General features: G+C 52.2%; 53 protein-coding genes (1 of these 53 running past the window's edge). 36 read left to right on the top strand and 17 right to left on the bottom strand.

Annotation, left to right across the window (positions count from 1 at the left end):
• Together CWO84_RS15330 and CWO84_RS15325 are read right to left on the bottom strand one after the other, a co-directional pair.
• Window positions 1-515: the 5' portion of an isochorismatase family cysteine hydrolase gene (locus tag CWO84_RS15330; protein WP_033159434.1), read on the bottom strand. 88 nt of this gene lie to the left of the window's left edge; only the first 515 of its 603 coding nucleotides appear in the window; the start codon lies at window positions 513-515; its stop codon lies off the left edge, out of view.
• A 28-nt stretch (window positions 516-543) separates the two neighbouring features.
• Window positions 544-1,125, bottom strand: a complete 582-nt coding sequence (locus tag CWO84_RS15325) for a carboxymuconolactone decarboxylase family protein (protein ID WP_033159433.1) — start codon at window positions 1,123-1,125, stop codon at window positions 544-546.
• A gap of 139 nt (window positions 1,126-1,264) precedes the next feature.
• Between CWO84_RS15325 and CWO84_RS15320 the strand changes: the two genes are divergently transcribed.
• Window positions 1,265-2,140, top strand: coding sequence for an AraC family transcriptional regulator (locus CWO84_RS15320; RefSeq protein ID WP_033159432.1), 876 nt, complete (start codon window positions 1,265-1,267; stop codon window positions 2,138-2,140).
• Between the two features lie 10 nt (window positions 2,141-2,150).
• Here the strand turns inward: CWO84_RS15320 and CWO84_RS15315 are convergent, their stop codons facing one another.
• Entirely contained in the window at window positions 2,151-3,050 is a 900-nt protein-coding gene (locus tag CWO84_RS15315) for a LysR family transcriptional regulator (RefSeq protein WP_033159431.1), read from the bottom strand.
• Window positions 3,051-3,186: 136 nt separating this feature from the next.
• Between CWO84_RS15315 and CWO84_RS15310 the strand changes: the two genes are divergently transcribed.
• The 18 genes from CWO84_RS15310 to traN all read left to right on the top strand — a co-directional run bounded on the left by CWO84_RS15310 (window position 3,187) and on the right by traN (window position 20,241).
• Window positions 3,187-3,732, top strand: coding sequence for a peroxidase-related enzyme (locus CWO84_RS15310; protein WP_033159430.1), 546 nt, complete (start codon window positions 3,187-3,189; stop codon window positions 3,730-3,732).
• Between the two features lie 148 nt (window positions 3,733-3,880).
• The gene (locus CWO84_RS15305) at window positions 3,881-5,170 is read left to right on the top strand and encodes a pyridoxamine 5'-phosphate oxidase family protein (RefSeq protein WP_033159429.1); all 1,290 of its coding nucleotides are present in this window, start codon (window positions 3,881-3,883) and stop codon (window positions 5,168-5,170) included.
• A 15-nt stretch (window positions 5,171-5,185) separates the two neighbouring features.
• On the top strand, window positions 5,186-5,791 hold the full coding sequence (locus CWO84_RS15300) for a glutathione S-transferase (RefSeq protein ID WP_033159428.1): 606 nt from the start codon (window positions 5,186-5,188) through the stop codon (window positions 5,789-5,791).
• A gap of 31 nt (window positions 5,792-5,822) precedes the next feature.
• Window positions 5,823-6,296 carry a nuclear transport factor 2 family protein gene (locus tag CWO84_RS15295; RefSeq protein WP_033159427.1) on the top strand — a complete coding sequence of 158 codons (474 nt, stop codon included), beginning with the start codon at window positions 5,823-5,825 and terminating at the stop codon, window positions 6,294-6,296.
• A gap of 196 nt (window positions 6,297-6,492) precedes the next feature.
• Window positions 6,493-6,774, top strand: a complete 282-nt coding sequence (traL, locus tag CWO84_RS15290) for a type IV conjugative transfer system protein TraL (RefSeq protein ID WP_033159426.1) — start codon at window positions 6,493-6,495, stop codon at window positions 6,772-6,774.
• Window positions 6,771-7,382: a TraE/TraK family type IV conjugative transfer system protein gene (locus CWO84_RS15285; RefSeq protein WP_033159425.1), complete on the top strand. Its 612-nt coding sequence runs from the start codon at window positions 6,771-6,773 to the stop codon at window positions 7,380-7,382. The genes traL and CWO84_RS15285 overlap by 4 nt, the downstream gene beginning before the upstream one ends.
• The gene (locus CWO84_RS15280) at window positions 7,379-8,338 is read left to right on the top strand and encodes a type-F conjugative transfer system secretin TraK (protein WP_101053611.1); all 960 of its coding nucleotides are present in this window, start codon (window positions 7,379-7,381) and stop codon (window positions 8,336-8,338) included. The genes CWO84_RS15285 and CWO84_RS15280 overlap by 4 nt, the downstream gene beginning before the upstream one ends.
• Window positions 8,338-9,717, top strand: coding sequence for a TraB/VirB10 family protein (locus CWO84_RS15275; RefSeq protein WP_101053609.1), 1,380 nt, complete (start codon window positions 8,338-8,340; stop codon window positions 9,715-9,717). The genes CWO84_RS15280 and CWO84_RS15275 overlap by 1 nt, the downstream gene beginning before the upstream one ends.
• A 27-nt stretch (window positions 9,718-9,744) precedes the next feature.
• Window positions 9,745-10,569, top strand: a complete 825-nt coding sequence (locus CWO84_RS15270; protein WP_101053606.1) for a DsbC family protein — start codon at window positions 9,745-9,747, stop codon at window positions 10,567-10,569.
• On the top strand, window positions 10,566-11,078 hold the full coding sequence (locus CWO84_RS15265) for a TraV family lipoprotein (RefSeq protein ID WP_101053604.1): 513 nt from the start codon (window positions 10,566-10,568) through the stop codon (window positions 11,076-11,078). The genes CWO84_RS15270 and CWO84_RS15265 overlap by 4 nt, the downstream gene beginning before the upstream one ends.
• 130 nt (window positions 11,079-11,208) lie before the next feature.
• Window positions 11,209-11,508: a TraA family conjugative transfer protein gene (gene traA / locus CWO84_RS15260; protein WP_026600538.1), complete on the top strand. Its 300-nt coding sequence runs from the start codon at window positions 11,209-11,211 to the stop codon at window positions 11,506-11,508.
• Between the two features lie 13 nt (window positions 11,509-11,521).
• Complete coding sequence (locus CWO84_RS15255; RefSeq protein ID WP_033159628.1) at window positions 11,522-11,779, top strand: RRXRR domain-containing protein; 258 nt, start codon at window positions 11,522-11,524, stop codon at window positions 11,777-11,779.
• Entirely contained in the window at window positions 11,776-14,190 is a 2,415-nt protein-coding gene (gene traC, locus CWO84_RS15250; RefSeq protein WP_101053602.1) for a type IV secretion system protein TraC, read from the top strand. Before CWO84_RS15255 ends, traC begins: the two co-directional genes overlap by 4 nt.
• Window positions 14,180-14,497 (top strand): hypothetical protein, encoded by a 318-nt coding sequence (locus CWO84_RS15245; protein ID WP_101053600.1) that lies wholly within the window; start codon window positions 14,180-14,182, stop codon window positions 14,495-14,497. Before traC ends, CWO84_RS15245 begins: the two co-directional genes overlap by 11 nt.
• The gene (gene lepB / locus CWO84_RS15240) at window positions 14,475-15,065 is read left to right on the top strand and encodes a signal peptidase I (protein ID WP_240618072.1); all 591 of its coding nucleotides are present in this window, start codon (window positions 14,475-14,477) and stop codon (window positions 15,063-15,065) included. Before CWO84_RS15245 ends, lepB begins: the two co-directional genes overlap by 23 nt.
• On the top strand, window positions 15,052-16,260 hold the full coding sequence (locus CWO84_RS15235) for a TrbC family F-type conjugative pilus assembly protein (RefSeq protein ID WP_165786340.1): 1,209 nt from the start codon (window positions 15,052-15,054) through the stop codon (window positions 16,258-16,260). Before lepB ends, CWO84_RS15235 begins: the two co-directional genes overlap by 14 nt.
• Window positions 16,257-17,459 (top strand): TraU family protein, encoded by a 1,203-nt coding sequence (locus CWO84_RS15230; RefSeq protein WP_101053596.1) that lies wholly within the window; start codon window positions 16,257-16,259, stop codon window positions 17,457-17,459. The genes CWO84_RS15235 and CWO84_RS15230 overlap by 4 nt, the downstream gene beginning before the upstream one ends.
• A gap of 4 nt (window positions 17,460-17,463) precedes the next feature.
• Window positions 17,464-20,241 carry a conjugal transfer mating pair stabilization protein TraN gene (traN, locus tag CWO84_RS15225; RefSeq protein ID WP_101053621.1) on the top strand — a complete coding sequence of 926 codons (2,778 nt, stop codon included), beginning with the start codon at window positions 17,464-17,466 and terminating at the stop codon, window positions 20,239-20,241.
• 12 nt (window positions 20,242-20,253) lie between these two features.
• Here the strand turns inward: traN and CWO84_RS15220 are convergent, their stop codons facing one another.
• From CWO84_RS15220 to CWO84_RS15185, 8 genes are read right to left on the bottom strand one after another with little or no spacing between them, the layout of a single operon-like run.
• Window positions 20,254-20,526: an HU family DNA-binding protein gene (locus tag CWO84_RS15220; RefSeq protein WP_101053619.1), complete on the bottom strand. Its 273-nt coding sequence runs from the start codon at window positions 20,524-20,526 to the stop codon at window positions 20,254-20,256.
• 54 nt (window positions 20,527-20,580) lie between these two features.
• Window positions 20,581-21,312 carry a SprT family zinc-dependent metalloprotease gene (locus tag CWO84_RS15215; protein WP_101053617.1) on the bottom strand — a complete coding sequence of 244 codons (732 nt, stop codon included), beginning with the start codon at window positions 21,310-21,312 and terminating at the stop codon, window positions 20,581-20,583.
• Window positions 21,312-24,581 (bottom strand): type I restriction endonuclease subunit R, encoded by a 3,270-nt coding sequence (locus CWO84_RS15210; RefSeq protein ID WP_101053594.1) that lies wholly within the window; start codon window positions 24,579-24,581, stop codon window positions 21,312-21,314. Before CWO84_RS15210 ends, CWO84_RS15215 begins: the two co-directional genes overlap by 1 nt.
• Complete coding sequence (locus tag CWO84_RS15205; RefSeq protein WP_101053592.1) at window positions 24,578-25,339, bottom strand: Fic family protein; 762 nt, start codon at window positions 25,337-25,339, stop codon at window positions 24,578-24,580. Before CWO84_RS15205 ends, CWO84_RS15210 begins: the two co-directional genes overlap by 4 nt.
• Window positions 25,336-26,568 carry a restriction endonuclease subunit S gene (locus CWO84_RS15200; protein WP_101053590.1) on the bottom strand — a complete coding sequence of 411 codons (1,233 nt, stop codon included), beginning with the start codon at window positions 26,566-26,568 and terminating at the stop codon, window positions 25,336-25,338. Before CWO84_RS15200 ends, CWO84_RS15205 begins: the two co-directional genes overlap by 4 nt.
• A 17-nt stretch (window positions 26,569-26,585) precedes the next feature.
• Window positions 26,586-27,629: a PDDEXK nuclease domain-containing protein gene (locus tag CWO84_RS15195; RefSeq protein ID WP_101053588.1), complete on the bottom strand. Its 1,044-nt coding sequence runs from the start codon at window positions 27,627-27,629 to the stop codon at window positions 26,586-26,588.
• Window positions 27,619-29,142, bottom strand: coding sequence for a type I restriction-modification system subunit M (locus CWO84_RS15190; protein ID WP_240618071.1), 1,524 nt, complete (start codon window positions 29,140-29,142; stop codon window positions 27,619-27,621). The genes CWO84_RS15195 and CWO84_RS15190 overlap by 11 nt, the downstream gene beginning before the upstream one ends.
• 19 nt (window positions 29,143-29,161) lie before the next feature.
• The gene (locus tag CWO84_RS15185; protein ID WP_165786339.1) at window positions 29,162-29,737 is read right to left on the bottom strand and encodes a restriction endonuclease subunit S; all 576 of its coding nucleotides are present in this window, start codon (window positions 29,735-29,737) and stop codon (window positions 29,162-29,164) included.
• 267 nt (window positions 29,738-30,004) lie between these two features.
• Here CWO84_RS15185 and CWO84_RS15180 point away from each other — a divergent pair, with 267 nt between their 5' ends.
• The 3 genes from CWO84_RS15180 to CWO84_RS15170 are packed head-to-tail and all read left to right on the top strand — an operon-like array spanning window position 30,005 to window position 34,111.
• Entirely contained in the window at window positions 30,005-31,180 is a 1,176-nt protein-coding gene (locus CWO84_RS15180; RefSeq protein WP_101053584.1) for a metallohydrolase, read from the top strand.
• 4 nt (window positions 31,181-31,184) lie between these two features.
• The gene (locus CWO84_RS15175) at window positions 31,185-33,461 is read left to right on the top strand and encodes a ThiF family adenylyltransferase (RefSeq protein ID WP_101053582.1); all 2,277 of its coding nucleotides are present in this window, start codon (window positions 31,185-31,187) and stop codon (window positions 33,459-33,461) included.
• Between the two features lie 11 nt (window positions 33,462-33,472).
• Window positions 33,473-34,111 (top strand): hypothetical protein, encoded by a 639-nt coding sequence (locus tag CWO84_RS15170; protein WP_101053580.1) that lies wholly within the window; start codon window positions 33,473-33,475, stop codon window positions 34,109-34,111.
• Between the two features lie 476 nt (window positions 34,112-34,587).
• Here the strand turns inward: CWO84_RS15170 and CWO84_RS15165 are convergent, their stop codons facing one another.
• From CWO84_RS15165 to CWO84_RS15145, 5 genes are all read right to left on the bottom strand, one after another.
• Window positions 34,588-38,445 (bottom strand): helicase, encoded by a 3,858-nt coding sequence (locus CWO84_RS15165; RefSeq protein ID WP_133120701.1) that lies wholly within the window; start codon window positions 38,443-38,445, stop codon window positions 34,588-34,590.
• A 5-nt stretch (window positions 38,446-38,450) separates the two neighbouring features.
• Window positions 38,451-41,618, bottom strand: a complete 3,168-nt coding sequence (locus CWO84_RS15160) for a hypothetical protein (RefSeq protein ID WP_101053576.1) — start codon at window positions 41,616-41,618, stop codon at window positions 38,451-38,453.
• 155 nt (window positions 41,619-41,773) lie between these two features.
• Window positions 41,774-42,316, bottom strand: coding sequence for a HEPN domain-containing protein (locus CWO84_RS15155; protein ID WP_101053573.1), 543 nt, complete (start codon window positions 42,314-42,316; stop codon window positions 41,774-41,776).
• Window positions 42,317-42,402: 86 nt separating this feature from the next.
• Window positions 42,403-42,603, bottom strand: coding sequence for a hypothetical protein (locus CWO84_RS15150; protein WP_101053571.1), 201 nt, complete (start codon window positions 42,601-42,603; stop codon window positions 42,403-42,405).
• Window positions 42,600-43,268, bottom strand: coding sequence for a hypothetical protein (locus CWO84_RS15145; protein WP_101053569.1), 669 nt, complete (start codon window positions 43,266-43,268; stop codon window positions 42,600-42,602). Before CWO84_RS15145 ends, CWO84_RS15150 begins: the two co-directional genes overlap by 4 nt.
• Window positions 43,269-43,680: 412 nt before the next feature.
• Between CWO84_RS15145 and ssb the strand changes: the two genes are divergently transcribed.
• The 10 genes from ssb (at window position 43,681) to CWO84_RS15095 (ending at window position 53,168) form a co-directional block, all read left to right on the top strand.
• Entirely contained in the window at window positions 43,681-44,112 is a 432-nt protein-coding gene (gene ssb, locus CWO84_RS15140; protein ID WP_165786341.1) for a single-stranded DNA-binding protein, read from the top strand.
• A 143-nt stretch (window positions 44,113-44,255) separates the two neighbouring features.
• A complete protein-coding gene (gene bet / locus CWO84_RS15135; protein ID WP_101053567.1) occupies window positions 44,256-45,305 on the top strand; it encodes a phage recombination protein Bet in 1,050 nt (349 codons plus the stop codon).
• A gap of 96 nt (window positions 45,306-45,401) precedes the next feature.
• Window positions 45,402-45,737 (top strand): hypothetical protein, encoded by a 336-nt coding sequence (locus tag CWO84_RS15130; protein WP_101053565.1) that lies wholly within the window; start codon window positions 45,402-45,404, stop codon window positions 45,735-45,737.
• Window positions 45,734-46,735, top strand: coding sequence for a lambda-exonuclease family protein (locus CWO84_RS15125; RefSeq protein ID WP_101053563.1), 1,002 nt, complete (start codon window positions 45,734-45,736; stop codon window positions 46,733-46,735). The genes CWO84_RS15130 and CWO84_RS15125 overlap by 4 nt, the downstream gene beginning before the upstream one ends.
• Before the next feature lie 312 nt (window positions 46,736-47,047).
• The gene (locus CWO84_RS15120; RefSeq protein ID WP_101053561.1) at window positions 47,048-47,260 is read left to right on the top strand and encodes a hypothetical protein; all 213 of its coding nucleotides are present in this window, start codon (window positions 47,048-47,050) and stop codon (window positions 47,258-47,260) included.
• Between the two features lie 108 nt (window positions 47,261-47,368).
• Complete coding sequence (locus tag CWO84_RS15115; RefSeq protein ID WP_101053559.1) at window positions 47,369-48,310, top strand: MoxR family ATPase; 942 nt, start codon at window positions 47,369-47,371, stop codon at window positions 48,308-48,310.
• A gap of 2 nt (window positions 48,311-48,312) precedes the next feature.
• Window positions 48,313-49,065 carry a hypothetical protein gene (locus CWO84_RS15110; protein WP_101053557.1) on the top strand — a complete coding sequence of 251 codons (753 nt, stop codon included), beginning with the start codon at window positions 48,313-48,315 and terminating at the stop codon, window positions 49,063-49,065.
• A gap of 120 nt (window positions 49,066-49,185) precedes the next feature.
• A complete protein-coding gene (locus tag CWO84_RS15105) occupies window positions 49,186-50,376 on the top strand; it encodes a DUF3150 domain-containing protein (RefSeq protein WP_101053555.1) in 1,191 nt (396 codons plus the stop codon).
• Window positions 50,377-50,461: 85 nt separating this feature from the next.
• Entirely contained in the window at window positions 50,462-52,282 is a 1,821-nt protein-coding gene (locus tag CWO84_RS15100) for a VWA domain-containing protein (RefSeq protein ID WP_101053553.1), read from the top strand.
• Between the two features lie 349 nt (window positions 52,283-52,631).
• Window positions 52,632-53,168, top strand: a complete 537-nt coding sequence (locus CWO84_RS15095) for a hypothetical protein (RefSeq protein WP_101053551.1) — start codon at window positions 52,632-52,634, stop codon at window positions 53,166-53,168.
• Here CWO84_RS15095 and CWO84_RS15090 read toward each other — a convergent pair.
• Window positions 53,146-53,523, bottom strand: a complete 378-nt coding sequence (locus tag CWO84_RS15090; RefSeq protein ID WP_101053549.1) for a hypothetical protein — start codon at window positions 53,521-53,523, stop codon at window positions 53,146-53,148. The two genes, CWO84_RS15095 and CWO84_RS15090, sit on opposite strands and share 23 nt — an antisense overlap.
• A gap of 165 nt (window positions 53,524-53,688) precedes the next feature.
• Here CWO84_RS15090 and CWO84_RS15085 point away from each other — a divergent pair, with 165 nt between their 5' ends.
• From CWO84_RS15085 to CWO84_RS25005, 4 genes are all read left to right on the top strand, one after another.
• Window positions 53,689-54,351, top strand: coding sequence for a hypothetical protein (locus CWO84_RS15085; RefSeq protein WP_101053547.1), 663 nt, complete (start codon window positions 53,689-53,691; stop codon window positions 54,349-54,351).
• A gap of 151 nt (window positions 54,352-54,502) precedes the next feature.
• Complete coding sequence (locus CWO84_RS15080; RefSeq protein WP_101053545.1) at window positions 54,503-55,000, top strand: hypothetical protein; 498 nt, start codon at window positions 54,503-54,505, stop codon at window positions 54,998-55,000.
• Window positions 55,001-55,116: 116 nt separating this feature from the next.
• Window positions 55,117-56,880: a DUF4942 domain-containing protein gene (locus CWO84_RS15075; RefSeq protein WP_101053543.1), complete on the top strand. Its 1,764-nt coding sequence runs from the start codon at window positions 55,117-55,119 to the stop codon at window positions 56,878-56,880.
• 134 nt (window positions 56,881-57,014) lie between these two features.
• Window positions 57,015-57,671: ATP-binding protein (locus CWO84_RS25005; RefSeq protein ID WP_240618070.1), on the top strand; the 657-nt coding region annotated here is incomplete at its 3' end.

Genomic DNA, 57,671 nt, shown 5'->3' with positions numbered 1-57,671 from the left:
TCTAAGCCGATAGTGGCACTGGCATCGGTAATCCCGAACACGCGATACCCTTTGTCGTAAGCGGCGCGCATCGTGGATTCGATACAAATATTGGTTAGTTGTCCAGCCAGGGCAATGGCGGTAATGCCGTGCGATCGTAAAACGAAATCCAGATGCGTGCCGGCGAAGGCATCGATGCCTGATTTACCCTCAACGACAATATCGTCGGCTTGAATATCGACACCGTCGGCAATCGCGCTGCCCCAAGTATCCTTGATCAAGGCACCGGCATTTTTTACCGCTTGCAGAATACCGTATGGCGCATCGCCCATTTCCCGATAATCGGTCGAAAAGCTGATAGGCACATGCACGATCAGCATACCGCTAGCCCGTGCCGCCCGGATTAACTCGTTTTGGTTGGCTTTGACATCGTAGGTTTCCAATACCGGCTTCAATAACGGGTATAGTTTGCCGCCTTCAGTTAGAAAGTCGTTTTGCAGTTCCAATAAAACCACTGCGGTTTGTTTTACTTTCATGGTGTTTACCTATTTATAAGTCAAACAATCAAGCGCACTGCCGACTGCTGCATTGCGCGGGCTCTTCCCAGGCTTCGGCCTGAAAAGCGGTATCCAGCGGAGCATGGATAATATGGTTGGTGTAATTGCTCAAGGTTTTGAACGCCACGCCCAGCAACACTTCCAATACCTGCGCCCGGCTGTAGCCTGCCGTGATAAATTTGTCCAGGGTTTGCCCGCAAACTACGCCGCGGTTTTTCACCACTGCGCGGCTAAAACTGGCCAGAGCGTCCAATTTGGCATCCGATAGCGGTTTGCCGTTGCGCAGGGCTTCGACGATCGCCGGATCGGCCTTGGCCATGTGTTTGGCGATCATCGAGTGCGCGGCAACACAGTAGGTGCAATGGTTTTCGACGCTGATAGCCAGCAAAATGACTTGCTGTTCGGTCGGGCTAAACGATGTCTGATCAAACAAGGCCGTCAATTCGATGTAAGACTTCAAAGCCGCCGGCGCTTCGGCCAAACCGCCGTGCAGGTTGGGCACGAAGCCGTATTTTTTTAATGATCCTTCCAGCAGTGGTTGTGCAATGGCAGGCGCTGTCTGGATAGAATGTATTTTGAATTGGGACATGCTGTCTCTCCTTTAATTTAAAAACATGAGGTGTAATGCCGATGCGAATTCGTTTCGACGGGGATAGGTTAAGAAAAACCATTGCTTCATCCCATGCGCACACTTCCGGCGTACTTGTCCGATATTCCGGGAGTAAACGATGGATGCCTTGACCCCGTTGATTAATGGATTGAATCTGCACGCCAAATTGGTCTATTCCGGTGGGGTGTGCGGGCGTTGGTTGATGGACCATAACTCGGACACCTCGGTATGGTTTCACTTGGTCAGCAAGGGACGCGGCTTTGTCCACTCGCCGCGCTGGCCTGAGCCATTGCCACTGGATACCGGCGATTTGATTCTGTTTTTGCCGCATGCCGCGCGGCATTTTCTGTCGTATAGCGCCGAGGATTTACCGGATAACGATTGCGACACCCGAATGACCCCGTGGGCTGCAGGTGACGTGGGTTTCGTGTGCGGCGAAATCCAACTGGCTGCCCCAAAATCCCTGTTGTGGCAAGCGCTGCCTGCCGAAATCGTGATCCGGCAAAGCCAAGCTGGAATGATTCTGACGCGGTTACTCGAATTGGTGATTGGCGAAACCTCGGCGCCGCGTTTCGGCAGTGATTCAGTCGTGGAGCGCTTATGCGATAGTTTATTCGTCTTGGCGATTCGTCATTGCATCGAGCAAGATTTGGTGCGCGAGGGCGTGTTTGCCGCCATGCAGGACAAACGCCTGGCCAATGCGTTGACCCTGATCCATGAGTCTCCATGGCATGCCTGGACGCTCAGCGAACTATGCGCCAAGGCCGGCGTTTCCAAGTCGGTGTTATCGGAGAAATTTGCTGCCTTGATCGGCCATTCGCCCATCGGTTATCTGACACTATGGCGCTTGCAAATCGCTGCTCACTGGTTAATGGAGCCGAATATGACCGTGGAGCGCGTGGCGGAAAAATGCGGTTACGAGTCGGTGCCGGCATTCAGCAAAGCCTTTAAACGTCACTTTGGCGTATCGCCCGGAACGTTCCGGAAAAGCTAACAACCGTTCGTCAATTCAAGGCCAATTCTGCCCGCAGCCTTTTAGCCATTAAATCGACGAACGAACGGATTTTGGCAGAGGAATGACGGCCTTCGCGGTGCAGGATATGCACGGGAACCGGCGGGCTTTCGTAGTCGCCCAGCACGATTTTCAGTTGGTCGGTGCGCAGCGGTTCGGCGATTTGATAGTTCAGCAAACGGGTAATGCCCAGTCCAGCCATGGCGGCGCTGGCTGCCGAATCGTTGTCACTGACACTCAATACCGGTTGCAATTTGATCGTCTGCGCCTGCCCATCGTACTGAAAGCGTATTTCATTGTTCGGATTCAAGCCGCGCGCCAAGATGATTCGATGCTTGGCTAAATCTTCCGGCGTTTGCGGGATGCCATGTTCGGCCAGATACTCCGGCGAGGCACACGCTACCCGCCTAACCGAACCCACCCGCAATGCCCGGTACGACGAATCGGGCAAATCGCCGATGCGTATCGCCACATCCACACCTTCCTCCAGCATGTTGACTACCCGGTCGACGAACAAGGCGTTGACTTCCACCGTCGGATAGCGGCGTAAATACTCGACAATGCCCGGCATGATGAACAAACGCCCAAACAATACCGAGGCAGTCAGTGTGAGTTGGCCACGCGGTTCGGCGTTGATGCCCAGCGCCGCATCGTCGGCTTCGTCGGCCAAGGCGATGACGCGCTTGCTGTCTTCGTAATATTTCTGGCCGGCCTCGGTCATCCGCACATAGCGGGTGGTACGGTTCAGCAACTTAACCCCCAATCGCTCCTCCAAAGCCGCTACTGCCCGCGTCACGGCGGGTGGCGACATTTGTAGCTTGCGCGCGCCGCCGGCAAAGCCTTCGGCTTCGACTACTGCCACATACACGTTCATCAAATGCAATCTGTCCATCATTAATTCCACTTGTCGGAATAGTTAATTAAATATTTTAGATATTCTTTATTATTTCGCAATAGATCACACTGTACCCGCCTGTTGAATTTCATTCAGGCAAACGAAAACCCCTTTCATTTTTTGGAGAAATATCATGAGCCGTATTACCACCATCAGCAACGAAACAGCCAACATCGAACAACGTGCCCTGTTTGAAGCCATCCAGGATCAACTGGGTATGGTGCCTAATTTCTTACGGGTATTCGCCCACTCGCCGGATGCGCTGAAAGCTTTCCTCGGTTTGCATCACATCGCCAACCATGGCTCGCTGGACGCTACTACCCGTGAGCGCATCGCGCTGGCCTTGGCGCAGCAGAATCAATGTGAGTACTGCCTGTCCGCCCATACCGCCATCGGCCGCAAAGCCGGCTTGAACGGGGCGGAAATCGAGGCCAACCGCGCTGGTACCAGCCAGGATGCCAAGGCGGCGGTGGCGGTCAAATTCGCCCGCGCCCTGGTCGAACACAAAGGCGAAGTGACCAATACCGAACTGCAAGCGATGCGTGACGCCGGTTTCAATGAGGCTGACATCGTCGAGGTGATTACGCATGTCGGCATGAATATCTTGACCAATATCTTGGGCAAAGCTAGCCGAGTCGAGATTGACTTCCCGAAAGTGACCCTGAAACAGGCCGCGTAATCCTGATGCCGAACCAAGTTCAGGGACGAACTTGAGTCCGGATTCTTGCACTGAATGGAATAAGGTATTGCAAATTATGACTATTCAACTCGACTAATGAATATGTCAGAGTAACCCTAAACGTTTCACCTCATCCGGAGTAAAGGCTATGGCCCGTGCTTTTGCCAAAATCAGTTTCACACCCGATGTACAAGCGGTACAAGCCGAAATGGGCAGCCGCACGGCATATCGAGCAGCCGAACTCGGCGAAGCCGAAACGGTGGCGCTGAGCGACTTCGAACAGGCATTCATCACCGAACGCGACAGCTTTTATCAAGCCACCGTGAGTCAGAGCGGTTGGCCATACGTTCAGCACCGCGGCGGGCCGGCTGGGTTCTTGAAAGTGTTGGACGAACAAACCATCGGATATGCCGATTTCAGCGGCAACCGCCAATACCTTTCGGTCGGCAATTTACGCGGCGACGACCGGATGAGCCTGTTGCTGATGGACTACCCCGGACGGCAACGTCTGAAAATCTGGGGCCGAGCGCGAGTGGTCCACGAACTTAACGAGCCGGAATTATTGTCCAAGCTGGAATTACCCGACTTTCGCGCTCCAGTGGAACGCGGCATCGTGATTCGAGTCGAGGCCTTCGATTGGAATTGCCCGAAATACATTACCCCGCGTTACAGCCAACGCGAAGTCGAAGCACTGTTGGAGCAAACCCGGCGGCTGCAACAAACCTATACGGCAGCACCGCAAACACCCGTCGTGTTGGGAAATGGCACATTGCCCTTGACCATCAGCGGGATTCGTCAATTAACGCCAAGCATTCGCGCCTACGAATTGCGCCATGCCGATGGCGGGCCATTCCCCACTTACCAAGCCGGCGCCCATTTGCGCGTGCCGATCGCGCTGCCCGACGGTACGATCACCAGTCGGGCCTATTCGCTGACCGATGCACAGGACCAAAGGGATTGCTTCCGCATCGCGGTGCTGCGGGTAGGAGACGGAGACGGGGGATCGCGCGCCTTACATGATGGCTGGCAACTCGGAACTAGAATCAACACTGATCTTCCGGAAAACTATTTTCCACTCCATGACGACGAACGCCCGGCGCTGTTGATTGCCGGCGGCATCGGCATCACCCCCATCAAAGCCATGGCCGAAACCTTGGCCGCACGGGGTACGCCATTTCAACTGCATTACACCGGTCGAGCGCCGCAGGAAATGGCATTCATCAAAGACTTGCAACGATGGTTTTCCGAGCGATGCCGGTTTTATTTCAGCCAAGCGCAAACCCCGACCCGGTTGGACGTTCCAAACATACTCAGTCATGCAACGGCCGATACCGTCATCTACGTCTGCGGCCCAACCCGCCTGATCGAAAGCGTGCGCCAATCAGCCCGCCAACTCGGCATCGCCGACGAACGGGTGCAATTTGAGAGTTTCATTTAACCGAAGGAGTCCAGCATGATCACCCTTTACGATATGGCGCTATCCGGCAACTGCCACAAAGTTCGCCTATTGCTCAGTTTACTGGGCTTGCCCTATCAAACCCAGCCAGTAGATTTGCGCGGCGGAGAGCAGCACGGCGCCGCGCATTTGCAACGCAACCCGTTCGGCCAGGTGCCGGTGCTGGACGACGACGGTCTGATCGTGCGCGACAGCCAAGCCATTTTGGTCTATTTGGCCAAGCGCTACGGCGGTGAAACTTGGTGGCCGGACGATGCCTATCAACTTGCGCAGTTCGCCGCTTGGCTATCGACCGCCGCCAATGAAATCTTCCACGGCCCTGCCAAGCTACGGGTACACCACAAATTCGGGAGTCCTATCGATACGGCAACAGCCCGGCAAACCGCCGACAAGATTCTGGACATTATCGACCGCCATCTGCAAAACCAAGACTGGCTGGTCGGCGACTCGGTTTCCATCACCGACATTGCCGTCTATCCCTACTTGGCGCTGGCACCAGAAGGCGGTTTAGACATCGGCGCCTACCCCAACATCATCGCCTGGTTCCAACGCCTTCGCGCATTGCCTGGTTATGTGGCGATGCCCGGTATGTGGCAAGCGTAACTCAATCACCTTTTCATCACGGAGAAATACTATGACCCAAGAAATCAAAGCCCCCGTCCCGCCGTTTACCGGTGAAACCGCCGCGCAGAAAGTGCGCATGGCCGAAGACGCCTGGAACTCGCGCGACCCGGACCGCGTCGTGCTGGTCTATACCGAAGACACGCTCTGGCGTAACCGCGCGGAATTTCCGCAAGGCCGCGAACAAGTCCGCGAATTTTTGCAGCGAAAATGGGCCAGGGAACTGGATTATCGCTTGATCAAGGAATTGTGGGCGTTTACCGACCACCGCATCGCCGTGCGTTTTGCCTACGAATGGCGCGATGATTCCGGCCAGTGGTTCCGCAGTTACGGCAACGAGAACTGGGAATTCAATCCGCAAGGTTTCATGCAACGGCGCTTTGCCAGCATCAACGATTTGCCGATCAAGGAAGAGCAGCGTTTGTTTCACTGGCCGCTGGGCCGGCGTCCCGATGACCATGCCAGTTTGAGCGATTTGGGCTTGTAAATGGCCGATTGACGGTGCGGTTAAAGCAAGTTTAGCCTCCTGGAGTTTTGCATCCGCGATCAAACTGAGGGACGATTAAGTGTAGATCGCTCAACCGGCCGTCAATTTTTAAAGCTGAGCGTAAATTCGTCGTCAGCTGCAAAAGCCCTTCTCAAATTCCCCTTCACAATAATGACCATCCCAACCGGAGGTCATTATGGAACCCGTTGCCATCCCCCAATCGATCGACGATCCGATCCATATTTTATTGTGGAGCGCCGACGAGATCGTACCCTTCATGGTCAGCATGCTCACCGGCATGTTGATCGACCAGTTCATTCCCGGCCTGGCGCTGGGGTTGATTGCGGTCAAGTTTTACCGGCGTTTCCGCGATAACCGACCTGACGGTTACACCTTACATGCGTTGTATTGGCTGGGTTTGTTGCCCAGTCGCGCGCAGACCATCCCCAATCCTTATATCCGCCAGTTTCTGCCATGAAATGGGCGGAGTTTCTGCAAACCTGGGACGGGCACGAGACCGAGAACCGGTTTAGCCGCGTCGTCATCATTGGATTGCTCGTCGTTTGTGTGACTACCTCGCTGGCCGCCTGGCGCACCGAACGTAGCATCATCCTGGTGCCGCCGACCTTGACCCAGGAAGTCGAAGTCACCCGCAGCCAGGCATCCAGTGAGTTCAAAGAGTCCTGGGGTTTATTCCTGGCCGAACTCCTCGGCAACACCACGCCGGCCAATGCCGATTTTCTGAAAACTGCGGTTGAGCCACTATTGGCGCCGGATATTTACCGCAGTGTCCTGGATGCCATGAGCGATCAAATCAAGGCCATCAAGATGGATCGGGTGGCAATCAGCTTCACGCCTCGTCATGTCGATTACGAAGCCGAAACCAATAAAGTCTTCGTCAGCGGCGAACTGAAAAGCCAAGGTCCCAGTTCCAAACCGGACGTGAAGCCTCGTACTTACGAATTCATCATCGTCATTAAAAACTATCGGCCCCGATTGGAATACATCGATGTGTATCCGGATACCCCCAGAACGCTGGCTCGTTTGAAATCTACGCAAGGCCAACCGCATGAGGCTCAACCATGAAACGATTATTGCACCCCTGGTTATTTCTTTGCTTCGCCAATGGTGCCTTGGCCGCCGGTGAGTTACCGGTGACGATATTACCACCGGTCACCACCGTGGCCGAAGAGTCACCCGCATCGCCATCACAGCCCGACTTTGGCATTGAGTTACCGCCGGTTGATGCCAGCGTCTTGAAAGCCGCCAAACAGCAAGCGGCAGCGTCAAACGCAGCATCAACCACATCAATCGGTCCCCAGCATATTGCGGTTAAACCCGGCATCAACGAACTGATGCCGATTGCGGTCGGCCACTTGAATCGGCTGGTCACGCCGTTCGAACATCCAGTGGTCACGACAACCAGTCAGGCGACAACCAGCACTAAAGACAAAATCGTTTACGTCGCTACCGCCGACGAAACGCCGGTGACCTTATACATCACCCCCGGCGACAACCAGGACATCGCGCTGTCGCTCACCCTGATTCCCAAACGCATTCCGGCACGGGAAATTCACCTTGATCTGGACAAGGACAGCTATCAGTTGCTGAATCAATGGCAGCGCGCCGATAGCGCGAGTCGGACTTCCAGCCAACAGGAACAAGCTTACATCAGCCAACTGAAAACGCTGTTTCGGGATTTGGGGTTGCAAAAGACCCCAGCGGGTTATTCGTTACGCGAACCCAAGCCGCAGGAACAAATTCGCTGCCTGCAAGACCGCGTGCAGATTAAAACCGGCCAAGTTTTGGAAAACCAGGACCGGCTGATTCTGGTGGGTCTTGCCAAAAATACCGGCAGCGAGATGCTCGAGTTCGACGAACGCAGTTGCGCGACGACGCAACAGGACGTGCTCGCCGTTTCGGTCTGGCCCAACGTGGTATTGAAGCCACAGGAAGCGACCGAATTGTATGTCGTGGTCCGACAATCGCCTGAGGCGTCAGTCAGTTTACGGCCTTCGTTACTGAGCGGAGGTCAACAGTAATGGCCAGCGTCGATACCTGGTGGACACACTTGAGTCCGGCCGCCAAACGTAATTTAGCTGTCGGCAGCATCGGTACCGTGGTATTGGCCGTCATCATCGCGCTGGCCACCGTCACCCCGGAAGTCAGCAAACCGCTGAGCAAACAGGCGACCATCCAACACATCCTGACCGATAGCGATCCGCGCTCGCTGGGGATCGACGGCATTTCCGCGCAATTGCGCGATCTGCTGCAGAAGAACGAGGAACAAGCCCGTCGTCTGGCGGCTATCGAGGAACAACAAAAGCGCGAACAGCAATCCGACGAAATCCGCTTCAAACAATGGACCACCGCCGAGCGCGACGCCTATGAAGCCAAGCTTCAAGCGGTCACCGGTGAAGTTGAGACGTTGAAGAACAAAGCGGCTACACCGGCAGTGGCTGGCAACCCCGGCGACGTCAGTCAAACTACCGTGGAGCCAACGACACAGGGAAGACCGTCAAACCGCCGCCCAAGCTTTCCGCCGTTCGACAACGGGCAAGACGATCTCAACCGCGTGTTCGAGCAAGCCGCTATTCCCGCACCGACTGCTAGCAATACCGGCGTCTCAGGAGGACGAGCCAATAACCAAGCGCCGGCGGCGATGCAAATTCGCGTCATCCAGGAAAGCGCTGAGCCGTCCAATGGTAAAGACAAAGACGCAGCCCCTAGCGAGGATCGAGGCCGCTCGAACCGTGATCACGCCAGCAGCGATGTCTTCATCCCCGCCGGCAGTATTTTGACCGGCGTGTTGTTGAATGGCCTCGATGCCCCGACCGGCAAAAAAGCCAAGAAAGAACCAATGCCGGTGCTGTTCCGGATCAAGAAGGAAGCCATTCTACCCAACCGATTTCATGCCGATGTGCGTGAGTGTTTTCTGCTAGCCGCCGGCTTTGGTGATTTGAGTGCCGAGCGGGCCTACTTTCGCGGCGAGACCTTTTCCTGCGTACGCCAGGATGGTGGCGTGATCGAAGTACCGATGAATGCCTATGCCACCGGCGAAGACGGCAAAAACGGGGTACGTGGCCGCGTGGTGTCGAAGCAAGGCGCATTACTCGCCCAATCGATGATGGCCGGCTTCCTGCGCGGATTTTCCGATGCCTTCGGTCGTAACCAGATTCCTGTGCTGATGACCGGCGGCATTGGTGCTTTATCGGGTACCACACCGTTCCAAAGCGCCTTTTCCTCGCAGTCGATGGAAGGCGGCGCCTTGAAAGGCGCGGGTTACGCCATGGAACGCTTGTCGCACTTTTACATGGACATGGCCGAGGAGATTTACCCGGTCATCGAAGTCGATGCCACCCGCCAGGTCAACTTCATCGTGCAGAAAGGCACTGCGCTGAAGCTGAAGTCGCCGAGCTGATTTTTTAATCCCAACCCAAGGGTCGTTATGACATTACGCCATATTCCTTTATTACTGGTCACGTTATTCGGAGCCTCCATGGCCCTGGCTGCCAATCCGCCAAAACCGCCGGTGTCGGACATTGCCGCCGGTTTACTGTCAATAAAAATCGACGGCATGCAGGACTTGCCGATTTCGGGCCTGAAGATGATCAAGTCCGGCGAGCAAACCGTGTTTATTTCCAGCAATGGCCGCTTTGCCTTTTACGGCGGTAAATTGATGGACATCTGGACCCAACAGGAAATCAAGGAATTGGCGGATATCGACAAAATCGCCAACCGCATCGACCTGTCGAGGATGAAGCTCAAGGCTGATGAACTGGGCGCGGTGACCGTCGGCCACGGCAAAGCCCAGGTGCTGGCGTTCATTGATCCGCGTTGCCCCTATTGCGGCAAGGTCATGAAAGACCTGCAAGCCTTGCAAGACCAATACACCTTTAAACTGGTGATGGTCCCCATCCTCGGCCCCGAATCGCAAAACATTGTCGTGCAACTGGCCTGTCAGTTAGGCGCGAGCGATACCAAAGCCAAAGACGCCGTGCGCGACCGCTTGTTGAAACAAGATTACGCGGGCTTGCAGACCGAACCACACACTCAGTGCAACAAAGAGCCACTGCAGAAAGCCGTGGTCACCGCCAAGTTGTTCGATTTGAAAGGCGTGCCGTTTCTGATCGCTCCGGACGGTCGTACCCACAGTGGCGCACCCGAGGTGTTAGCCGATTGGTTGGCCGATAAACCGAAACGGTCGCCCAGTCTGGCAACAACGCCCGATACAAACGCACAAAACACAAACGCCACGGAGAAAAAGCCATGAAACGCTTTCATCAGTTTTCTATTTATAGACTCAGTGTACTGCTGATCGCCATCACCACCGGCTGCGCCACCGACTACGGCTGTAAAGGCATGCCGGACGAGCCCAGCTGTCTGTCGACGACGCAGGCCTACCAGGTCACCAATACAGCGATTTCGGAAACACCTCCGGAAAATAGCCAGGGTTCGGAATCATTAACTAAACCGGCACTCGTACCGCCGTTACAACAACCCGTGCCCAAGATCGACGATCCCACGCCGATTCGCACGCCCTCCCAGGTCATGCGCATCTGGATCGCCCCTTGGGAAGATGTTGACGGCGATTTGATGGTCTCCAACTACGTCTACACCGAGCTGGAACCTCGGCGTTGGATGATCGGCAAGGCGGCTTCGACAGCCAGTTCGTCGTTGATTCCTTTACAAGTCGAGCAACGCCCACCGGAGAAACGATCCAGCGTCGATACCACTGATGACGAGAGTCCAGTGAATCGATTAGGCAAACAATTGCCCTGATCCTTGATCCCATTTCACCGCAGGTACCACACCCCCTGCGAGAGCGAGCGGGCAACCGCTTAAAACCTGCCGGACTGAACGTCCGAGATTCGACGGGCAACCGTCTTTTAACCTTTATGAGGACATTTTGATGAAAACGTCGTATCGAACCGGGGTACTGGTGACCCTGGCATCGCTATTTTTTATGTTGATGGCATCCGACGCCATGGCCGGTGCCGGCGGTACCGAGTTCAACAACGTCTGGACCTTGCTGACCGGCTGGGTGGAAGGCTTGCTTGGCCGCATCATCGCTATCGTGTTCGTCATCGTCGGCCTGGTCGCCGGTGTCGTGCGCGGCAGCATCATGGGCTTTGTGCTGGGGATTGCCAGCGGGGTCGGCCTGTTTGCGGCACCGACCATTATCACCAACATCGTGACGGCCACGATTTAGGCCTGGAATAACGATGACCGGTTCAACTATTGATACCGAGAAAGCGGCGGGCAACCGCCGCCCTTGCACATTGGCGAAGGATAAGCGGACCGTCAAGGTCCAAGCAGCCAATGGTCAGCCGATCAACCCATGTCATCCGGCTAGAGCCCGGCAGTTGAAACGCAAAAAGCGTGCGGTTCGCGTTTGTCGACAGCCCTTTACGATTCGCCTGCGTGCCGAGCATCAAACCGAAGCCATGCAACACCTGTATTTCGAGGATCAGACCCCATGACCACCGCGCAACGCCAACGTGCCGATCAGTTATTCACGGTACTGGCTTATGAATATGACCATCATCTGTTTCTGATGGCTGATAGCAGCATTGGCTTTGGTTTTCTGTGCCGACCGCTGACCGGTGCCGATGCCAGCGTCTCCGCGCGCGTCAACGTGTTGCTAAACCAGGACTGGCCGACTGACACCTTGTTGCAGGTGAGCCTTTGGACTTCGCCTGACATCGAAGAATCGCTGGCGATCATGCAGACCCGGCGCTTGAAACAGCAAAAGCCAACCTATAAAACCATGACTCAAGCCAGTATCGAGTTTCTGCGACAAGGCACCACCAAACCGCCGGAATCGATCTCGGGGGCTCGCTTGCGTCGCAGTCACATTTTCGTGACCGTGAAATTGCCCATGGGGCATCCCCGCCCCAGTGAAAGTGACATCCGCCGGGCAACTGAATTGCAACTCGCTACGCAACAGTCGTTGTCGACCATTGGCTTGTATCCGGAGGTATTGGGGGCTGATCAATATGTGCGCATCCTGAACACACTACTCAACTGGCAGCTCGATGCCGGCTGGAAAGACCGGGTGGTACCTGAGTGCGATCCTACCCAATTGATACGGGATCAATTGCTGGATTTCGACAATGCGATTCGGACCGACGAAAAAGGCATTTGGCTAGGACAAAAACGCGTTAAGACCTTATCCGCCAAACGCACACCGGATCATTTTTATTTCGGCAGCGCCAAGAGTTATCTGGGCGACATTTTGTCCGGCACCCGCGGCATTCGTCAAAACACCTTGCTCAGTTTGACCCTGCATTACCCGGACGCTGAATCGACCCGTACCCACCAGGAAGGTGTGCGGCAATTCATCACCAATCAGGTCAATACGCCGATAGCCCGTTTTCTACCGGTGCTGGTACAACGCAAACACCATTTCGACGTGTTGTTTGACGCCTACCGTGACGGTGATCGGCCGATCCGGGCGTATTTCGGTGTACTGCTGTTTTGCGACGAACAGGAAGAAGCCGCAGCGGTGTCCAATGCTCGGGTGTATTTTCGGGAATTGGGCTTTCAGCTTTTGGAAGACAAGTATTTCTGCCTGCCGTTTTTCCTGAACTGTTTACCCTTTGGGCCGGAACGTTCAGCGATTGCCGACCTGAAACGTTATCGCACCTTGGCCACGCGCCATGCGATTCCGTTATTACCGCTGTTCGGCGACTGGGCCGGCACCGGGACGCCGACCTTGAATTTCGTCTCCCGTAACGGCGAACACATGGCTGTGTCGCTGTTCGATACCACCGGCAACTACAACCTCTGCATCGCCGCCGAATCCGGTAAAGGCAAATCGTTTCTGACCAACGAAATCATCGTCAGTTATCTGACCGAAGGCGCGCAAATCTGGGCCATCGATGTCGGCCGCTCTTACGAAAACCTTTGCGAAGTACTTGAAGGCGATTTCGTCAAGTTCACCCATGGTTCAGGGATCTGCATGAACCCGTTCGAGATCGTGCAGAACTTCGAGGAAGAAGCCGATATGTTAGCCGGATTGGTCAGCCAAATGGCGGCACCGACCGAAAAATTGTCCGATTTCCAAACCGCCGGTCTCAAGCGGATATTGAAGCAACTGTGGACCGAAAAGGCTCAGGCCATGTCCGTCGACGACATTGCAAAAGGCCTGTGTGCCGAAACCGATCAACGGTTGAAGGATGTCGGCGAGCAGCTGTTTCCCTTCACCACCCGCGGCGAATACGGCCGCTACTTCAATGGCCACAACAACGCCAAGTTCACCAATGACTTTACCGTACTGGAACTGGAAGAACTCAAAGGCCGTAAGCATCTTCAACAGGTCGTATTGCTGCAGCTGATCTATCAAATCCAACAGGAAATGTATCTGGGTGAACGCAACCGGCCCAAGATCGTCATCATCGACGAAGCCTGGGATTTGCTCACCGAAGGCGATGTGGCCAAATTCATGGAGCACGGCTACCGGCGGTTTCGGAAATACGGCGGTGCGGCAGTCACCATTACTCAATCGGTGAACGACTTATATCGTAATGCCGCCGGCCGGGCCATTGTCGAGAACTCGGCCAATATGTATCTGCTCGGTCAAAAAGCCGAAGTCATTGAAGGCATGAAGCAGGATCGACGTTTGCCATTGTCGGATGGCGGCTATGAACTGCTGAAAACCGTGCATACCTTGCCCGGTGCCTATTCCGAGATTTTCTTCATCACCGAGATGGGTTCCGGCATAGGCCGACTGATCGTCGATCCGTTCAAACGCATTCTGTTCTCCACCAAACCCGAAGACGTCAACGCCTTGAAGCAACTACGCCGGCAAGGTTTGAGTCTGGGTGATGCCATTCAACAACTCATCGACAGCCGCAGCAGCAAACCCAGGGAGACTGGTTATGGATCCTAAATCGCAATGGCTCAGCACCGTTTTCATCGCAGCCTGTCTGGGTGGCATCAGCGGTTGGCTAGCTGCTCAACAGCAATTACAACAGCCCTTGGCGCGCCTGAGTCTGGTCACGCCAGTGTTCGTACTTGACCGGGGCAAGTTAATTCAATCGATACCGCCCAATGCCAGCCAGGAGCAAATGGCCAAAATAGTCGATGACTGGCAGGGTCAAGCCAAGAAACTCAGTGATGCCGGTTATCTGGTCATCGATTCAACGGCGGTGGTGGCTGCCCCGGCGGATGTTTATGTTCAGCATCACACCCGGTGAGTCTATGCAATCCAATCATTCAAACCTCGCCACCACCAAGACAACCAAAACCAGGCAGAGACCCTATCAAACCCGAGCGGCATTACGGCGATTCATCGGGAAAGCTTTACCGATTTTGTTGCTGGTGCTGGTCGTTGAACGCTATATCGGTCAACGCTTTCTGATCGGCGGCGACGATCAAGTCAATCGCTGTCTGCCGGACAAATGGGTGTACCTGATCGACACTCATAACAAGGATATCTGGCGTGGCGATTTGATTGCCTTTCGCGCCGAGCGCATGGCACCGTTTTTCAAGGATGGCCAGATCATCGTCAAAATCGCCGCCGGTGTTACAGGTGACACCATCCACGTCGATCCGCAGCACACCTCAATCAACGGTGAACGGATCATCGACGGGCTGCCTTTGACGGAGAAACTCAAAAAGCCGACGACACAATTCAAACGTCATGAAACCATTCCACCTGCAGCCTATTGGGTCACGGGGCAAACCGACAAAAGCTTCGATTCACGATACTGGGGCTATGTCTACGACCATCAAGTGATTGGACGGGCCTATGCGTTGTTTTGATCTTCCCCAAAAGCCTTGGCGTCAATCGGTGGTCTGTTTGCTCTGTTGGTTCGGTGTGCAAGCGGTTCAGGCGGAGGAAGCGTGGCTGCAACGCTCTCAGGCTATTTTGAAAGCCTTAGAAGGCCAGTCCCGACCCGACTGGTTAAATGGCCAATCCGAACAGTTGGACATAAAACGCCAGGCGCAACAAATCCTGGAGTCTTCACAAGCGATTCGGGCAGAGGCGCTATCGACAAGCCCGACAAAATTAGCGAGCGGTCTGCCAACAACGCCTTCAAACAAACCAGTCACGCAATTGTTTGTGTCCTTCTCGCTGGGTGAGTCCGCGCTGAAAGGCATCTTTGAAGAAGTCGCAGGCCGAGACGATGTGTTGCTGGTGTTTCGCGGTCCAAAGCCCGGCCAAAAACTACCGGCGTTGATGGCCGACCTCAAACGCTTGCTGAAAGGCATCGAGCCGCTGCCCAACATCGTCATCGACCCCACCCGCTTTCAACGCTGGTCGGTGGCCTCCGTGCCGGACATCATCGTCGAACAGGAAGGTAAAGCCCGGCTGCACGTTCGAGGTGTCAGCAGCCTGCCCTGGCTGGACGAACAAATCAAAGCCGGCAAACAGGGTGATTTGGGAACCTTGGGCGATGTCGGCGAGATTGCTGAAATCGACTTGCTCGAAGAGATCAAACGCCGGATGGCGGCCATCGACTGGAAACAAAAGCAACGACAAGCGATTGAGAGATTTTGGGGACAACAAAAATTCGAAGACTTACCCACGGCTCAGGCCGATCGTGAACGGATCGTAGATCTGACCATCACCGCCCCGCGCGATCTGACGGCACCCAATGGACAGCTGATCATCCGAGCCGGACAAACCGTCAATCCGTTGGACAAGATGCCGTTTGGCTTATGCCTGAAGGTATTCGATGCCACGGTGCCGGCTCAAGTCGAGTTGATTCAGTGTCAGTCCTGCCAGAATAAACAGGCTCGGGTGATGTATCTGGCCACGGCTCTGCCGCGCCAGTCCGGGTGGGATAGTTTGCAGCGTTTGGAAACTGCGCTTCAGGCACCGGTGTATTTATTGACACCGGATGTGCGCAGCCGCTTTCAATTACAGCAGGTACCGGCGATTGTCGAACAAGTCGGTAACCAGTTAGTGGTTCGTGAACGAAAACTGCCTGCCTCAACAGGAGAGCGGTCATGAATCTGTGGATTTTGCCTTGGACTTTGGGAGTGTTGGTGACGTTGGCTACCCCGGTCTATTCCGAAACCACCACCAATAGCGTCGACCCATTGTGCTCGGACGCCGAGCTGTGGTCCGGCAACCTGATTACCGATATTTGTTGGAGCTGCTTGTTTCCGATTCGTGCAGCCGGGGCATCGTTGGGCGGCGGCAACGTACCGAGCATCGCCACCGACGAGAAGTTCTGTTTTTGCACCGATCCGATGGGCATTCCGGAGCTGGGCATGACCATGGGCCTTTGGAACCCGGCCCGGCTGATTGAGATTGTCCGCAATCCCCGGTGTTCACCGTCGCTGGGCGGACATAAATTCAGCGCCTCGAATGTGCGCTTAATCGCCACTACCGGCAAAGCCGATTTCGATGCCAGCGAAATGTCCTTTTTTAACTACCACTACTTTGCGTTTCCATTGACCATTTTGCTGGACCTATTCTGGGATGGTCGCTGCAACACTGATGGCTACCGGGATTTTGATTTGCTATATGTCTCGGAACTGGACCCGACCTGGAACAACGATTTATTGGCGTTCTTCACCAGTCCGGAAACGGCGTTGTTCGCCAATCCGGTGGCCATCTCCGCGTGCGTCGCGGATGCTGCGGCGGCCGCCACTGGCAATCCTTTGGATGCCTTGTTCTGGTGTGCCGGCGCATGGGGCCATATGTATCCCTTATCCGGCATTTCGCCGACCAGTTACGGCACCGATCCCAGGATTACCAGTTTGTTGGCCACGCGCGCCTTGGCCATCTCCGCGTGCGTCGCGGATGCTGCGGCGGCCGCCACTGGCAATCCTTTGGATGCCTTGTTCTGGTGTGCCGGCGCATGGGGCCATATGTATCCCTTATCCGGCATTTCGCCGACCAGTTACGGCACCGATCCCAGGATTACCAGTTTGTTGGCCACGCGCGCCACGGCCTCCTTGCATCGCCGTGGGCTGGCCTGGAAAACCTCGGGCAATGATGCTTTATGCGGCGGCTATATCTATCCTTTCATCCCCAAGTCGCAATACCGGCTATCGATGTTTTATCCGGTCGCCGAAACAGAGTCCAATCATGTAATTGGCGAAACCACGTTCAAATGGGGGGCGGGACGCACGTATCCGGGGCCGGGTGAAGATCATCTATACATCCTATTTAGGTGGCAAGATTGCTGTGTTGGTTTATGAGGCGATGAGACAATTCTTTGATCCCCAAACATTTGTTACGCAAATCCTGTCAGCGGTGCTGTGCGTCACGCTGGCCTGGACACCGTTTGGTGTGTCCTGGGCCGATGCGATTCAGGCGGCCGGGCGTGATGGCCAACAACTCGGTCAGCAAGTCCTCGATGGTTTTGCGTTTCCGCTCGATACCGGCAACGGCACGCTAACCTTGAATCCGGGGACTGCTCAGGAAAGTGCCATATCGATTGGCACCTTGTTTCCGGATACTAACAGCGCTACGACCACGGCCCAGGACTTTGCCGATCTCTATGGCAACAACCCCGGCACACTGGCGGCGGGGTTAAACGCGCAGACCGCCCTGAACGGCGAAACCAGCTTCACCGGCGAAGCCTATCGCACCTTGATCGACAATGCCCACCAGTCGCATCCGGATTTACAAGCCGATCCGATCTGGCACAACGGCGATCAGGTAATCAGCGACTTCACGCCTTGGGCACAGTCGTTCTCGGACTGTACCACTGTGACCACGCAAACGGCGACTAGCCATTCAGTACAAATACCTGATTATCAATTGTGTCTGCGGCAACCAACCGTGCCGCAGAGTTGCACGGCGACGCATCAGGTCAGTGTCGTACCGTTACTCAGTTTTGTATCCGGTGACGGCGGCATATCCAATTGCGGGCCGGGCTGCATGGATTTGTATGTCGGTCGGGTCGGCGACAACTATTGGTCGTCCGGATGCGCGGTGTTTACCTGGCAAGTGACCTATAACGTCCTGCATCCGGAAGCGATTGTCAGCGCTACATTGGAGGACGTGGAGTTCGACGACCATGCTCGGGTGTATTACGGCGGCAACCTGATTTATACCGGTTCCACCGGCTGGGGCGGCGCTTGCGAGCTCAGCAATAGCTGGGTCGATCATCCCAATCGCGACGTCACCTACGCCTTCAACAGCGCGGGCAATAAAGTCTTCAAACAAGACACGATGGTCGGCGGTAATGGCGAGGGCTATTCGCGAATACGACTGCGTTATGACTTGTCGAAACTGATCACCCAGGACGAATGGAGCTGGAGTGGGCCGAATTGCCAAAACTTGGCCAATGCGATCACCGACGGCATTTGCCAGGCTGGCAGCCAATTGAGTTGTACGAACGATCCCGCCAATACCTCGGGTTGTTACGTCGATCCCACTTCGCAAGTCATGGTCTGCGGTACGGATTTGTCACAAGCCCCGGTGGCAAGTTCGTCAGGGATTCGTAATACCTGTATGAATATCCAAGCCGCCGGAAACTGCGATTTGAATCAGTACGGCCAATGTTGGACCGATACCGCCGGCACCCATTGTCTGGAGCCGCCGGCGAACGGCGTGCCCCAAAAAACCTGCGTTTCGTTAGAAACCCAAGGCTGCTCGTTCATCAAAAGCCAATGTACCAGTGTACTCGCCTCAGGTACCTGTTGGGACAGCGTCGATACCTACGACTGCGGACAAACCGTTGGCATTCCCGGCATTCAAAGCAATACTCAACAGCAATGCGCCGGGCCGATCCGCTGCATGGGCGAAGACTGCATCAGCGTGAATCGCACGCAAAGCCAGGATTTCACCAAGGCGGTGGCCTTACTCAACAGCGCCCAGCAAATGGCGATGGATTTGCATTGCGATTACGCCAATGCCGATCTGCAGCAAAAGGATCCGACCACCTGCCAGGTATTCCAAGGCAAGCCGGCCAGTTGCAAAATGGTCGGTGGCGCACTCAGTCTGGTCGATTGCTGCGAAACGCCCTCGGGTGCGATGGGACTGGGCCGTTATATCGATTTGCTGATCGCCACCAGTCAGATGGACAGCGCGGTGATGGCCATGGACAGTACCTCGGCGATTCGCGGCGCCTGGGAAACTATGCGTACCCCGTTCACGTTAGCCGGCGATGCCTGGAACAGTTTTCAGGCGGATTTTGCCTCGACAGTGAATGACTTGGTCGGCACCGACATGCTCAGCACTAGCGACATTGCCTCGCAAGGCTTGCTCGACTCGCTGAAAGGCGAATTAATGAAATCCGTGGCGGAATGGATCGGCCAGACTTTTGGTCAAGCCGCCGGTAACGCATTGTTCAGTGCTGGCGGTCAGGCTGCCTTCGATGCGGCGGGCAATCTAACACCGGCGGCACAATCGGGTGGTGTGCAATTAGGCGGCGGCGCGGCGGTGGCAGGACAGCTGCTCAGTACTTTGATGACAGCCTATACCGTGGTGATGATCATCATCATGATTATCCAAATGGTCTATTCCTGCGAAGAGCCGGAATACGAATTGGCCGCCAAGAAGCAGTTGAAAGTCTGTACGGATCTGGGCACCTATTGCGAAAGCAAGGTAGCTGGCGTGTGTTGGGTGCGCAAGGAGAGCTATTGCTGCTATAACTCGCCGTTAGCGCGCATCCTCAACGAACAGATCAAACCGCAACTGGGCATGGATTTCGGTACGCCGGAAAGTCCGAGTTGCACCGGCATCAAAGTATCGGATCTGGACCGAGTGGACTGGACCCAAGTCAATCTCGACGAATGGTTGGCCATTCTGGCACAGACAGGGCATTTGCCGTCCGCCGCCAATGCCGCGTCCATGCTGAATCTCGATCAACTCACCGGGTCGGGTAGCCGACTCAATCCGCAGAAATACGGCGCAGCATCCAGCGGCAGGCAGGATACCTTAACTCGTACCCAAGGCCGGATGACCGATTTGGATGTGCCCACGGTCAAACGTCAGTCGGAACTGGAAGGCTGGGGCATGGGGCCGCAATGAGCGGTCTAAAACTTACTGAACTGCGTCTTTCAGGCCTTTGCCGGCTTTGAACGATGGCAGTTTAGCGGCGGCAATGGTAATGGCTTCGCCGGTTTGGGGATTACGACCCGAACGCTCGGCACGCTCTTTCACTTCGAAGGTACCGAAGCTCACCAAAGCCACGGAGTCGCCGGCTTTTAATGCGGCTTGGATAGATTGGGTTATACCATCCAAGGCCCTGCCGGCGTCAGCTTTGGTCAGGTTAGCGTGGCTGGCGATGGCGTCGATGAGGTCGGATTTATTCATGTTTATGTCCTTTTTGAAAAACTTAAAGGTTATCCGGATTTTCGATTTGAGCAACTAATAATTGAGCAACAACTCCGCCATCCCATCCAGCTTAGCCTTGACCTGTTTCCAGTCCGGCATTTGCAGGCTCAATAATCGATAGAAATCAGGGCTGTGATTGTGTTCCTTCAGATGACATAACTCGTGAATGATCACGTAGTCAATGCATTCTCTGGGGGCTTTTACCAAATGCGGGTTCAGCAAGATATACCCTTGCGGCGAACAACTTCCCCATTGCTTTTGCATGGTCAAAAGCTTAATCGTCGGCAGAGCCTCATTCAACCACAACACGCCTGGTGCCAACGCTCGCAAGCGGCGATGAAAAACCTGATGAGCGTGCGAGGCGTACCAGTCTTTCAGCAACTGGCTTAACTTTTCGGTCGAGCGATCAGCAGTGGTAACCTGTAATTGTCCGCGCAACAGTTTCACGGTCGGCCGATGACTATTCGTGAGTTCCAGTACTTTTAACGGGTACCGCTTCCCCAAATAGAAATGACTTTCGCCACTGATGTATTGCCTGGGCAGCACTTCAGCTTGCGCTTCACGAATACGCGTCAGATTCTGCAATAACCAGCGCGCACGTTTCTGGACGACTTGCTTGATCTTGGGCAATTCAGCGCCCAAGGGCGCATCGACCTGAACAACACCATCAGGATGGATGTGGATAGCTATCTTGGTCGTTTTACTGGCCAGAAAAGTGATTTGGTAATTTATTTGCTCTTCCCCGTAGCGAACCGACTGCTGCATCATCGTTCCCTGGACAAGCCGACTCGGGTGATCTGCACGATATGCTCGATGACTTCCTTGGCCTTATCCATGCCGATTAACTTGAACAAGCGCGGCAACAAACCTTTACGGATTTCAGCTTCAATGTTTTGCGGATTGACGGAATTTTCCGCTACGGCCTTATCAACCAGTTCATCGATAGCAAAAGCCTGTTCAACGTAACCTTGCCTGTCCGCCTCCGACAAGGCGTTGAACGAGTTTTCACCGAACACCAATTTGAATACCCCAAAGTACGCTTTGGCATGGGAATTGGACGCCAATGGATCCGGCGTATCCGGCACCTCTCGTTCGGCCAGTTTTTCCTCCAAGTCCTTAAACAGCACGTATTGTTTGAAGGGATGTTCGAACATAGCTTCGGCATCACGAATGGCCTGATCCAGCAATTCCGAAAACACTTTTTGCGCATAAGGATCGTCTTGCAAATCCTGTTCGATGGTTTTCTTCAGTCGGGTGCGAATAATGTCAGTTTCGTTGCGGGTCTTTTCATCGGTCCAATCTTCGGGTTTTTGCTTGCCCAACTCATTGACGATGAATATGCCTTCCGGCTCACGAATGCCTTCACCGACCACATGCTTATCGATCAGCTTTTTAATCCGCGCGGCGTAATCGGAATAATCAATGGTTTCGCCGGCATCCTGACGGGCTATTTGCCGTAGCTGACTGAAAAACCGCACATCTCGCTTATAGGTGCGAATATCGTCTTCGGAAAAACTGCGATCTTCGTAGAAACTGCTCGAACCCAGCGCTATTTCCAGACACAAACTAAACGCCGTCAAAGCCTCGTAAAAGTCTTCCCGCACCTTTTGCTTTGCATCGTAGCTGTCACCTGCGTCGTCGGTCTGATAATGCGGAATCAACACCTGACGAAACTGCTCTAAGTCGGCGTGATTTTTGACTTCTTTGAATATCGCCCATAAGGCGTCGTGCAAAACCGGCAGTTTTTTATATTCGGTGTTCACCTGACGATACAAACCGATCAGATCATCAATGTCGTAACCGTCTTGAGTGCGTTCGGCCAAATTTTGATAGGCCTCCAGGGTCGTATCCAGCTCTTTCAATATTCCCCGGTAATCGATCAACAAACCAAACTTCTTTAATTCATGCAGACGATTGACGCGGGCAATGGCCTGAATCAAGTTGTGCTGTTTCAGCGGCTTGTCGATATACAACACTGCATTGCGGGGTTCATCGAACCCCGTGAGCAACTTATCCACCACAATCAGAATTTGCGGATCGTCTTCATCGCCAAATTGACGAATTACTTCCTTGGTATAAACCTCTTCGCTTTGGTTGCCGACATGCGCTAGCCACCATTGCTGCAATTCCGGTGACTGGCTTTCGTCCACTTCCTCGTGACCTTCACGGGTGTCGGGTGGGGACATCACAATAGCGCTAGACACCAAGCCGGTTTCATCGAGATATTTCTTATAGCGTATTGCAGAAGTCCGGCTATCAGTCGCCAATTGCGCCTTTAAGCCATCGGCCACGTTTTTGACGAAATGGTCGGCAATATCGTGCGCAATCAGCTCGATGCGGCTCTCCGACTTGTAAATTGGCCCTTTCTGCGCGAATTTCATTTTCAAATCGGCGCGCTGCTTATCGGTCAAGCCTTCGGTAATACGCTCGAACCAGTTATCGATGGCCTTGGCATTGGTACCCAATTCCGGCACCCGTTCTTCGTACAGCAAAGGCGTGACCGTGCCGTCTTCCACCGCCCTTTGCATCGTGTAGGCATGAATGATGGGGCCGAATTTATTGGTGGTTTTATCGTTTTTTAGCAGCGGCGTGCCGGTAAAGGCGATATATGCCGCATTTGGCAGCGCCTGGCGCATGCGCTCGTGGGTTTCGCCGCCGTGGCCGCGATGGCCTTCATCGACCAATACGATAATGTCGGAGCTGGGACTGTGGCATTCCGGCTGTTTGGAAGCAGTGGCGAATTTATTGATGATCGAGAACAAAATTCGCTCATTACCCTGGCTGATGCGCTGCGCCAAATCCTTGCCAGACGTGGCCTTGGCTTTTTCGACGTCCCTCGGTGACGCCAAAGCGCCGGCATTGGCAAATACCTTGCTCAACTGCGTTTCCAGATCAATCCGGTCCGTCACCACGAAAAAGCGACAGGGTTTTAGCTGCTCATGCAGAATCAACGCTTTGGCCATGAACACCATAGTAAATGACTTGCCGGAACCGGTGGTATGCCAAATCACCCCACCTTGACGAGCATCGCGGCTGTCCTTGCGCGTGACCTGATCAACCAGTTTCTTGATGCCGAAATACTGCTGATAGCGCGCGGCGATCTTGCCGTTCTTCTTGTCGAACAAGATAAAAAAGCGCATGAACTCCAGTAATCGTTCGGGTTGAAGCAAGCTGACTATCAGCTTGTCCTGGCCTGTCACTAACAATTTGCCCTGCGCCGCTTTGCTCTCGAAATACTGTCGCATCCAAACTGGCCGGTGTCCGAACAACTGTGCAGCCTGGCTATCCGATAACGCTGTGTTCTTGAACGCATCGAAGGTATCGTCTTGCAGCAGTTCTTCCCGCCACAACGCCCAAAACTTGGCCGGTGTTCGAGTCGTTCCGTAACGACCATCCAAACCGTTTACCGCTAAAAGCAGTTGGGCGTATGCAAACAACTGCGGAATCTCGGCGACACCTTGATTTCTCAGGTGCTGCGAGATGCCCTCCTTGAGCATGTCCTTGTGCGGATTGTGCGGATCGGGCCGCTTGGCTTCTATGCACACCAACGGGATACCATTCACGAAGCAGACGATGTCCGGCCGGCGCGTACCGGTACCGCCGGCATTCAACACTTCGAATTCGTCGGAGACTTGAAAACGGTTATTCGGCGGATTTTCCCAATCGATAATGGCGATGGTCGGTTGCGCCTTTTTGCCGTCGATGAATTCGGTAACGGTAATCCCCAAAGTTAAGCGGTCATAAAGCCGCTCATTCGCCGTCAGCAAGCCTTCGCCCAAACCGGGCGAAGCCAACTGGCGGATTATCTCGTCAATAGCATTGTTGGAAAGCGGATAGTCCTGGCCTTTCCAGTTGAACCGGCGCTTGCGCAGTTCTTCGATCAGGACCGGACGCAATAACACCTCGGCAGCCTGGCCTCCGCGTAATTCCATGGCTTGCGCGGGCGACAGGTACTCGTAGCCCATCGCCATCAGCACCTGCAAGGCCGGTATTTGCGAGCTGAAGACTTCCTTGGTTTCGGGGATGACGCTCATCGGCTGGTGTCCGAAGAGCCTTGCACGATCCGCAGATAACGTTCCAAGGTCGCTTGCTCCAGGCTGGCTACCAACTCGATAAACAGGCTGTAATTGCCAAGGGTATGCGCGGTATCCAAGGCGTCGTAATAAGCCAAGCGCTGTTCGACCGGAATGATCACCGGCAAAAAGCCGCGCCGCATTAATTCGAAGTTCATCAACAAGCGCGAGGTACGGCCATTGCCATCGACAAACGGATGGATGCCGACGAAATCGACGTGCAGCCGGGCGGCGCATTCGACCGGGTGTAACTCACTTGAACCGCTGTACCAGTCCATCAATTCTGCCATCACCTCCGGCACCTTGAGATAATCCGGCGGCAGATGTTCGGCGCCGGCGATCACCACGTTTTCCTGGCGGTATTGGCCGGCGTTGCGGTCGTCGATGTTTTTCAGCATCAGATGGTGAATCGATTTGATTTGCCACTCGCTCAAGGCTTCCTGGTTTTGCACGATGGCTTCGACGTAATCGATGGCTTCCTTGTGGTTGATGACCTCGAAATGCTCGCGCAACGGCTTGCCACCGATGGTGATGCCTTCCAGCACTACCTTGGTTTCCTTCAAGGTTAAGGTGTTGCCTTCGATCGCATTGGAATGGTAGGTCCATTCCAGCACTTGCTGCTCATGTAACGTGCGGACGGTGTGTTCCGGCAACGGCCGCAGGCTGTCCAGACGGGATTTGAGGCGGTCGATTTCGGCGAAGCGGACGGCAGCGTTCATGACTCATCAACCTTCACACGGCGTTTGCCGGTGAGTAGTTGTTGCATTAGGAATTTTTTTTGAGCAGTGAGTAATTTCAACTGAGCTTCAAAATTTAGCACCTCTTGCTCAGCCTTGTTAATCACATTAGCTATTTTGATCTGTTCCTCCAAACCAGGGATTCTCAAATGTCCATTAAAGAAGTCAGTCACACTCACATTTAAGAGTCCATGATTCCTGGCACCTTCTTGTGCAATGGCATAAATTTCATGGTCATAATAACCACCTTCAAAAAAATGCCGAAAAAAATCATGATTATGGTTACTAGGCTTCTTGAGTCCAAAGCACAGATATAGCGCGGAAACAATGCCTTGAGAATACCTTTCCAATGGCTTGATTGCTCCAAATGGATAGCCGATTGAATAACTCTTATTAAAAGCAAAATCGCCTTTTTTTAATAAAATGTAGTTACTTAAATCATCACTCGCAATGACCCGATTAAAAGCTTCCTTCTGACTAATCAGACCGTATCTGCCTGAAATGGTCAGTACATTTGTATCTCCATTAACATTTCGCGTAGTTATTCTGTCGAAAATATCTTTGAATTTGTATTCAGTCCAACTTGTACTTTGAAAATTTGGTAACCGCTGTTTTCCTGTCAGCAATTGCTGTATCAAAGCTTTTTTCTGCTGCTGACTATTAGTCAGCAATTTTTCAGTAGTCGAGATCGCTTGATCCCAAACAGACAGGATTCTCGTGATTTTTTGTTGCTCATCTGTTGGGGGAAGCAGTACCGGAAATTCCTTTAACTGCGTTGAATTGATACTGGCTAAGTTAGTGCTTTTCTTTGCACAACTAAGAAAATAGGCCTTCCCATATCGACTCGCAGACAAGGCAGCGAGAAAATGCGGCGTCAATATCGAATGGTCAGTTCTAACAGCAAACACATGATTTTGGTGAAGGCACGGGCTAATTTCGCCATTCCAAACATCCCCTCGTCCCAATTTGTCGAAATCTCCGCCTTCTGTCATCAAGACATCACCGGCTTTTAAGCTATAGCGTTCTATTTGATCCTGTTCGATTTGGATGGTTTTTATATTTGAAATATCGATATAACCATCTTGTACGTTTGCAACCCTTAAATAAGGCAATTCAACTGGATTCTTCAAATTTTGTTTGCCTTTAGCCACGCCGGTTCTTACTTCAGCAACCATTGCCAGCGATAATTTTTTCCATCCTTTAGGCAGCATGGCTCAATTCCTTTCCCTCAAATCTCATTGTCGTCACTCTTTGCCAATAAACGTTGCTGCACCCATTGCCGTTCCCGTTCTAGCTCGTGTCTCAGCTCATCTTCAGTCGGCAAATAAGGCAGATATTTGGCGGCGAACAATTGCTGGTTGTCGGCCAGTACCGAGTATTTGGCGATGGTTTCGCTTTTTTGGCTGCACAAGATCAGACCTATCGTCGGGTTGTCGTCCTCGCCTTTTTTATGCTGGTCGTAAATCCGCACGTAGCTATCCATTTGCCCAACGTCCTGATGAGTTAGCTTGCCGAGTTTCAGGTCGATCAACAAAAAGCATTTGAGCTTGAAGTTGTAAAACACCAGGTCGATATAAAAATCCTGATCGTCGGTGCTGATGCGTTGTTGCCGGGCAACGAAGGCAAAGCCCTTGCCCAGCTCCAGCAGGAATTGCTGCAAGTTATCGATCAGGCCTTGTTCCAGCTCGCTTTCCAGAAAGCTGTGCGACGGCAGATTCAGAAAATCCAGTACATAGGGATCGCGCAGATAATCTTCCGGCCTGACGCGCAACTCCATGGTGTTTGCCTTTGCTTCCTGCTCGACGGCGTCGCGGTTCTGGCTGGCCAGCAGGCGTTCGTAATACAGCACGCCGATTTGCCTTTCCAGTGCACGCGCGCTCCAGTTTTGATCCATGGCTTCTTGCATGTACCATTCCCGCGCTTTTGGATTTTCAACACGGATCAGTAGCCGGTAATGTGTCCAGCTCAATTTGTGACGCAGTGCGTCACGATTTGGAAAGCACAGATAAAAGCTGCGCATGTTGCGCAGATTGCTGGCATCGAAGCCTTTACCGAACTCCCGGGTCAGGTGTTCAGACAGTTGTTGCAACTGCTGTTTACCATATGCGGCGCGCTGTTGCCCTTGCTGTTCATCTTCGACAATCAAGCGGCCGATATGCCAATAGGCCTGCACCATCTCGCTGTTGACGGTTTGAGATACCCGCTGACGCGCCTGCTCGATGATTTGCCGAATATCCGACAGCAGTTGATGGTTTGTGGCATCAAGCGTCATAACCCAACTCTTTCAAGTAATGATTCATTTCGATTTCCAGCTCGGCCAATTGCGCCTTTAACTGTTCGCGTTCCTTTCGGACAGCCAGCAAGTCGATTTCCGCCTCTTCCTCGAAGGTGTCGACGTAGCGCGGAATGTTCAGGTTGAAGTCGTTTTCCTGAATGTCTTCAAGAGTGGCGAGATAGGCGTATTTATCCACTGATACGCGCTGGCGATAGGTGGTGACAATGGCTTTTATATCTTCCAGACGTAGAAAGTTCTGGTTTTTGCCGTCGCGATAATCGCGGCTGGCGTCGATAAACAGCACCTTGTCGTCGGTTTTGCGCTTCTTGAAAATCAAGATGGCAGCGGGAATGCCAGTGCCGTAAAACAGCTTTTCCGGTAGGCCGATGACGGCATCCAGCAGGTTTTCTTCGATCAGTTTTTTACGAATCTGGCCCTCGGCGGCGCCACGAAACAATACACCATGCGGCACGACCACGCCCATGCGGCCGGTACCGGGCTTGAGGGTTTCGATCATGTGCAGAATAAAGGCGTAGTCGCCTTTGGTTTTGGGCGGGATGCCTCGACGGTAACGGCTGAAACGGTCATGTTGGGCTTCTTCGTAACCCCATTTTTCCAGCGAGAACGGCGGATTGGCGGTGACGATGTCGAAATGCTTGAGGCTTTCGTCGGCATTCAACAGTTTCGGGTTGCGCAAGGTATCGCCCCATTCGATGCGGTGATTGTCCTCGCTGTGCAGAAACATGTTCATTTTCGCCAATGCCCAGGTGGAACCGATGGCTTCCTGGCCGAACAATGCGTATTTCTTGGAGCCGTTGAAGTTATCGCGGATTTTGCGGCCGCATTTCATTAATAAGGAACCAGAGCCGCAGGCCGGATCGCAAATCTCGTCGCCTTCGCGCGGCTCCAGGATTTCGGCAATCAGGTCGGAAACTTCCGGCGGCGTATAAAACTCGCCGGCTTTCTTGCCAGCGCTGGCGGCAAAGTTCTTGATTAAAAATTCGTAAGCGCCGCCGATGATGTCCAACTGGCCAATTCGCGATGGGCGCAGATCCAAGCTGGATTTATTAAAGTCTTCCAGAAGATGGCGCAGGATATTGTTTTTTTGTTTGTCGTCACCAAGCTTGTTGGAATTGAAGCTGATGTCCTGGAATACGTCGCGTAGCTTGGTGATATTGGCTTCTTCGATGGCGTGCAAGGCTTGGTCGATGCGCTCGCCGTTGCTGGGTTCATGGCGGCGGTCGAAAAGGTTGTAAAAGCTGGCGAACTTGGGCAACACAAAGCGTTCGCTTTTCATTAGCTCTTCGATCAATTCTGGCTCGTCGCCATGTTCCTTTTGATATTGGTCGTAGTGATCCTGCCAGACGTCCGAGATGTATTTCAGGAATAGCATGGTCAGGACGTAATCCTTGTAAATGCTGGGGTCGACGGTACCGCGAAAGCTGTCGCAGGCAGCCCATACGGCTTTGTTGATGTCGTCCTGTTTGATTGGATCCATTATTTCATTCATAGCGAATTCTCTGGTTTTTCTAGTTATCACGCAGCAGCTGACGGGTGATGCCGGTCATTGTGCGCTGCATATTGTCGGTTAAGGCGACCATCACTCGCACTTGTTGTTGCCAGGTTTTGTTCAACGCCACGATGGCATGCTGCTTTTCGAGCGGCGGTATTGCCAGCGCCATGTTTTCCAGTTCTTGTCGACCGATGGCTTGCACCATGCTGCCGTGCGACGATTTTTGCAAATATTGCTGAATCGGTTCCTGATTGATCTGCCAAGCCAAAAAGCCCGGCAGAACCTTGGCCTCGCGTTTCACGGTGAGGTGAAAAAAATGCGGGGACAATACCGTGTCGAACGGCACGTCCTCCAATAGCAACGCAAAGTTGCGGTTACCTCTGGCCGCAAACAGCAAATCGCCGGACTTCAACCAATCCGGCTGCTTCTTCCCCGGCAAATCGGTTACCACCAAGCCGTCCCAGTTAACACCACGCTCGGCATCAACATCTTTCATCTGAATCACGCGCGCATTTCCTTCGGGATCTTCCTCGATCTTGCCGCGAAAAGGATGGCCCGCGCGAATGGTGGCGATTTGTTTTAGGAGCTTCATGTCTTGCTTACAACCTTGAGTGCTTTGATACATATCTTAGTCAAAATAATTGCATCACACAAGTTGATGCAAAAATATACTTGACGATGAGAAAAGTGATGATAGGATGAATCGCGTCAATGATATTGATGCATTAAATTTATTTTAAGGTGAGCCTTGAAATGAAAAAAGGCAACCCTATATCGACACTAGCCACTAGATGTTGTGATAATTTTATTAAATTATTAGAACATCTAGTGTTTATTCATCCTTTCCAGGAGACTCAACTTGAGTACAAAGATTACATTTTTCCCGGTTGGCAACGGTGATATGACACTGATCGAGCTTGACGACGACAAGCAAACCAAGATTTTGATAGACATGAACATCCGCGAAAGTGCAGATGACGAAGCCAATGAGGATTATTTCGACGTCGCCGGCGAGCTGAGAAGTCGCCTAAAAATCGATTCGAAAGGACGCCCTTACATCGATGTCTTCCTGCAAACACATCCTGACCAAGATCATGTGAGAGGTTTGGCCAAACATTTCCATCTTGGCGCCGTTGATGACTACAAGCAACCCAAGGAAGGCGAACAAGCAAAAATCATCATTCAAGAAATTTGGTCGTCCCCGATCGTGTGGCGACGTGCAGACAAACGCACGGGTCACACCTTATGCCAGGATGCAAAAGACTTTAATACCGAAGCGAAACGCCGCGTGAACTTGTATAAAAAAGCCCAAAAAATTGGCGAAGCTGGCGATCGCATCCGCATTATCGGCAAGGATGAAAACGGCAAAACTGATGGTCTGGAAGCAATCTTGACCGAGGTTGATCAAACCTTCACCAAGATTAACGAGCAGGAAACGCAAATGGTCGAAGTGTATGTGCTTGGCCCGTTGCAGGCTAAGGATGTAGAAGACGAAGACCGGCTGTCCAAGAATCACTCAAGCGTCATCTTGCAATTTAAAATTGCCGCACAGCCCTACGGCTCTAAAACCAACCTATTTTTGTGTGGGGGCGACGCGGAAGTCGCAATCTGGCGCGAACTATGGCGCAAACACCAAAATGCACCGCACTGTTTAAGCTACGACATCTTACTAACGCCGCATCATTGTTCCTGGCACACTTTGTCGGAAGACAGTTGGAGCCGTTCGAAGAACCCTAAAGTGGACGAAGACGCAAAGTCGGCACTGTCTCAAGCAAAACGCTACGCCCAACTTATTGCCAGCAGCAATGTCATCAAAGACGATGATAACGATCCGCCGTGCTGGGGCGCTAAAAAACAGTACGAAGCCATCGCCAGCAATGTCGGCGGCGAATTTGTCTGCACAGGAACCAAAGACCAAGAGGTTATTGAAATCGTTCTAACAACTGGAGGCCCCCAAAAAAGCCCCAAACGGGCAAGCAACGTTACCTTGGGCGCCGGTCTTGCCTCTAGCGCAAAACCCAAACCACACGGCTGATCGCATGGGATTTCTGTCACCGGAACTGCCAATCGCTGTGAAAGCAGCGATTGACCAAATTTCAGTTCACCCTTCTGTCAATGGTGTAACTACCACTCCCAGCAAGGATAAGCAGGATAACTGGACAATCGAAATCAACATGGATGTTCCATTGCCTCGTGATGCACGAGATAAAGGCATAACGGCAACAGGCGTCAAGGCAACGGAATGGGTAAAAATTGTGTTTCCAAACTCATTTCCCGCCCATGCACCTAGCCTTTTTTTACGCGCCGACTTCAGCCGCGCTCATCCGCATATCAATCCGGGCAGATTAGGCGAATTGGTTTCGCCTTGCATTTATGAAGGCAGGCTTGACGACTTATTGCATGAGCCAGACTGGATAAACGGCATTATTAATCAACTCGCCGACTGGTTAAGAAAAGCGGCGACTGGCGAGCTGCTGGATTGCTCTGGTCAGGGATGGGAGCTTATTCGAAGGGATAGCGTAGATGGGACGATTGTTACCAATATATCCATTATTCGTGAGCGCATTGCCAAGGCAAAAAATCCAATAAGCCAATTTCTTCGGTATGAATATTGTCAGTCCATCGTCGGACACTCGGGGCGGATCATTGATGAAAATACCTCATACACTAACATCGGAGAAGCGGTTCGAAAGTTTAGGATAGGAAGCAATGAGCGATCCCCGTTTAGAAGCTATTTTTCACTAGCAATCGTTATTTCAGGTGGCACCAAGAAGACGATTGGTGTTTACCAGCCGGATGATGTTGACAGCCTGGAGCAGCTGCTACTAAGAGCCGAAAGCTATGGCTGTCGATCAGGATTGGAAAACCGTCTGAAGGAAATTACCGAAAACATTACCCTACCTCAGATAGGACAAACTCTGGAAGTAACAGTCTTATTTGCCGTGAAACGCCCCTGTAATCTGATCGGCGAAGGCAGTGATATTGAAATCATTCCTTATGGAATTGCTTTTACCTCGGACGAGAACCGCCGACTGAAATTGACTCGAACATCGGTATTTCCATTAGTGCTGATTCAGAAAGTGAGCCAACAGTTACTAGCCGAAACTTCAGACCGTAAATTCAATGAATCAGACCGCTGCAAGGAAGTTGCTATGATTGGTTGCGGCAGTTTGGGTTCAAAAATTGCCACACATCTTGCACGCGCTGGCCACGGTCCGTTTAGGCTTTATGACAAGGATTGTTTTTCGCCAAATAACGTTGCGAGACATGCTGTGGCGAATCTGGCCGCCGCCGAATTCATGCTCCCCAAGGTTTGGTTAACTGAAACGCTTCTAACGCAAGTTGGAGCTCAAATTACTCCGATCAAGAATCCTCTTGAAGATGTTATTTCCCTTTTGCAAAACAAGCCCGATCTATTTGCAAAATGTAACGGGCTAATTATCGACGCGACGGCTTCTAGTTCTGTCCAAGATGCTCTTTGCATGGTTCGCCCAAAGCAGTTCGGCGCACCACTGCTGCAAGTTGCGCTGTATGGCCGTGGAACAATTGGATTCTTTGGTCTGGAGGGAAAGGATCGAAATCCCAGAGTCGACGATTTGGTTGCCCAACTTTATCAAATAGGCTTGGATTCCAGCCCGATTGGAGCCGCGTTATACCAAGCCACTAATTTTGATCGCATCAGCACCGGCCAAGGGTGCGCATCGTTTTCGATGAAAATGTCTGACGCAAAAATCTCGTTGTTCTCAGCAGGCATTTCTGAACGAACATCACAGCTACTCGACAACGGCATTCCAATGGAAGGGGAGTTTCTGGTCGGCTTGCTTGCTGAAAACGGTCTAGGCGTGAATTGGCTGCGTCAACCTACGACAAAAATCGAAATTCTCTCTATTGGTGACAAATCAAAATGGGAGCTAAGGATTCCTGTTGCCTTAAAAGATCGGATGCGCATGGAGACTGAGCAGCGCAGACCGTTGGAAACGGGAGGCGTCTTAATCGGGCACATCAATTGGGGAATACGGACTATCTATGTAACCGGCCTTCTTCCGCCTCCTACGGATAGTGAATTTCGAACTGACGAATTCGTGCTCGGTATTCAAGGCCTAAAAAAGCAAATCAGCACTATTGAAAAGAATACAAGCCATACGCTCACCTATTTGGGGACTTGGCATAGCCATCCGAATGGCGGCGGCGCGTCCGGGAAAGACCGAAACACATTGGCCGAACTGACGAGTGAGCGAGGCAACGTACCAAGCCTCTGTTTAATTTATCGACCAGAAGGGCTACTGGCAGTACCTGGCCCTGTCACCAAACCATAGGAGAATATCGAATGCCATCGTTAAAATCGCTCAACATGCCAATTATCGTTCCCATTACATTGATTAATGCAGGGCTGTTATATTTCTTCTCGCAGGGAATCGAAATAGACACTCAAATCGTTGCTTCATTTCTGACCAACTGGAAACTTACCGGATTAGCCGCGGCTGGATCGACAGCAGTTATAGGAGCGTTGAGCCTGATGCTTCCAAGACCGATTAAAGATGCGCTGGTTTATTTACGCTGGCCCTATGCGGCGCCAGGCCACCGCGCATTTTCAATCTATGCCCAACGCGATATCCGAGTGGATTATGATCGACTGAAAGCAGAAATCCCTGAATTGCAGGATCAATGGTCTTTAACGCCAGAAATTGAAAACAAGGTTTGGTATCGAATATTCAAGAAACACGAAAAAGTCCCAGCGGTTTCCCATGCGCATCGCATGTGGTTAATGTTCAGAGATCTGACATCACTAGCTTATCTATTCCTCGGGGCATTTATTATTGCTGGTCTGTACTTCAAACCTGATGTCAACTGGGCATTTTATTTGAGTATTGTTCTGACGGAACTATTGGTTTTTTGGAGCGCTGCCAGGAATTCTGGTGGGCAGCTTGTTTGCAATGTATTGGCAACGGCTTCTACCAGCAACTAATCGATTTTGGCTAAATACGAACCGAACCAGCGGCCATGAGGCCAAATGAAATCTGTGATCCATTTGATTTTTTATCGCCGTATGCCCGGCTTAATCGTTAAATTCGGGTTGATTAAATTCCGATGCCTCCATCCACTAGCAAATCAACGGTGCGGGCAGACGCATGATCTGGCTGATAGTTTCACCGGTTTGTGGCAGACTGGTCATTAACCGAAGTCATCCAGCGATTTAGTGACGCCGTAGCCGCGGGCGATTTTCTTTTGCTTGCACAGTTAAGGGAACCTCTAAAAATTCAAAATTTCGCCTGATCACTGTTCGTAAAGCATTGAAATAATTGAATCTACATTTCTGAAAAATGAATTTTTAGAGGCTCCCTTAAATCAATCCTTTCAATTCTATCGCGCCAGTATGATGGGCTCGATATTTGACTTCAAAGGGGATCATTTGGCCGCCGATTTCTGCGACTAACAACAGTATTATTCTGCAAGCAAGATAGTGTTTAACAAATTGAGCTCATTGGATGCTGCTAAGTATCTATCATCAAAAATCAGCTCCAGTCTTGCCGGATCTTGCTCACCAATCACCGCAGCATAAGGGATATCCGCATAGCGTGGAATGACGGGTAAGATTTCTGCGGTGGTGGGTATGCAGGCACCAAGCGAATCCCTCCAAGCGATTTCATCATCGCCAAGCGAAGGAAGTCTGCCACTAGCATCTTTTTTCCAGAATCTTGAGTAATCCAATGGCACAACCAACCAAGTTGAAGGTGATTGAAGCGCTTTGACCGTTGAAAATTCGCGTGTTGCCTCGTCTTTTTTACGAGCCAGTATTCGAAATAGTTCTTCAGCGGAATGTCGCAATTTAAAAGGCAACGTTTCATCCTTATAAATATGGCTCAGTTCTCCAAATAACTTTTCGCTTTGATGACCGACATCAGTTGACCAACCTTCAACGTTAAACCGCTCTTGTTTCTCAAGGCTCTCCCAATGCTCCAGCCAAAAGGGGCCAATACAATAGAGATGATCAGGCAGTAAACAATCGGGATCGTCATTCGGTGAAATCAATAAAGGTGCATTATCAGCACTCGCGCGCCTGGAAAATGTCTGAATATCCTCCAGTCGAACAACGCTTTTAAAGTCTTTAGATCGCGCTGTCGCGTCCAATGAAAACTTCGAAAACAAGTGTTGCGTATTTTTTTGGGCATTGGCGACCAAACCACGCCGATTCACATCCGCCGAGAAGTCCCTCAAAAATACGTCTGCTTCTCTCAAAAACGCTCTAACATGCGTACTCATCAATGACAGCATTTCTTCGCTGCCAATGCCGCCCACCGGAACCATGGCAAGATTCTGTTTATCCAGGCCTGCATCACCGACAATGCGGGTATAAATGGTTGCTCGAAGCATGACCAGATAGGTCAAGAGATCGCTGACCTGTCTTAGCCATTGTCGAGGCTCCGGAACTTCATCCTGTGGCAGAAAATCTTGCAGGAGCATGACTAAGCGGCGATCCTTCCAATCTCCGTCATCGCAGAGCACGCCGTCATCCGACGTGTAGTATTTTCCACGGCCCCGATAAATCAACTGAGCCACTTCCATCAACGCCGCTTCAATGCCAAAGCGTGGAATCAGAGCGATGATCCAATCGGTTTTCGGGAAAGAGACTCCGCGAGCACCACTAGAAGTCATTAAAAATACCTTTACAGTATCCCGCCTATCATCTGCAATCAGAGCCTTGCGTTTGGCGGCGGTGACACTCGAATCCAAAATCGCCACCTGCGATGCGTACAATAATGGCTCGCCATCCTCACTGGTGACTAACAGTGTTTGGACCGAACGCAGAAAGGCCTTGTCCTGCGCGAAAAAAATAACCTGGTCTGCGCCTGAATCCAGCGCCCGCCGAACTTCCTGGATGACATTACCAATAATCGCTTCACCTTGTTGCTCGGCAATGGCCTGCCGCACGGTTTGTATTCTTCCGTCGGATAATTCACCTTGCTTGATCGAATCCAGCCTAACCCGATAATCGATGGTCAACTTGGTTGCCGGGTAGCTGTTCGTCATGATGTGCAGAACCGGCACGCGTTTTCCACCGATCCTGACCCGCATGGCGGACAATCGAAACGGTCTTTTCCCTGCACTTTTGGAAACCAGGACCTTATCTGGGGTGCGTTTGCCACTGTTGAGATATCGATCAAGAACTATCTCGTTACCCAAAGAGGCATCGGATACAATCAAAATCACTCGAAACAACGGTTCTTTATCGAAAGGTCGGATAAATTGCTGATCCAGCCATCGGGCCACAGTATGAATAAATGGAGCACCGGCACCATCACCGGTTAATTCATCGACCATGACCACAATGGTTTGGATACGCTGCGCAAACTCCCGTCGCTCCAGCTTTCCAGCCTGTTTGTTAGTCGGATTTTTAAATAGATAATCCAGGGCGGACAAAGTGCTCTTATCACCGCCCAATTCTCGATAACCCTGGATAGCCGCAGTCAGCACAACGCGATTGATATCGGTGTTTTCAGCCAGAAGATTTCGTGTCGCAAGAGACAACACCTTTAAAACGCCCGGTCGCTTGTCATCTTCCATTCTGTCCTGCCGTTCGGTTTCAGCTCGTTTCCGATTACTGGAACCAATATGTGTCAATTCCAACTCTTCTTTTGTGGCAGGTGAAAGAATCAGAGTACTGTTGCCTGGGTGTTTAAGGTTTTCAACCCCGTCGGCCACTACAGCACTATCGACCATTCGCTTGGGTACCGTGCCGTCCAGCACTTGTTTTTCATACCATGCCTTGGCAGCACCGATGAGTTTCGAGTTAGTGGTAACCGTCAGAATACCGCTGGGTTGATTGTTGGTTCTATCCCTTGCCAGATTTTCGGTGACATCGTCATTGATAATGACCCTGGGGCTGACATAGAGAAACAAAAAGCCTTCGCTGGATTCTTTAAGGAAACTGACAACGGCAGTGGTTTTACCGATACCCGGATTACCTTCTAGACCCAACACGGTCATTTGGCCCGGTGCTGACGATCGCATGCCGGCAACGACGGCTGCTGAGTGTAAATCGCGTAATGGCACAGATTGGCCGTATTTGACTCGCTCTGCAAGGGTTTCCGAAATCGCCGTTTGAGGATTGGCTTTGAGGAAATCGGCTATGATCGAATCTAAATCTACCCAAGACAAGGCTTCTTGCCAGGGCATGGTAGCCATCGGATTTAGAAATCCCTCTACGTCTTCAGAAAAATTAAAGGCCAGGTTTTTACCGGGTTCAGGCAGCGCGCACATGTCGACAAACTGCTTGCTGATCGCCTTGGGTAAAGCCTTGCGAATTTTGTCAAACGCATAGCGGATATGATCGTTCAACGCTTCTTCGTCACAATCCGGCACTTTTTCAGTGTCGCGATAGGCCCGACCCAGACTCTCTAACAGGGAAACTCTGGGATCGACTTCAGGCCTGGAAAAGAATCTGGCAGCCAAACTTTCAAAGCCATTTTGGGTGATGGAAAGTGCGCGAGCATTGCAAGGCTTGTCATCAAGTCCTTGGCTCTTCAGCCATCGCATAGAGGTGTGTACGTAGGAAGCGGCCTGACATAATTTGTAGAGGGGCTTGTCGCGACCGGTAAATGCCGGCAAATGATTTTTTATGTCGGGAGACAGAAGAAATTCTTCCCCGGAAACTTCAGCGCATACTCTGGAAAATACGCTACGAGTATCCATGAACCATGCAAAACGCCGAAGTTCTTCCAAGTGGGCATCGGGTTTGCTGTAGTCCGCGGTTTCTGGCAAACCGTTTAGCGAAAACTCCAGGCACAGAAATTCGCGGCCCAAGGAATCGTAACGTGGCTCCAACCATAGCAAGAAATCGGCTCTGGCTGGAAAGCCTTTATTCGCCAAAGCAGATTCAATCCGCTCATGTCCAAAGGCTGCGGCCCATGCCAGCAAAGCATCTTCTCTTTCGGCATCGAAGTCGCCCTGTAGTCGAGGCAGCTGTAACGGACACCACAACGCTTTGATGCGGTAATCCTCAGCATCAGGCTTTAATTTTCGCAAATATTCGCGCATGGCGGTTTGCCCCAGCCCCATTCCCAACTCGAAAAGATGCCGCGCGGTTTCACGGGTTCTGGCTTTCAGGTTTTGATCGACTTCTCGAAGTTCTTTGGCCAACGTAGCATACACGTCAGCCGCATCCCATGCCTTCCAGGGTGTCAAATCAATAGTATCCAGATCCTGAACGGTACTTGCCATTAAAGCTGTCAGCACACCTCTTTTGACAGCAATTTCGAATGTCTGGCCCCACAGAGAATGTCGTTGGATAGGATCAAGCAAGGTCATCACCCACTATGAAGGCTTTCTGTAACATGAGACAACAATGCCGGTAATGACAGCAAAACGTTGCCTTTACGTCGGCTAGAAGGTTGGACCTCAATTTCTCCTGCTGCACCGCTAGATGATGGTTGCACCCAACCGAAAGGATCCAATACCGGTTTAAAAACGCCGCCATCCGGTTGCTTTTCAGCTTCCAGGAAATGCAATCCTCGCAGAACCGCCAATAGACAATCACGGACGCCGTTGCCAGACCCTAAGAGATTTGAACGAACCCGTTCCCGCCACTCACTATTTTTCACCTGATAATCGGCGTCCCAAAAATAGGTACAAAAGCCCGATTGCGGCCTAGCGGCGTTGTCATTGCCGACAATAGCCAAAGTTGCAAAGGTATAGACCGGGATAAGTTGCTTGAGTACGCCATCGCCTTGATCAAAGGCAAATTCATCGTGGTCCGAAATGCGCACAGCTTCAAACGCCGATTCGGCTTTACTACGCGTACGGAGTCGGGTCGCTGGAAATACGTCTCGCCGCAGCATGTACAGACTAACATGGGGAAACTTACTAGCCACCTCGTCCAGAAATGCTGTTTGTGTATGTGGCGAATGCCGCTGTGCCGAACGATTGATACGCCGGTTACCGAAATGGCTAGACACCAGAATGATGTGTTCGTAACCCAGGGCTTGCAGCCTGGAAACTTCTTCAACGATGAGTTTTGGACTTTTAAATGAATCGCGTGTTTCCACAACATGGGTTTGCATACGGTCAAAAGACAGACGATAACCGACAGATGTTTCATTAACAGCTTCCGCAAGATAAGTTTTTGCTCGAAATATAAAGCCATCGGTATCATTGGTTTGCGGGTGATCATCGCAAGGTCGAGTGCTATAAACCAATGCGGCAACCTTATTAACCGACGGCAAGTTTTTGGTTGCAACAATCAGGGGAAATGCGGCCGATAATGCAAAAGCCGCCCCTCTGGCTTTGTAATGATGATTTAGCCCATCCGCCACGAGACCTTGCATTCGCACGGGAAGATCGCGCATCAATGCGGATTCGACGGCTTGTGAAATGGCATATATCCAATGATCTCCCTCATCCTTGGCCGCAGTTTTACCCTGCTGTTGAAAACGAACCATCAACGCCGGCATCCGTTTTCCGGCCTGGGAAACCAGCTTTTCAGTCAATACCTGAAGCACCACATAAATCAAAACAGTCATTGCTGTAGCTGCGGCGGCGCGATACTGCCGACTGTCTTCTTCGGAATATTTTGGATGGTTACGGTATTTCAAACGCTCGGGGTCGTACCAAATGTCGATCCCTGCGGGCATGAGCCACTGAGGCTCAATCTTGACTCGAGACAGCTTAGTTATAGGATTTTGATTTTCATCAACCCGGAATGGTCTCCAGGTAATATTCAACAGTTGACTGGGTAGCTCCCGGTGAATTTGAAAAATACTATTTTCATCGTCCCTTTCGGCCAAAGTCCTTTCGTTTAACTCCGTCCGAACACAAACCGAAAATAAGGCGTCAGGCACTTCCTCCGGTTTTCGAGCAATTTGAATATGTCTGAACCACTCAATATTTTCGGGTTGGCCTGATGCTGGCTTGATTAACGGATCGCGAACTCTACCCTTGGATCGCTCTATGGAAGACCAGTCCACCACGCTCTGCTGAACGACCAAATATAAATCATCAACTGATCGTTGCGCGTGAGCAATGACATTATTAGATTTGGTACGTAACAGGGCAACCAGTGTTTTGCTTAATTCCTTGACGTTGGGACTCCATAGGCTTAAATCATCCAGCATCGCAACAATTGCCGATTGGCCTTGCCCTCTCAATCGAATCGACAATTGCTGGGCTTCAGTTATCAAGTCTGATGATTGAATGCTGGGATTCAAAACCAGCCATAAAACGATAAGCTCGCTAAGATTTCTGCGCAATACAACCGGCGATATTTCATTACCGGAGTCATCAATAAGTATGTCACGCAGGCGATTAAGCCGGGCATCAAAAGCCGGTTCCATCTCACTACGCGGATCTTTGCCGTTCACGCGAAATCGATAACTCACTTCACGAACAACCGAAACGCCACGTGATTGTGGATCGACCCGACGCGACTCAAATAGTTGAGTATTCCACTCTGCCCAAACTGGCAGGCAGTTGTAGAACAACGCTTTAATCAGTTCGTCTGCAATGGAAAATTCCGCAGTCAACCCAAATGTACGTGTAAGATCAAAGTGCAGTGAATGGGGCGATTCTGGAGTTCCGTAATGCTCGAATAGCTGATTGACTCTATGAATATAATCAACAAATCGCCGATCATTGGCATGCTCTGATTTTGATTTTTGGGCAGCCAGACTATCCATAATCGCAAAGCTAACTCGCAACCGCACTCGAGACAACGCTTCGTCCTCAAGAAAATTCAAGAATCGAGTCACTTGGCTATCTTGTTTATCAAAGTCCTGCCGAAGCGTTTCAAGGAGTTTTTCTTGTTGAACACTATCAAACTCGTCGTCTCGATAAGCATGGGCATTTGAAATGCTGGATGCCATGCGATCCAGCCAATCTTCAGCTTGAATTTCTTCCTGGGCAGAGATCAAACGTGCAACATCTTTTTCGCGATCTTGTGCCGACCGGTCAGTTTTAGCAAATTCCATTGCTACTATTTGTGCCGGCAGTTCTTTAAGAAAATCTTTAATCCCCGTTAGTTTGGATAATGCTTCAAACGTCACCTCGGGGTCTTTAATCAACAGGCTATCGGCCGAAAGTTCGAGTTTCTCAATATCATCAACAATCAGGCGTTTTAATTTAATGATGGCCTGAGAGAGACCAGTGATATTGTCATGAAAAATTCGGCCGCCGAGTTTCGCGGTAAAGTTTTTAGGTGGATTAACTAAATCCCTCAGAAATCCACTATCGGGTGCTTGGCGGAATGCCTCACGAAACTCTTTTAGAGCAAGAAGCCGTCGAAGTATTCCGTATGTATTTATGCTGAGCCGGTGTTTTTCAGGATCAAACTTTAAAACAGACCAACCGAGTGGGTGACCGGAATCTTCACCAGATGGCGGAAAGACTTTCACCAAAAAATGAATGAGCGAACTGAGATCGGTGGATGGAATTTGCCCGCGCGCATGCACGGAGGCTCCACCTTGTTGGGCGGTTTGTGACATCGGCATTCTCCAAAATAGATTGACCTTTACTGGTCACATCGCCCTCTATGTCTGCCGAACAAAAGAGAACGGGATTATCTTTCTGTATTTGGGAGTTTATAGCACAAAGGGTGAGTTGCCCAATAAATTAGAGCAAAACGTTAATTCGGTAGCTATTAGAGATTCGCATCCAAATATGTATCCGTTGCTTTGACTAATTCTTTGATGAACCGAATGACTTTTTCGAGTTCGTCACGTCGTATCAAATGTGCTTGCGGTGCGCCATTGTTAATGGGTTTCGACCGATGAACGGCATCGCCTCGTTTAGAAATCCAGTCGTTTAGGGACTTTCGAGCTCGCTCAGGATCGGTATTGGCCCATGTCCAACCCAAGGTTACATCGATACCGACATACTCTAGGAAAAGGCGTTTGGTTTTGTCCGAGCTAGGATTATGAAATTGCTTGAGGTCTTGATGCAGCTTTTTGTGTATGAAGTCGCCGACATAACTGCCTGCCACAGCTCCCAAACGGATATTCATCGCTTCGGTTATGCGATCTTCGACATAAGTTTCCCAGGCAGTGAGCGCCATCACCAGACCTGCTCGTTTTAAAACCTCAGCGTTTGCCGGGGGCGGGTTGGTGTTGATTGCGTCGAAATGAGCTAGAAGCTCCTCAGCATCCTTAATTGAATAATCGAAAGCCTGCTTTGCTTGGGACATCCTTGAGCTCGAGAATAAAAAATAAAGTACTGATAGTACTGTATTGGTCGAAACTCTAACAACTAAGGAATTACTGATATGGTTTGCTAGCGTGGTTTATAGCCAATTGCCGCCAAGTTACTTCTAAGTTTTTGCGCAACAGCCAGCATACGATAAGCCTCCTCATCATCGATTGCGTTACTTCGAAAATCGGCAAATCCGGCTCGCTTTAAAAATTGCGCCAAATCCCAAGCCTCCTGTTCGGATAACGAAACACTCAGGCATATTTCACCCGGATTGGCGGTCATTGCACACCTGCTTTATCCGAGTCGGTCTCATCAACCACTGAATCCTCATCTTCGGAAAGTCGCTCTGGCTCATTCAACAGCCCTGATTCCTGCCGCGCTAACCGTACCTCATCACCATGCCCTTGAGCATACGCCGCCTGATGCGCATGCCGTTCCATCGTCACAATTTTATTGGCTAGCCGCTGCAACCGCTGCTGCCACTGAAGACGTGCATCAATGCAATGTTTGTTGGAAATGACCTGGCATAGCCACAAGGTGTCCATCACGATCATCAACTGATCCAGTAAACGAATCAACTCGACGAATTGCGCAATCTGCGGCGAGGCAATCTTGGCCACAAATTCCCTGGGGTGCGTGTAGGTCGGCGTTTCGGTGATGCCGTTGTCGGCCTTGAGTTTTTCCAGTCGCCTTTTTTCCTGCTGCAGTTGCTCCGCGCATTCGGTAATCATCTGGCTGACGAGGCTTTCGATTTCATCGACCGTTTCCTCTCGGCCTATGATGCGCAGGATCACGTCGATCGCGTACAACGACACCATCAACCGGTGGTAACTATTCCGAATCACGCGAATGGCTTGTTCGCTGTTGATGCTAAACGTACGCTCAAATATTGGTCGACTGATGGCGCGGCGCGGGGCTGGTTTAGGCTGTGGAGCTGTTTCGGACATGAGCGGTTCCCAAGTTTGATAAGTGGGCCGCGATCGTAAACCAGATTCTTTTTGGCCCTTCCGCAGCTGATGGCGTATTCGGCGTCAGCTGCAAGAGCCCTTCAAAACATTTCTGCTTCAATACCCGTCAACGGAATCGGTTGGCCATCAGCCTCCCGATTCTTCTCAGACTTTCTCGGCGGGTCTTTCAAGATCGCCTTGATCCGACTTCGGTCGGCGTTCCGCTTTTAAGCGGCGACGGTGGTTTTCCATCGGCGTGTCAGGTGCGTCAAGCCTGATGTGACTATTGATTGTGTTTACCCTGCCGGGCGTCTCGATTCCCAGCGGGGATTCGACGGCCGGCATTCCCATCGCCGCGCCGCTGGGTATTGTTATCTTTGAGTCGGGCGCGGCCGACAGGAGGAATGTCATCATGGCCAATCGCGGCGTGAACAAAGTCATCTTGCTGGGCCGGCTTGGCGCCGATCCGGATGTTCGCTTTATGCCAAACAACGGCGGCAAAGTCGTCGCCGTCCGTTTGGCAACCAGCGAAGTCTGGAACGATCCTAAAAACGGCAAACAGGAACGGACCGAATGGCATCGGGTGGTGTTTTTCAAAAAACTCGCCGATACCGCCGAACAGTATTTGCACAAAGGCAGTCAGATCTACATCGAAGGCCGTTTGCGTACCCAGCAATGGGGCCAAGCGAATGACAAACGATACCGTACTGAAATCGCCGCCTTTGAATTGCAGATGCTGGATCGCCCTAATGCATCGGCAACCGCCACCAGTTCGTCATCATCTCCAGCGGCGCCCGAAGATGCCGATTGGAATGACGACTACAGCGATATGCCCATGCATTAAGTCATGGTTCGCCAATTATTGGCGTTCGTGGATATAACGTTTACACCGCCGATCCGTTTCAGGCTTCGGTATTTGAACCCCAAGGGGAATTCCATTCCCCGGCGGGCGATGGCGTTCCCTTTTTTTATTGAAGGAGACCCACCATGAGCCAAAACAACCGCAACAATTTACCCAAAACCCGTGACTTGCCGATGCCGGCAGTTGTCCAGCAAAGCTATGGTTTGTCGGAGCAATCCTGGAAAGTGTTGACCGAAGTCACCTTTCCGACCGCCAAAACTCCGGAAGCCATTCTGATGGCGCTGGATTATTGCAAGGCCCGCAAGCTCGACATCTTCAAAAAGCCGGTGCATATCGTGCCGATGTGGAGTGCCGCTTTAGGCCGCAATGTCGAAACCGTCTGGCCGTCCATCATGGAAATCCAGACCACCGCGTCGCGAACCGGCGTTTGGGCTGGCATGGACAGACCCGTCTGGGGACCTGATGTCACCAAAACCTTTACCGGTCGCTACAAAGACGACAACGAGCAATGGCAGGAATCCAGTGTCACCGTGACCTTTCCCGAATGGGTGGCGGTTACTGTGTACCGGATCGTCGGCGGTAAACGCTGCGCTTTTACCGAGGAAGTCTATTGGCTGGAAGCCTACAGCACGGCCGGCGGTAAAAACTCGCAAGTGCCGACCGCGATGTGGATCAAACGTCCCAAGGGGCAATTGGCCAAATGCGGTAAAGCAGCTTCACTAAGGGCAGCATTTCCGGAGGAATGCGGTTATGCGGCCGAGGAAATGGATGGCAAAGCGCTCGACGATATTGTCGACGGTTCGGTGATAGATGGCGAAGTGACGCATTGGAAAACCGATGTTGGCCATGCTGATGATCGGTTTACCGGAGCATCCGAGCCTACACCGCACGTGATCGACCTGTCGCAAATCCATCCCAAGGTACAAAAAGCGGTCGCAGAGTTGGTTAGACGGACTGCGGCGGCAGGCGCCTGGAAAGCGGCCTACGACTATGCCAATCAGAAGTTTAAAGGCATCGATCTGACGTTTGCTTTGGCTGAGTTGGACAAGGTATCGCAATTTGAACCCAAGGCAACACAAGCCCTGGAACAAACCGAAAACACTGGCATGCCACCCTTGTCAGCGAAAGACATGGCGATGAACCAAGCCCGTCAAACTCTGGGGCACGCAGCTTAAAACACTGTCATCCCTAATTCTTTAACCACCCACGAGGGCGTCATGATTCGCCCACGGGGTAGGACATGACGCTCTTGCTTTTTATCAGGAGAGGTCATGAACACAAACGATCAATCATTGAACCGCGTGCCCTGTCATACCGACTGGCAACGTTACGATTCCCCCACGGTATTTCGCCGTCACGGCCGTGGTTTTCTGGAACGCCTGTGGCGACCCCAGGCCAACGAACCGAACCCGCAGCCCTTGAGCCAACCGGAACTGACAACACTTGCCGAGAGTTTTGGCGGTGTGTGTCTGCCGGCGCAAGACGAACTGCTGTTGCTGTTCGGCGATGGCCATTGGGCCCGGCGTTGCCAGACCCAGTTGCACAAGCTCGGTATCGAGTCGGTGCGCTTCGGTTGCCAAGTGCAGTTGACCGGATTTTCGCGATGAAGGTCATCGACGTTTCGCAACGTTCAGCCGCCTGGCGGCAATGGCGGTCACAAGGCCTCAGTGCCAGCGAAGCGGCCATCGTCATGAACCGTTCGCCTTACAAAACCCCCTGGCGACTCTGGGCGGAGAAAACCAGCCTGGTGCTGGAAGCCAACCTGGACAACAACCCGTTGATCCGCGCCGGCATCCAGCAAGAACCCGAAGCCTTACAACGTTTCGAAGACAAGCGTGATGTACTGTTGTTACCGCTGTGCGGCGAGTCGGAACAGTATCCGTTGATGCGTGCTTCTTTCGATGGCTTATCCGACGCGAATGAACCCGTGGAAATCAAATGCCCGCACGAGACCACGTTTTTGGATGTACTGTTGAATCAGGAAGCCTCGGCCGCCTATCAGTTGTATTGGTGCCAGGTGCAACAGCAACTGCTGGTGTCTGAAGCGCAACGCGGCTTTTTGTTTTTCTACCACCAAGGCCAGGACATCGAGTTCGAGATTCAGCGCGATGAGGTTTTTCTCACCGAGTTGGTCGATACCGCGATGGATTTTTGGTCGGCGGTCAAATCGAAAAAGGAACCGCCTAAGGATCCCGAACGCGATTTGTACATTCCGCACGGCGAGGTGGAGCTCCAATGGCAACAACTGGCGGCAACCTATCGGCAACGAGCGTTGACCATCCTGGATCTGAAAAGCCAAATCAACCAGTTGGAGGATGAGCAGTCGCGCATTGAAGACACCTTGGTGGCGTTGATGGGCGATTACTTGGCTGCCGAGCATTCCGGGTTGCGTATCAGCCGTTTTCAAAGCCAGGGTGCCATCGATTACAAGGCGGCACTCCAAGCCTTGCAACCGGATGTTCAGGCTTCGAAGCTCGATGTCTATCGAAAACCGTCGGCCACGCGAGTCCGTGTGACCTGCCGGGACGACGACGGTAAACACGCCGAAGTCCCGTTCGATGCCCAAGCCTTGAAAGACCTGGCTGGCGTGGACTTTTGGTTTTAAGGGTTCGTTTCAAGACATCCTGTAACCCTCGTGGTTACGGGATGTTCATTGATTGACGTCATGATTGATTCGGTTCGGGCATGTCGGTTTTGGGGTGGGCTTTTAAAAAAGTCCAACCCAAAACCCGCATCGTTCAGGCATTCCCTTCGTGGAATCCCGAATCCGGTTTCGACCGGCGTTCCGTTGTTAAGCGGCATGAGCGTTTGTCTCGTGTGCCAGGTGCGTCAAGCCTGGTGATTTTAGTTTGTCCCGTTGGGGTTCATCACCCTCACGGGACCCGATGACCCCTTTTATCTATTGAAGGAGGTCATTATGAATCAAGACTTTTGGAAAACATTGCATGGCTGGTTGCACGTTGCCCATAGCAACGATATTCAGGCCAAAAAACGTTTGCTGCTGGAACTGCACCGTCAACTATCGGACCCTGGCTTGAGAAGAGACATTCAGCGCATCCTGCGTTTGATGGATCGGGAGCTATTGGCCCGTGCCGAATGGGCGATGTACTGCATCATGCAATTGCGTTAATTTTTTATCGGCCCTGGTTTGCCAGGGTTTTAATCACCCGTTGGGGCTCATTACCCCTCGGGGCGGTGCGCCCCTTGTCATTTGAGGCTAGTCCTCGAGGAGCTCACCATGTATCAATCTTATTCCATTGCCGATACCTTCGGCATTCCGGCCCCGGCCTCTATGAAAGTAGAAGGCTTTACACCCGGACAAAATGCCTATGTGCCGACGCAAAAGCCCTATGTGTTTCGTAAGGATCACTTGCGCGACGTGCTGGCGTTTTTAGGCGCGCATAACGGCGATGGCTTATACCTGACCGGTCCGACCGGTTCCGGTAAAACCTCGTTGTTGGAGCAAGTCGCGGCGCGTCTCTATTGGGGTGTGCATTCGGTTACCGGTCACGGTCGACTGGAACTCAATGACCTGCTGGGACAGTATATGCTGGTCGACGGCGGCGCGATGAAGTGGATCGACGGTCCCTTGACCCTGGCGGTTCGCCTGGGACATGTGCTGTTGCTCAACGAAATCGACGCTATTGATCCGGCCGAACTCATTGGTCTGAATGAAATCGTCGAAGGCAAGCCGTTGACGATTCCGCAGACCGGAGATGTGATTGCCCCGCATCCCAAGTTTCGTTTGGTGGCCACCGGCAATAGTGCCGGATCGGGTGACCAATCGGGTTTGTACCAAGGGGTGTTGCGGCAAAACCTCGCTTTTCTGGATCGGTTCCGCTTGATGGAAGTCGGTTACCCGGAACCCGAGGATGAAATGAAACTGCTGGCCGATGTCGTGCCGACCATGCCGGAATCGGTACGGGAAAGCATGATCAAAGTCGCCAACCAGATTCGTAAAGTCTTCATCGGCGGTGCGGACGGCGGAGGCATGTTGTCGGTGACGTTATCGACACGCGGTTTAGTGCGCTGGGCAACCTTGGTGGCGACCTTCAAAAGTGCCCCGAATGCCCTCGCCTATTCGCTGGATCGAGCCTTGACCTTCCGTGCCGAACCCGCCGAACGCGAAGCGATTCATCGCATCGCCAAGGATGTGTTCGGTGACGATTGGGCGGTGTAGCCATGGCCGTGTGGAGTTTGTTCCGCTATCGCAATAGTGATGGCAGTTCCAAAGACTGGGCGGTCACCACAAATGCCGATGGTTCAATCTCGACGCGTTGGGGCAAGACAGCTTCACGTCTGCCGAGCATCAATACGCGAACCGGGATTCGCCAGCACGATATCGAACGGCAAAAACAGGCCAAGGGCTATGTGTTTGTCGGCGAAGTCGAAATCGATGCCGACGGCAACATCCGGTTACCCCGGTCCACTACGATGGCCGCTTCCTCGCCCATGCCTAGCGGAAACCCGCCGGTCCCTCTCGACAAGCTGTATTGGCATGTCGATTGTCGCGCCGGACACGTTACCTTGCTAGACATGGGTATCGCACTACGGCGCTGGTTGGGCGATCTGGGAAGCTGGTCTCAGACTCAAGGACTTGCCGTAAGCGACTGGTCCGGTTGGCAGCGGCTAATCGATGCCAGTCTGGGCGAGGACGCCTTCGATCTCAGCGGGCAAATCCACCTCGAACACGGGGTTTTGCCCTGGCTGTGGTTGATGGCCTTGAAGCACGCTGCCTATCCCGGCGTTTCGGTCGGTATTGCCACCGAAAGCGGCCGTGACGTGTCGGCAGAGCTGAAAGCCGAAACGGCGGTATTGGCGTTATTCGATACCGACGTCGAGGCCATACGGCCGTTGGCAGAAAACTTGGGTCTATTGAAACCCAGGCTCGATCTGGCGTTGGCCATGGCCGATCAAACTGATCACTGGTTTTGATTGGCTTAAGGCCAAGCCGTTTAGTCCTGTGTCGGGTTCGATGCAGGTATTTTTAACATTCACCCGGAAGGGGCCATTCGCCCCTCGGGGTCGGTGTGCCTTCTTCCACAGGAGGTTCACATGACACAAACTCAACTTATTTTAGATCAAGTAGTCTTGGTCAAAGTCGACGCCACGATTTACGGCGCGCGTAAGAAGCTCAACAAGGAGGATCTGGTCCTAGCCGACGGTAGCAAGTTGCCGCCGGAGGATTTGGCCAGTTTGGGCTCGAAGCGCTTGCTCGATCCGGACCGTCTATCGGTGTTCAACCGTCTGAAAAAGGAAGCCGAACGCATTTGCTTGCGCGTCGGGACCCGATTTCTCGGCGGCTTCATCGTGCCGGTCGCGGCAGCGGCGCAGGTCACGGCGGAACTGGATCGGATCGCCGGGGACTTTGCTCAGGCACGGGCCGAGTTTCTGGATGGCTACGATGGTGCGGTACAAGACTGGATGGTCAAACATCCGGAATTTGCCTGCATCATCGAGAAAGCCATCGACTCGGTGGCCTTGGTCGCTACCCGCTTGACCTTTGATTATCTGGTGGTGTCGGTGGCCTTACCCGAACAGTTGCCAAAAGTGGAGGTCGAACGCCTGGAAAGCAAAATCGGTTCGTTGAGCGAGCAGATGTTCCATGAAATTGCGGTGGACGCCAACTTGCTGGTCGAACAATCGTTGCTCGGCAAGGAACAAGTCACCCGCAACGCGCTCAGGCCGATCAAACGCATCCGCGACAAACTCGATGGCTTGAGTTTTTTGGATCATCGCGTAGCGCCGGTGGTAACGACCATTGACGACTTGCTCGGCAAAATCCCGAATCGGGGTTCAATCGAGGGCAGTCTGCTGCAGGAGATTCTCGCCACGGCAATGTTGCTGGCCGATCCGGATAAAACCCGGCGGCACGGTGAAGGCTTATTGGCGGCGCAGGTGCCGACAATCGAGACCGATGCTGATGTTGAGGTTGAAGAAACCCTCGATCAAACGGAGGCCGAGCCATCTGTACGATCAGCATCAGCACCTGTCATCGCTGTGACCGTTGCAGACAATCCGGATTTTACCGATCTGTTTGATGGCATCTTTGATGATGAACTCGGTTCGGAATTGGCAACGAATGACTGGACGTTGGAGGTCTTGCTGGATCAGCACCAGTCCAATCTGGAAACCAGTCACGGTGCCGAAGAAGATCATGATTCGAACCACGCGACGGAACCGGCAACGGTGCCTGCGGGAGACGATGAAGATGCGGACGATTCCGACCAGGACTACTGGTTCTGATCGGACGCCATTTAACACTTCACCCACTGGGGCAAAGTCATGTCCCTCTGGGGTCGTGGTTTGCCCCTAACTTTTGGAGCACACCATGAAAAATAGAACCTTACACAACGCATTCCCCATCGTTGCGGCGGCCATTGGCAATCGCTTTGGTGTCAAAGTCAGTGTCGGGGGTGATCAAGCCTATACCGATGGAAAATCGATTCAGCTACCGGCCTATGAAGGCGACGATCCGGATTATCAGGATATTGCCTGGGGCCTGTTAGCCCACGAGGCGGCGCATATTCGCTATTCGGATTTTGCGCTGCGCTTTGGGCATTCGGTATTACGTCGGCGGCTTTGCAACGCGATTGAAGATGTTCGCATCGAGCATGAATTGGCCAAGGACTTTCCGGGTACGCGACTGACGATTCGCACGGTGATCGAAAAGATGATTGCCAAAGGCGACTTTGTCGCCAGCCGTATCGACGATCATCCGGCCAATATTCTGTACAGCTATGTCTTGAAAAGCTTGCGTGCCAGGGTATTGGGTCAGTCGGCGTTACGGCCGTTGGTCGAGGAAACTGAAACCGCTTTGAAGGCAACGTTTCCTATCGGCGCAGTGACGCGATTAAAGGGTTTGCTGTCCGACGTGCCGGAGGGCTTGCAATCGGAGTCCGATTGCCTGCAGTTGACCGATCGCATCCTGACCATGATTGAGCAGGAGCTCGAGCAACAACGGCAACGTAATCAGGCACGGCCATCGGCAGATGAGGACACACCGCCTGAATCGGATGATACGGATCAAGATAGTGAATCAGCCAATTCGGAAGATTCGAATGGCTCTGATTCCGAAGATGATATGGAACACGATCAAGGTTTACCTGCGGATAATGACGACAAACAGTCTTCAGAATCCGGTGATAACGATGATTCCAATCCGGAAAATCCTGACGATGACCCCAGTACGCAGACAGAAAATTCTTCATCCAACCCGCAAGGGGATAACGAAGAGAGCACGGAGATTGCAGACCCGATGGGCGTCTTGCAAACCCTGTTGTCCGCCGGCGACGGTGACATCGAACAAGACCTGTTTGAATCCCTTAAATCAGCCTTGTCGTTGGCGGCGGAAAACGTGTCAGAACTGCTAATGCCCAGTGGCCACGAGCCACCCATGGACGAGCGGGCCGGTGCGTTTTTACTGCGCAAGGTGCAAGGCGAATCGGGGAAAATCCGCGCCGCTTTACAAGGCTTGGTGCAGTCGCAAACCCTCAACCGCTCGCAACATGCGTGTCGTGGACGGCGGATGGATGGCAAGCGTTTACACCGCTTACCACTCGGCGAAACCAAGCTGTTTCAACGCAAGCAAACCAAAGCGTCACCCAATACTGCAATTCATCTGCTACTCGATAAATCCGAAAGCATGGGTTACCAAGTGACTGATAGCCAAGGCCAACCCATCGGATCGCGTATGCCGATTGCGTTGGAAGCCACCTTGGCACTGGCCTTGGCCTTTGAAGGTATTCCAGGCGTCAATCCTGGCGTGACCGCGTTTCCTGGGAGTCAGGATGATTCGGTATTTCGCTTGCTGGAGCATGGCCAACGCGTGAATGCCCGCACCGGTACCTTTTCGCTGGGGGCAAGCGGCAGTACGCCGATGACCGAAGCGATTTGGTTTGGTGCAGCGTCACTGCTGCGATGCTGGGAGCCGCGCAAAGTGTTGATGGTCATGACCGATGGTCAACCCAACGATACTTTGAGCACGCTCGATATTTTGCAGCGCTGCCGGGATAGCGGTATTGAAACCGTCGGCGTGGGATTGGGATTGGATGTCAATCATCTATTCCCGATTGCCATCACCATTAACGATCTTTCAGAGTTGAGAGCGCAATTGTTCGAACTTTCGAAAGCGGTGTTGTTGGCGGCGTAATCCTCAGTTCGTTATCCGTAGCCCAATCCTTGGCTCAATGCCTTGGATTGTGGCTATGGGTAGCTGATTGCAACCACAGTTTGTCGAATGCACTCACTTCCTGGAGCCCATTCGACAGACAGACATTTCATGTGTTCTTTTCGAAGAATGCTGAATCCGACTTCGGTCGGCGTTCCGTCTTTAGACGGCGAGCACGTTAAGCCGTGATCGTGTCGGGTGCGTTAAGCCCGATGTTAATCGCAGTTTGCCCTGGCAAATTGTCTGCAATTCATCCCACTTCGGGCGACCATCGCCCGGCCGGGTGCTGTTCATTCGAAGTGTTTTCTTACATTTTTAAAGGAGAACTTCAATGAACTTTATTTTCGGCATCATTATTTTGGCGATGTTCATCCTCGCCTTGCGGGTGATTTGGGCAACAGCATTGCAATTGTTGAATGCGTTGAAATACGTAACTCAAACGTTTAACCGGTATCGTGCGCAGCGTTTGGCACGACACCGGCTACCGGTCATCATGCCTCAAATCCGTCATGAGATGGATTGGGTGGCCATGTCCGATTCGGTACGTCAGGATATTCAGAGTCGCAATCGTGAAACCAATCGCGAACTGGAGCGCTTGGAAATTCAATATCAAGCCAAACAGAAAACAATCAAACTCTACGAGGCGGATATTGAAATCGCCAAACTGGAGCGAGAGCTATTGAAAATCAAACCGACGATTGTCTCGGTGGAAACCGAGGCTAAACCCCGTCGGCGGTCTAAAAAAGTGAGCGAATCAGATTTGGTGAATGACAAAACCACCAAAACCGCCCAACAGGTTTTTCAATTGCGGGAAGCGCTGAAAGGTAACGCCAATGCGTTACCGGTTAATCAGCAAGCCCGCCATTGAATACCCGCAACGTGATTCCAGTTGCCGTATTGATACGGCGAACTGGAATCTCGTATTGATTCGATTCATCAGCAAATACCCAGCTGCCCTCGGGCAATAACGACAACAAATCGTTCTGGGTTTCCCGACGAATTTGTCGAATCTTGTTTAGAAACGGCCAGGCTTGTTCAGGATTATCAATCCGCTTGAGCACGTCGGCTTCCAAAACATCCAATTTTTGGAAAATTTGTTGGCAATGTCGAACGACTTTTAGTGGTTCGTCGACCGGAATCGCCATCGGTTTTTTCGTTGGAATCAGCTCCTCTGTCCGCTTCGGACCGAGGAAATCAAAAATGCGCAAAATATCGTCAATCATGGCTTTTTCTCTGCTTTTTAATGAGTTTTAGCCACCATATACCGATTTTTTCGCGAATTCAACCCCGCTGCGCAAGCCGATTTTCGGCTTTATTCAGCGACTTTACCCTTGCAGGAACTTCATCCTGCCGTGTGGTCGTTCCTGCATTTTTTGGAGAACATGACCATGAAAACAATCAACCAACCCATCGTTGGCACAACCGCTGTCGAAAACAGCACGGTTCGCTATCTGAATCAGTACCGCTGCCCTTACTGCCAAACCGAATGGGAGGATGTGTGGGATTGCGGCTGTAACGATCGCTGTCCGGACTGCAACAAGGAGATCGAGCCTTATGAAAGCGCATTGATCGAGGGTGAATCGGTGGAAACCGAATTGCCAGACGAAAAACCCGCCTCAGCCAATGTCACGGCGGCGACTGTGAATCGGTTCTTCGTAGTCTCCTACGAAATCGACTATGTGCATAGGGTGTCGGTCGGTATCACCGCGGATAGTCCCGAAGCGGCTCAACAACTTGCCGAGCAGGCATTCAACGATGCCAGCATTTGGGATGACACCGCGGCAATGCCGTTATTATCCGACGAATACCTTGAGTCGGGCGATGAAAGCTTGGTCTGGGAATGCGTGGCCGTTGAACAATGGCCGGAACCGGATCATTCGGTTCGGCAATTGAAGAAAGAGCAAGCGGCGATGCGGGTTTGCCGGGGATTGGTTGAAGCCTATCAACAAGGCGAAGCCAACGGCGGCAGTGTCGATTGGGAAAATTTAGATCAGTTAATCCCTCTGGCCTTACAAGCCTTGGGAAAACCTGTACTGGAGATCCAATCCTGAAAAGTGCGCGCGGTGTTTAAGCGCGCAATTTGCAAAAACCTGAGTTAGCCACGTCATTCTATTCGGCACTCATTTTTATCCATCCACACGGGAATGTCCTATTCCCGCTGGGGAATCGTGATGTTTCCGTATTTTTATTGAGGACAACATCATGACACAAGTCTTTGAACACACCTTTGGCACGGGTCATTGCATTCGCTATCAGCGTTTGCCATCCGGCACCTGTTATCACGCCGACACACCAGAACCGGTAGTCGAGTTGTTGGAACAGCTTCGCCATAGCCGGCGCAAAATTCGGGTTTATTACGGCGATACCCAAACCGGTCAGTCGTGGCTTGATGAGCACGATGTCATCGGCTGGATCGGTCGCTCGACCGGCACAATTAAAGTGCCGTTGTTGATCGAACCCGGCGATATTGGTGGTCCGGCGTTGCTGGATCAGTGCATCGTTCGCATTGATAGCCCACGCCGGGTGCTTTACCAACACGACGATTTTCGGGTTGGCGAGGTGGAACTGATCAGAGGTGAACTTAACCGCTTGCCTTGGGAAATCTGGATCGACGGCAGCGTGCATGCCCGGTTCAAGATAAAAACCGAAGCCCGGCAGTATCAGGACTTCATTCAAGGCAAACGGTTCGCGTTGATCTGATGCGCCGTTTTCATTTTTGACACTCGGTTAAGCCGAGTTTTTTCACACTACCCCTGCGGGATGATTCTATCCCGCCAGGGATAAATCGGTCGTCAGGGGCTTTTTTGGAGAATACCATGACAGACCCTTATCAATATTATCCCACGCCAGAAGCCTTGAGCCGTAAAGCCTGGGCGATGTTCAAGAACACCCGTTTCGTCCGGATCCTGGAACCCTCTGCCGGCGAAGGGCATTTACTCAAAGCCAAGCCTAGCGATCATTACCAACGCTTGTCGATCGATTGCATTGAAATCGATATTCGCAAGCACGCGGTTCTGCGCGATGAAGGCTATGCGGTGATAGGCATGGATTTTCTGCAGTTTCAAAGCGGCAGTGTCTATTCGCACATCATCATGAATCCGCCGTTTGCCGACGGGGCCAAGCACGTGTTGAAGGCTTGGGAGATCTTGTTCGACGGTGAAATCGTCGCCATCCTTAATGCCGAAACCGTACGCAATCCATTTTCGAAAGAACGCCAGCTGTTATTGCGTTTGATCGAGCGGCACGGCGAGGTCGAGTATCTGCCAGAAATGTTCGCCGGCGAGGATGCCGAACGCAAAACACCGGTCGAGGTGGCCTTGGTCTGGTTGAACAAAACCTCAACTTTTGAGCAGGACATACTCGGCAGTATTCTGGATGATTTGCGCCAGGATCGTCGAGAGGCCGACGATTTAGCCGGTGAGTTTCAACTGCCCAACGAGTTGGCTTTACCAAACGCCTTCATCGACAACGCGGTACTGATGTTCAATGCCGCGGTCGAAGCCGCGCGACAGGCCGTGATCAGTGAAGCCCGAGCCAGTCGTTATCGGGCCATGCTGGGTAAAACCCTCGGCGAACTGAGCGGTGGCGGTATCAGTAGTGAAGACGAGTCGTCTTCGGATGCGGTGAAGCGGACGCTGTTTAAACGCTATCACGATCTGAAGAATCGGGCCTGGACCTGCATTTTACGCTCGACGCAGGTCACATCACGCTTGTCATCGGCGGCGCAGAAACGCTTGGAATCGGATTTCGAAACGGTGAAGTCCTTGGAATTTGCCGTACCGAATATCTATGGCTTTCTGCAAGGCATCATCGATCAGCAAGGTGAAATTCAACTGAGCATGGTCTGCGATGTATTCGATCTGATCACCCGCTATGTCAGCGATAACGCGGTGTTTTACATGGGCTGGAAATCCAACGACAAACATCGCACGTTGGGGATGCGGATCAAAACCACGCGCTTCATTCTGCCGGGTCATGGCTCGAGTTCTTACCAGAAAGGTTTGAACTGGGAATCGGAACGGCTGCTGGCCGACTTCGACAAGGTGTTCGCTTTGCTCGACGGCAAGACCGAAGCGGACGTGAGTTTAGTGTCGGTGTTTCGGCAGCATTTTCACGCGCTTCGGGTAGGACAACGGATTGGTGGCAGTTACTTTGACGTTCGCTATTATCCCGGCGTCGGTACCATCCACTTTTTTCCGAAAAGCAAAATCTTGATCGATCGAATGAACCGTTGGGTCGGCCGCCAGCGCCGCTGGTTACCACCTGTAGATATGCAAGCCGGAAAAGGGTTTTGGCAGCAGTTCGAACAGGCGGAAGCGTTCGATAAGGCGTTTCATACCGAAGTGAACAAGAAGTGCAAACGCGATGGCCGAGCTATCCGATTCGATCCCTTTTGGGCGATCAAGCACGGTGGGGAATCGGAACGGGAAAAAGGCCATGACCTGTTAACCCAAGCAATGAGCACGGTACTCGCCAGTCGGGGTATCGATCCCGATGCGGTGTTGGAAAACGAGCAATCCAGCTTGCTGGAATGGGCGGGGCCTTTACCATCTTCTACTGATCTGGCGTTGGCATCGTAATTCGATGTTGGGCCGTTCTTTAACTTAATCACTGGCCAATCCAGTATCACCCACCTCGGGGAGATGATCTGTTCTCCCCGTCGGGGTTGGACTATGTCATGTCCTTGGGGCATTTTTATACCCGGAGATAACACATGAACACACAAAACAACGAACTCGCGATGAAAGTCAACCAAGCCAACTTGGTCAAAAGTCTACGCTTCAGTTTCACCAACAAAACCACGGTCCTGGGCGAGCTGATCCAAAATGCTCGCCGGGCCAATGCGGCCATGGTGGTGATTAACTTTTGCCCTGAAACCAAAACCCTTCAAGTTTTGGATGATGGCTACGGCATCGAATCGATGGCAACACTACTAACAGTAGCCGAATCCGGCTGGAATGCGGATGTGGTTGCCCATGAGCATCCGTTCGGAATTGGCTTTCTCTCGGCTCTGTTTGCCTGTCGGCGAATCAGCGTCACCAGCAAAAGTGGCTCGATTGACGTCGAAACTGACCACATTCTGGCATTTAAGCCGGTGACGATCACACCCGTCCAAGACTGGAACGGTATTACCCGTATTACATTGCAGGATGTGGAGTTGGAAATGGGGCAAATTGCCACCACGCTGAAACGCTTGGTGCGCGGTTTTCCCATTCCCGTGCTGTTCAATGAGCAATTGCTGGAACGTATATGCGCGCTGGATAGCGGATTGACTTTTGTTGACACTGAGATTGGCGCGATTTATCTGCATGGCATGGAGCAACCCAATGGGGCGCAATATGAGTTCGATGTCTACCTGCAGGGTTTACCT

It is taken from the genome of Methylomonas sp. Kb3, from assembly GCF_002834115.1.
GTDB classification, from domain to species: Bacteria; Pseudomonadota; Gammaproteobacteria; order Methylococcales; family Methylomonadaceae; genus Methylomonas; species Methylomonas defluvii.
The sequence above is the reverse complement of the archived record's forward strand: the minus strand, read 5'-3'. Positions and strand labels throughout refer to the sequence as shown.

Excerpts from the sequence above, each read along its gene's own strand:
- CWO84_RS15325 (WP_033159433.1), bottom strand. The coding sequence starts at position 1,125 with ATGTCCCAATTCAAAATACATTCTATCCAGACAGCGCCTGCCATTGCA.
- CWO84_RS15320 (WP_033159432.1), top strand. The coding sequence starts at position 1,265 with ATGGATGCCTTGACCCCGTTGATTAATGGATTGAATCTGCACGCCAAA.
- CWO84_RS15315 (WP_033159431.1), bottom strand. The coding sequence starts at position 3,050 with ATGGACAGATTGCATTTGATGAACGTGTATGTGGCAGTAGTCGAAGCC.
- CWO84_RS15310 (WP_033159430.1), top strand. The coding sequence starts at position 3,187 with ATGAGCCGTATTACCACCATCAGCAACGAAACAGCCAACATCGAACAA.
- CWO84_RS15305 (WP_033159429.1), top strand. The coding sequence starts at position 3,881 with ATGGCCCGTGCTTTTGCCAAAATCAGTTTCACACCCGATGTACAAGCG.
- CWO84_RS15300 (WP_033159428.1), top strand. The coding sequence starts at position 5,186 with ATGATCACCCTTTACGATATGGCGCTATCCGGCAACTGCCACAAAGTT.
- CWO84_RS15295 (WP_033159427.1), top strand. The coding sequence starts at position 5,823 with ATGACCCAAGAAATCAAAGCCCCCGTCCCGCCGTTTACCGGTGAAACC.
- traL (WP_033159426.1), top strand. The coding sequence starts at position 6,493 with ATGGAACCCGTTGCCATCCCCCAATCGATCGACGATCCGATCCATATT.
- CWO84_RS15285 (WP_033159425.1), top strand. The coding sequence starts at position 6,771 with ATGAAATGGGCGGAGTTTCTGCAAACCTGGGACGGGCACGAGACCGAG.
- CWO84_RS15280 (WP_101053611.1), top strand. The coding sequence starts at position 7,379 with ATGAAACGATTATTGCACCCCTGGTTATTTCTTTGCTTCGCCAATGGT.
- CWO84_RS15275 (WP_101053609.1), top strand. The coding sequence starts at position 8,338 with ATGGCCAGCGTCGATACCTGGTGGACACACTTGAGTCCGGCCGCCAAA.
- CWO84_RS15270 (WP_101053606.1), top strand. The coding sequence starts at position 9,745 with ATGACATTACGCCATATTCCTTTATTACTGGTCACGTTATTCGGAGCC.
- CWO84_RS15265 (WP_101053604.1), top strand. The coding sequence starts at position 10,566 with ATGAAACGCTTTCATCAGTTTTCTATTTATAGACTCAGTGTACTGCTG.
- traA (WP_026600538.1), top strand. The coding sequence starts at position 11,209 with ATGAAAACGTCGTATCGAACCGGGGTACTGGTGACCCTGGCATCGCTA.
- CWO84_RS15255 (WP_033159628.1), top strand. The coding sequence starts at position 11,522 with ATGACCGGTTCAACTATTGATACCGAGAAAGCGGCGGGCAACCGCCGC.
- traC (WP_101053602.1), top strand. The coding sequence starts at position 11,776 with ATGACCACCGCGCAACGCCAACGTGCCGATCAGTTATTCACGGTACTG.
- CWO84_RS15245 (WP_101053600.1), top strand. The coding sequence starts at position 14,180 with ATGGATCCTAAATCGCAATGGCTCAGCACCGTTTTCATCGCAGCCTGT.
- lepB (WP_240618072.1), top strand. The coding sequence starts at position 14,475 with ATGTTCAGCATCACACCCGGTGAGTCTATGCAATCCAATCATTCAAAC.
- CWO84_RS15235 (WP_165786340.1), top strand. The coding sequence starts at position 15,052 with ATGCGTTGTTTTGATCTTCCCCAAAAGCCTTGGCGTCAATCGGTGGTC.
- CWO84_RS15230 (WP_101053596.1), top strand. The coding sequence starts at position 16,257 with ATGAATCTGTGGATTTTGCCTTGGACTTTGGGAGTGTTGGTGACGTTG.
- traN (WP_101053621.1), top strand. The coding sequence starts at position 17,464 with ATGAGACAATTCTTTGATCCCCAAACATTTGTTACGCAAATCCTGTCA.
- CWO84_RS15220 (WP_101053619.1), bottom strand. The coding sequence starts at position 20,526 with ATGAATAAATCCGACCTCATCGACGCCATCGCCAGCCACGCTAACCTG.
- CWO84_RS15215 (WP_101053617.1), bottom strand. The coding sequence starts at position 21,312 with ATGCAGCAGTCGGTTCGCTACGGGGAAGAGCAAATAAATTACCAAATC.
- CWO84_RS15210 (WP_101053594.1), bottom strand. The coding sequence starts at position 24,581 with ATGAGCGTCATCCCCGAAACCAAGGAAGTCTTCAGCTCGCAAATACCG.
- CWO84_RS15205 (WP_101053592.1), bottom strand. The coding sequence starts at position 25,339 with ATGAACGCTGCCGTCCGCTTCGCCGAAATCGACCGCCTCAAATCCCGT.
- CWO84_RS15200 (WP_101053590.1), bottom strand. The coding sequence starts at position 26,568 with ATGCTGCCTAAAGGATGGAAAAAATTATCGCTGGCAATGGTTGCTGAA.
- CWO84_RS15195 (WP_101053588.1), bottom strand. The coding sequence starts at position 27,629 with ATGACGCTTGATGCCACAAACCATCAACTGCTGTCGGATATTCGGCAA.
- CWO84_RS15190 (WP_240618071.1), bottom strand. The coding sequence starts at position 29,142 with ATGAATGAAATAATGGATCCAATCAAACAGGACGACATCAACAAAGCC.
- CWO84_RS15185 (WP_165786339.1), bottom strand. The coding sequence starts at position 29,737 with ATGAAGCTCCTAAAACAAATCGCCACCATTCGCGCGGGCCATCCTTTT.
- CWO84_RS15175 (WP_101053582.1), top strand. The coding sequence starts at position 31,185 with ATGGGATTTCTGTCACCGGAACTGCCAATCGCTGTGAAAGCAGCGATT.
- CWO84_RS15170 (WP_101053580.1), top strand. The coding sequence starts at position 33,473 with ATGCCATCGTTAAAATCGCTCAACATGCCAATTATCGTTCCCATTACA.
- CWO84_RS15160 (WP_101053576.1), bottom strand. The coding sequence starts at position 41,618 with ATGTCACAAACCGCCCAACAAGGTGGAGCCTCCGTGCATGCGCGCGGG.
- CWO84_RS15155 (WP_101053573.1), bottom strand. The coding sequence starts at position 42,316 with ATGTCCCAAGCAAAGCAGGCTTTCGATTATTCAATTAAGGATGCTGAG.
- CWO84_RS15150 (WP_101053571.1), bottom strand. The coding sequence starts at position 42,603 with ATGACCGCCAATCCGGGTGAAATATGCCTGAGTGTTTCGTTATCCGAA.
- CWO84_RS15145 (WP_101053569.1), bottom strand. The coding sequence starts at position 43,268 with ATGTCCGAAACAGCTCCACAGCCTAAACCAGCCCCGCGCCGCGCCATC.
- ssb (WP_165786341.1), top strand. The coding sequence starts at position 43,681 with ATGGCCAATCGCGGCGTGAACAAAGTCATCTTGCTGGGCCGGCTTGGC.
- bet (WP_101053567.1), top strand. The coding sequence starts at position 44,256 with ATGAGCCAAAACAACCGCAACAATTTACCCAAAACCCGTGACTTGCCG.
- CWO84_RS15130 (WP_101053565.1), top strand. The coding sequence starts at position 45,402 with ATGAACACAAACGATCAATCATTGAACCGCGTGCCCTGTCATACCGAC.
- CWO84_RS15125 (WP_101053563.1), top strand. The coding sequence starts at position 45,734 with ATGAAGGTCATCGACGTTTCGCAACGTTCAGCCGCCTGGCGGCAATGG.
- CWO84_RS15120 (WP_101053561.1), top strand. The coding sequence starts at position 47,048 with ATGAATCAAGACTTTTGGAAAACATTGCATGGCTGGTTGCACGTTGCC.
- CWO84_RS15115 (WP_101053559.1), top strand. The coding sequence starts at position 47,369 with ATGTATCAATCTTATTCCATTGCCGATACCTTCGGCATTCCGGCCCCG.
- CWO84_RS15110 (WP_101053557.1), top strand. The coding sequence starts at position 48,313 with ATGGCCGTGTGGAGTTTGTTCCGCTATCGCAATAGTGATGGCAGTTCC.
- CWO84_RS15105 (WP_101053555.1), top strand. The coding sequence starts at position 49,186 with ATGACACAAACTCAACTTATTTTAGATCAAGTAGTCTTGGTCAAAGTC.
- CWO84_RS15100 (WP_101053553.1), top strand. The coding sequence starts at position 50,462 with ATGAAAAATAGAACCTTACACAACGCATTCCCCATCGTTGCGGCGGCC.
- CWO84_RS15095 (WP_101053551.1), top strand. The coding sequence starts at position 52,632 with ATGAACTTTATTTTCGGCATCATTATTTTGGCGATGTTCATCCTCGCC.
- CWO84_RS15090 (WP_101053549.1), bottom strand. The coding sequence starts at position 53,523 with ATGATTGACGATATTTTGCGCATTTTTGATTTCCTCGGTCCGAAGCGG.
- CWO84_RS15085 (WP_101053547.1), top strand. The coding sequence starts at position 53,689 with ATGAAAACAATCAACCAACCCATCGTTGGCACAACCGCTGTCGAAAAC.
- CWO84_RS15080 (WP_101053545.1), top strand. The coding sequence starts at position 54,503 with ATGACACAAGTCTTTGAACACACCTTTGGCACGGGTCATTGCATTCGC.
- CWO84_RS15075 (WP_101053543.1), top strand. The coding sequence starts at position 55,117 with ATGACAGACCCTTATCAATATTATCCCACGCCAGAAGCCTTGAGCCGT.